General features: G+C 36.8%; 23 protein-coding genes (1 of these 23 cut by a window edge). 16 read left to right on the top strand and 7 right to left on the bottom strand.

All coding sequences use genetic code 11. From position 1 onward, the window contains the following. Positions 1 to 122: 122 nt before the first annotated feature. Positions 123 to 689 carry an alpha/beta hydrolase gene (locus L2586_RS15455; protein WP_235293827.1) on the bottom strand — a complete coding sequence of 189 codons (567 nt, stop codon included), beginning with the start codon at positions 687 to 689 and terminating at the stop codon, positions 123 to 125. A 266-nt stretch (positions 690 to 955) separates the two neighbouring features. On the opposite strand from L2586_RS15455, the gene L2586_RS15450 reads away from it, so the two are divergent. Beyond that, entirely contained in the window at positions 956 to 1,582 is a 627-nt protein-coding gene (locus L2586_RS15450) for a hypothetical protein (protein ID WP_235293826.1), read from the top strand. Between the two features lie 581 nt (positions 1,583 to 2,163). Here L2586_RS15450 and L2586_RS15445 read toward each other — a convergent pair. The 3 genes from L2586_RS15445 to L2586_RS15435 all read right to left on the bottom strand — a co-directional run bounded on the left by L2586_RS15445 (position 2,164) and on the right by L2586_RS15435 (position 12,041). Then, a complete protein-coding gene (locus L2586_RS15445) occupies positions 2,164 to 6,402 on the bottom strand; it encodes a hybrid sensor histidine kinase/response regulator transcription factor (protein WP_235293825.1) in 4,239 nt (1,412 codons plus the stop codon). A 593-nt stretch (positions 6,403 to 6,995) separates the two neighbouring features. After that, entirely contained in the window at positions 6,996 to 8,777 is a 1,782-nt protein-coding gene (locus L2586_RS15440; protein ID WP_235293824.1) for a RagB/SusD family nutrient uptake outer membrane protein, read from the bottom strand. 33 nt (positions 8,778 to 8,810) lie between these two features. Further along, positions 8,811 to 12,041, bottom strand: coding sequence for a SusC/RagA family TonB-linked outer membrane protein (locus tag L2586_RS15435; RefSeq protein WP_235293823.1), 3,231 nt, complete (start codon positions 12,039 to 12,041; stop codon positions 8,811 to 8,813). A gap of 911 nt (positions 12,042 to 12,952) precedes the next feature. Between L2586_RS15435 and L2586_RS15430 the strand changes: the two genes are divergently transcribed. From L2586_RS15430 to L2586_RS15390, 9 genes are all read left to right on the top strand, one after another. Next, a complete protein-coding gene (locus L2586_RS15430; protein ID WP_235293822.1) occupies positions 12,953 to 15,838 on the top strand; it encodes a heparinase II/III family protein in 2,886 nt (961 codons plus the stop codon). Between the two features lies 1 nt (position 15,839). Beyond that, positions 15,840 to 17,378, top strand: coding sequence for a glycosyl hydrolase family 28 protein (locus tag L2586_RS15425; protein WP_235293821.1), 1,539 nt, complete (start codon positions 15,840 to 15,842; stop codon positions 17,376 to 17,378). A gap of 77 nt (positions 17,379 to 17,455) precedes the next feature. After that, positions 17,456 to 18,838 (top strand): alpha-L-fucosidase, encoded by a 1,383-nt coding sequence (locus L2586_RS15420; protein WP_235293820.1) that lies wholly within the window; start codon positions 17,456 to 17,458, stop codon positions 18,836 to 18,838. A gap of 156 nt (positions 18,839 to 18,994) precedes the next feature. Continuing rightward, entirely contained in the window at positions 18,995 to 20,455 is a 1,461-nt protein-coding gene (locus L2586_RS15415; protein ID WP_235293819.1) for a sulfatase-like hydrolase/transferase, read from the top strand. Between the two features lie 3 nt (positions 20,456 to 20,458). Next, positions 20,459 to 22,270 carry an arylsulfatase gene (locus L2586_RS15410; protein WP_235293818.1) on the top strand — a complete coding sequence of 604 codons (1,812 nt, stop codon included), beginning with the start codon at positions 20,459 to 20,461 and terminating at the stop codon, positions 22,268 to 22,270. Positions 22,271 to 22,424: 154 nt separating this feature from the next. Continuing rightward, the gene (locus L2586_RS15405) at positions 22,425 to 24,776 is read left to right on the top strand and encodes a GH92 family glycosyl hydrolase (protein WP_235293817.1); all 2,352 of its coding nucleotides are present in this window, start codon (positions 22,425 to 22,427) and stop codon (positions 24,774 to 24,776) included. 63 nt (positions 24,777 to 24,839) lie between these two features. Next, a complete protein-coding gene (locus L2586_RS15400; protein WP_235293816.1) occupies positions 24,840 to 25,790 on the top strand; it encodes an alpha/beta hydrolase family protein in 951 nt (316 codons plus the stop codon). A gap of 71 nt (positions 25,791 to 25,861) precedes the next feature. Then, a complete protein-coding gene (locus L2586_RS15395; RefSeq protein ID WP_235293815.1) occupies positions 25,862 to 27,223 on the top strand; it encodes a 3-keto-disaccharide hydrolase in 1,362 nt (453 codons plus the stop codon). 178 nt (positions 27,224 to 27,401) lie between these two features. Then, on the top strand, positions 27,402 to 29,624 hold the full coding sequence (locus L2586_RS15390) for a DUF7133 domain-containing protein (protein ID WP_235293814.1): 2,223 nt from the start codon (positions 27,402 to 27,404) through the stop codon (positions 29,622 to 29,624). 435 nt (positions 29,625 to 30,059) lie between these two features. On the opposite strand, the gene L2586_RS15385 is transcribed toward L2586_RS15390, so the two are convergent. Beyond that, complete coding sequence (locus L2586_RS15385; RefSeq protein ID WP_348535567.1) at positions 30,060 to 31,391, bottom strand: sulfatase-like hydrolase/transferase; 1,332 nt, start codon at positions 31,389 to 31,391, stop codon at positions 30,060 to 30,062. Positions 31,392 to 31,848: 457 nt separating this feature from the next. Between L2586_RS15385 and L2586_RS15380 the strand changes: the two genes are divergently transcribed. Genes L2586_RS15380 through L2586_RS15365 form a run of 4 tightly spaced genes read left to right on the top strand, consistent with a single transcriptional unit; the run spans position 31,849 to position 38,426 of the window. Next, complete coding sequence (locus tag L2586_RS15380) at positions 31,849 to 34,596, top strand: hypothetical protein (protein WP_235293812.1); 2,748 nt, start codon at positions 31,849 to 31,851, stop codon at positions 34,594 to 34,596. An 8-nt stretch (positions 34,597 to 34,604) separates the two neighbouring features. Further along, positions 34,605 to 36,065, top strand: a complete 1,461-nt coding sequence (locus tag L2586_RS15375; RefSeq protein ID WP_235293811.1) for a sulfatase-like hydrolase/transferase — start codon at positions 34,605 to 34,607, stop codon at positions 36,063 to 36,065. Further along, positions 36,062 to 37,660, top strand: coding sequence for a sialate O-acetylesterase (locus L2586_RS15370; RefSeq protein ID WP_235293810.1), 1,599 nt, complete (start codon positions 36,062 to 36,064; stop codon positions 37,658 to 37,660). Before L2586_RS15375 ends, L2586_RS15370 begins: the two co-directional genes overlap by 4 nt. Before the next feature lie 22 nt (positions 37,661 to 37,682). Beyond that, on the top strand, positions 37,683 to 38,426 hold the full coding sequence (locus L2586_RS15365) for a DUF6250 domain-containing protein (RefSeq protein ID WP_235293809.1): 744 nt from the start codon (positions 37,683 to 37,685) through the stop codon (positions 38,424 to 38,426). A 1,358-nt stretch (positions 38,427 to 39,784) separates the two neighbouring features. Here L2586_RS15365 and L2586_RS15360 read toward each other — a convergent pair. Then, the gene (locus L2586_RS15360) at positions 39,785 to 45,964 is read right to left on the bottom strand and encodes a T9SS type A sorting domain-containing protein (protein WP_235293808.1); all 6,180 of its coding nucleotides are present in this window, start codon (positions 45,962 to 45,964) and stop codon (positions 39,785 to 39,787) included. Between the two features lie 201 nt (positions 45,965 to 46,165). Here L2586_RS15360 and L2586_RS15355 point away from each other — a divergent pair, with 201 nt between their 5' ends. Continuing rightward, positions 46,166 to 48,718, top strand: a complete 2,553-nt coding sequence (locus L2586_RS15355; RefSeq protein ID WP_235293807.1) for a T9SS type A sorting domain-containing protein — start codon at positions 46,166 to 46,168, stop codon at positions 48,716 to 48,718. 68 nt (positions 48,719 to 48,786) lie between these two features. Further along, a complete protein-coding gene (locus L2586_RS15350) occupies positions 48,787 to 49,983 on the top strand; it encodes a pyridoxal phosphate-dependent aminotransferase (protein ID WP_235293806.1) in 1,197 nt (398 codons plus the stop codon). 556 nt (positions 49,984 to 50,539) lie between these two features. Here L2586_RS15350 and L2586_RS15345 read toward each other — a convergent pair. Next, positions 50,540 to 52,063, bottom strand: the 3' portion of a protein-coding gene (locus tag L2586_RS15345) for an outer membrane beta-barrel family protein (RefSeq protein ID WP_235293805.1). Its footprint extends 960 nt past the window's final position; 1,524 of the gene's 2,484 nt are visible here — the last part of the coding sequence; its start codon lies off the right edge, out of view; the stop codon is at positions 50,540 to 50,542.

Below are 52,063 nucleotides of genomic sequence, written 5' to 3'. Positions count from 1 at the left end.
ATGATAAGAGCCCGATAGAATTTTCAAGCCGCCAACAGCCCCTTATTGGGGTTTTAAAACCCCAATAAGGGGCTGTACTAGAAATAGTATTTAAATTATAAACTGTATTAAGAAAGGTAAGTCTACATAATATACTGATATGATGGATCGAGAGCGATATAATTGTCAAACATTTCATGATTTTTGTTTAAAGTATTTATTACAAATAGTCCACCATAAGAATGCCCAATAATAGTTCTATAGTTTGCAACAGAATACCTATCTTGAATGAGTTTGAATAATTCATTTTCAATAAATTTTGAAAACTCAGAACCATGACCTGATTCTGATTCAAACTCAATTAGGTCATGAGTATAATTTTTAGTTCTATTTGTATTTACAATTCCAACCACTAGAGATTCAGGAATAATTTTATTGCCTTTTATTCCACTAAGAAAGTTTACGATTGCTGATACTAAATGAAACATATCTTCACCATCCAAAACATAGATTACAGGATATTTCTTTTCACCAAGTTTTGTTGAGTGTTTAAAATTTGGTTTGCTAATCAGTATTTGTCGATCTTCTTTTAGTATTTCAGAGTGTACTAAGAAGTTCTCATATTGATCGTATTCTTTTTTGATTGAGTTTGGCTTACAACCCATAAAAGTTATAAATAATATAATAAGATATTTTTCCAATTTTTTCATTATTTAATATTGGGTAACGGAATCGAAGCAAGCGGCGTTCCGAGGAACAAGGAATGATCGTCTTCGCTGCCTGTTAGATCTAGTTCTGAGTATGCCACTAGTTTAGTTAGTCGCTCCTTACTTCTGATTGAAACTAAATCTATCCTGTTTTAGTCTTTTTAAAAATTTTACTGATTTTAATGAATATCGATGTTTATATATCCTTACCAATAATAAAAGATGTTTTTCTTCGTATATAAGTCAGTATTACTTGTAGAACTAACTATATGAAAAACTATCGTTTTGTTATCGCATTTGTTACTATTTTAATTTGCTCTAGTATTTTGTTTGGTCAAAATAAAATAGGTATTTCTCATGAATCCTCGATTTTTTTTAACGACCCTTTTACATTAGCAATATACTATGACAAACCACTAAAAACCAGAAATCAAAGATTTATTTTATATACTCACCAATTCAGATGGGAGGAAACAAATAGTGATCATATCCCAGAATTTGAAGAGTATCAACATGAATGGCGTATGGGATTTAAATATGCTATTAACATAATCCCCGCACGATATCGTTTAATGTTTTTTTTGACTTCAGGTCTTGAGGTTGCCAATTATGAAAGCCAATCTTTGTATTTACCGTGGCTGACAAATGATTGGCAACGAATGAATGCAAAGATAAAGTCTATAAATTTCAGCAATGGAATTAATCTTGAATATCGAATTCCTATATTTAAAAATACTGAATGCATCATTGGTTATGCTCATTATGTGTTAATTGCTGAGCTGGGGGAAGAAAAAATACTATTAGATGATAAAATATATCGAGAGGGAAGTAGAAAGGGGTTTAGGTTTACAAGTGAAAATGCATTCAGGGTTGGGGTTCAATATCGTTTAGATTAATCAAATCCTACATTTATGGATACCAACAGAAGTTGTCTTTCATTCTTATTACATTAACAATCTAAAGTTGAATTTAAAATGTAGCGATCTCAACGTTTATTCTTGATACAGCTTCAGAAAGCATGATAACATCATTTGATAACTAATAATGCAAAAATTCTCACAACTTTAAATCTACCGACTAATTAAGGAATCCTATAATCTTTATAATTAGATATAGCTCCCCTCCATCCTTACTAATATATAAATCACTCCAACTTTCACAATCCCCATTCATTTATATGCCACCTATTCACTCCTACCCTTTCAGGTAATCACATTTTCCTTATCGCTTCTAACAATCTAAGAAGTATATTGAAAAATGGAAGATATACTCACCACCTGAATAAGCGCTAATATTTACAATGAAAGAAACAGCTCAGGGTAAAAAATGTGAATCTCCATCTTATACGTTAAGTGTCCTTGTAATCCACCTTCCTAACATTAACCTAAAAAAATGAAGCACATAGATCACCTGCACTTCTCCTAGAATGCAAAACAAACCCAATCACCAGATCTTATACCCAAAATAACACACATGATTAAAGCGCTGCATCTTCCACAACTTCTTCACTATTATGCTCCTCGATAAATTGCTTCGGTGTTTTGTCAAATAACTCTCTAAATGTTTTACTGAAATAGGCTCTAGAATTAAATCCCGTCATATATGCCACTTCCTTAATAGAATACTGCTGCCGCAACAAGAGCTGAGAGGCATATTTTAATCGGATCGTTCGTATAAAGTGACTTGGATTATTTCCTGTCAGGGTATTGATTTTTCGATATAACTGCGATCGACTTGTCCCAAGGTGGTTTATCAACTCGTCAAGACCAAAATCCTCGTTGATATTATCAATGACAAACTGGGTCGATTTATCTAAGAAGGCTTGATCAGAAGAATTACTGGTCAATTCAGATGCTGGGACGATTCCACCTAATGCTGCAAACTTTTCTCTTAATCGCTTCTTTTGTTCTAGCAAATTCTTAATCCGCGCACGCAAAACATACATGCTAAATGGTTTCGGTAGGTACTCATCTGCACCAGTATTGAACCCTTTTATCTTATCCTCATCTAAGATTCTTGCAGTCAGTAAGATAACTGGTATGTTACAAGTTTCTAAGTTATCCTTTATCTTAGAACACAATTCGAATCCATCCATCTTAGGCATCATTACGTCACTAATGATGATATCTGGAAAATGCTTAACTGCGAGTTCATATCCTTTAACACCATTACTCGCCTCGCGAACCTTGTAGAAATTCGATAGCTCAATCTTCAAATGCGTCCTTAGTTCTTGGTTGTCTTCCACGATTAGTAGCGTCGGTAGTGCTTCATTACTTAAGGTTTTTTCATTTTGATCTGTGGGTTCTTTATTTTCGTGATCTTGATTATTCTGAATGCTAAATTCATATTCGGCGGAGGTTACTGCATTCCGACCGAAAGCATAATTTTCCAGCACTTCCCTTTCATTAAGCTTCGTAACATGATCTTTGATTCTAATATTTATCGGCAACTTTACAATAAAACTACTGCCTTGGTTATAAACACTTTCTACAGCTATTTCTCCTCCATGAAGCTCAACTAAACTCTTGGTAAAATTCAGTCCTATACCTGTTCCGGCAATATTCTTATCTACATGAAAAAAGCGATTAAACACATTTTTCAGTTGCATTTTCTTGAACCCAATTCCAGTATCTTTCACCCTAATTTCTACGACATCTTCTAGGTCTTTCTTTAAGCTAAAAAAAGACTTTTTCTCATCGGATTTTATCAGGTCTACCTCTAAATCTACCTTGCCGCCTGGTTCCGTATATTTTATCGCATTAGATACTAAATTGTAGATTATCTTCTCTAATTTATCTGGATCAAAATGGCTTACGATTGAATTTTTATTCGCCTGGAAAGAAAAATCTAGCCCCTTCTTAATCATCAATCCTTCAAATTGCATAAACGTTTCGTTACAAAACTTGACGATGTCGCCTTCTATTACTTCCAATGTCGTTTTTCCCAAGTCCATTTTTCTAAAGTCCAAGAGTTGGTTGACTAGACTCAGTAATCGACGTACACTTTTATGGATGACTTCAGATGAGGACTTAACAATCTGTGGATTATTATATGACGTTAGAATCTTTTCCACCGGGTTCAGAATCAGTGTTAATGGAGTTCTAAATTCATGAGAGATATTGATGAAAAATTCAAGCTTCATTTGGTCAAGTTCTCTTTCTTTTTCTTCTCTGACTATTTTAGTATAATATCTAAGACCAAACCAGATCAATCCAGATATTAATAAAGCGTAAAGTAGATATGCCCACCAAGAAAGCCATGGCGGAGAAAGCACATGCACCTGGACCGAAGTTGCTTCTGCCTTTTCCCAATTCCCATCTAATGAGGCGCTGACTTCGAAAGTATAGCGACCTGGAGGTAAACTTGGATAATTCGCTGAACGATTAGAACCCACATTAATAAATTCATCATCTAATCCAAGCATTCTGTAAGCATATTGGACACGACTTGGATTCAGTAAATTCAACGCTAGAAAATCAAAAGTGATATAGTTCTCATCATGACGCAATGATATCGATTCCGTCTGTGAAATCGATTGCTCTAATATCTGATGTTTATTAAATAGGGCTTCTGGCTTAACCGATTCATTATATAATTTCAGGTCAGTGATGATCGGTTTCAGACTAGGTAAATCTTGTTCTATATCATCTGGATCGAAGTAATTAAATCCGTTAATTCCGCCAGCCAGGATTTTACCATCACTTGTTTTTGCTATTGATTTACTCTGAAACTCTAATCCTTGAACACCATCACTGGTGTTGAAATTTTTAAAAGAGTCTGTCGCTGGATTCAATTTGGAAATCCCCCTTTTCGTGGTGATCCATAGATGGCCATTGTGATCTTCTACAATTCCAACAATCAGATTATTAGGCAATCCATTAGCTGTCGTATACGTTTTAAGCAGTTGTAATTCACTATCTAGTTTGTGCAATCCTAGATCCGTCCCTAACCAAATATTTCCATGCTTATCTTCCGTGATGTAGTTAATCCGATTACCGTGAATCTTAGCTTCTTGTAATAGTTCGAATGACAGGTTTTCAGGGATATAAGTACTTAATTGATCTAAATCTATAATGTTCAGTCCCAACGCCGTTCCCACGAGTAATCGATTTTGAGAATCAATGAAAAGTGAGAAAACAAAATCACTAATTAAACTTCCTGCTTGTCCAGCTACATGGAGATATTTGTAAAAACGCTCCGTTTTCGGGTCGAACAAATTAAGTCCAGCGGTCTGCGTGCCTAACCACAATCTATTTTCATCGTCTTCTACACCGTGCCAGACTGTATTCTGCCCAATCGAGTACGGATTACTTGCATCGTTTTTGTACTGTGTAAAAGTTTTTGTCTCAGGGTTAAATCTCGTCAGTCCTCCATCCCAAGTACAAATCCATATATGACCATCTTTCCCATCCAATAAATAGAGTATTTTATCAGAACTTAAGGAATTCGTATTATTCACCTTGGCATGATAAGCCTTATAGGTTGAATTTTCTTTGTCAAATAAAGCCAAACCATTTCCATCGGTTCCGAGCCATATATTTCCATTGCGGTCTTCCATTACGGATTGCGCGATGGCTGAAGAATTCGAACTAATGCCATCAGGATCATAAAAGTGGTGGTTAAACAAAGAGGTCGATAGTGCCAATTTACTTACGCCTTTATTATAGGAAGCTAACCAAAAGATACCATCCTTATCTTCCAGAATTTTGGAAGGTTGATTATTAGGAAGTGAAAAAGGATTTTGCGGATTGTTTTCTACATGCTGTATAATCTCTCCTTCCTTATTGAGTAAATACAAGCCGAATCCATCCGTAGCGATCCATATCACACCATTGCTGTCTTCATAAATATCAAAAATAGGAATGTGTTCTTTGACAAGATTGGTCTGTCTAAAACTGTTGTCTTTCTGATTCCATATCGTCAAACTCGATAAATTATTTCCAATCCAGAAATTATTATCAGTATCTACCATGATGGATTTAGGAAGCTGACCTAATTTGTTAATGGTTGCTGCATCGATTAAAACTTTATCGAAGTCTTTCGATGCTTCGTTGTATTGGTTAAGATGGTCTCCACTCGTTAACAACCAAATCTGACCCAATTTATCTGATATGATATTCGTAACATCATTATTATCTATGCTTCTTTCATTGCTATTATCCGAAGTAAAATGGTCGAAGGTTGGTTGCAAGTAATTCTCATCATCACTCCCTACTAGCGTACTTCTAAAAACACCATTCTTAGTTGCAACCCAGAGCGAATTTCTTGAATGATCAAAATGTAGGTCATTAATGACTTCTTCGTATTGATCATCACTTTGCACTTCATCTTGTAAGCTGATTCTGTAGAAACGCTCTAGCTTTTTATCGAACATGTTCAAGCCATTGCTCGTTCCCACCCATAAGTGCCCACTATTATCCTCAATAATTGAATGTATCCTATTATTACTGATCGAGTGTGGTGAGTTTAATAGTGGTCGATAAGTAGTGAAATTATAGCCATCATATTTGTTCAAACCATCGATGGTTCCAAGCCAGAGGAAGCCGTCAGCATCTTGAAATATCTCTACACATGTACTACTTGCTAAGCCATCTTCAGTTGAAAACTTTTCAAATTTCAGGTGATTATATTGACAAAAAAGAATAGTGGCACATAGCATACTAACCAATGTGCTTATCGATTTTTGTAAAAATTTCTTTGTTGTTCTTTTTTCCATACAACGATTAATACGTACATCGTCCAAATAGGACGTGCGATCCAGTGATTGTCCTTGATAATGAGAACGTGCATTGTCTCAAAAATGATAATCTCATGCACTGAAACCTAATATTTATGGGTAACCTATGTTATTTATCTAAAGTCGATTGTTTTCTTGATGTGTATGGTTTCCGTAAGAACAAAGTGAAAAATCTATACTAATCGACTAAAAAATGACATTATTACCTACACCTTAAATTAATAATTTCAGTTCATACTTTTACTATCCAAGTATAATGATTTTTCAGAAGCCAAGTATAATTATCCTCCTCTTTTATTAAAATAGGTCAAGCAAAATCTAATAATTTTTCAGCTTTTAAAATCCTACAAGCCTAACACTTTCAAATTTGATTTAAAACAAAGGTCATCTGGCTGGGAACAAAAAAGTGGGAGGCTTAATTAAGCCTCCCACTTATAAAATTCAAGATCAAAAGTCTCCAGTAAGATATGATTAGATAATGTTGACAATTATTACACCCTTATAAATTCTTTCATCAGTCTAATTTAGGTGAATTTCGAATCTTAAATAAAACACTCACTATACTTTCATTTTTAATATCCTGGATTCTGCAATAAATTTTCATTTAGACTTGTCTGAGAAGTTGGTAAAGGAAATAAGTAATGATGCTTAGCAAAGTTTCGAACAGATGAAGACTCTACTACTAAGCATTTTCTTAATCCAACTCCAGTTTCTGTCGTTTCTTCTGGATATGCATATGCTTCTGGATCATATAACTCATCATTATTCTCGTAAACTGTTCCTTCTATAACAGCACCATATTTGGTTGCACCTAACTCTTGCTCTGCGATTCCCCATCTTTTTAGATCTGTAAACCTAGTCGCACTCTCTGCATATAATTCGATCGTTCGCTCTCTTCTGATTTCCTCCCCGATATCCAAGTTATTTTCACTTAAAAAGGCATTGGTAACAGGAGGCAGACCTGCTCTTGCTTTAACCAAATTAATAGATGCATCCATTTCTCCATCAGAAAGTTTACCATTCAGTTCATAAAGTGCTTCAGCATACATGAGGTATACTTCTGCTAAACGAATAAATGGCATATCGTAACTTTCCGTTTTCGTTTCCCGGTAAGCATCAGCTGTTCCCCAATTCCAACTCATAAACTTTGAATTAAGATAACCGAAGTTATTAACACCATTTAATAAGACTTCACCTGTCTGAGGAATTTGTCCTAAACTCTGGTGATAAGTAAAATAAGCTCTCATTCTATAATCTCTGTTTTGGAACTCACTTTGAGTTTCTGCATATCCTTCGAATAATGGTGACTGATCGATCGGCAGACCATCAGAACATAAAAATAAATCCATCATTTTTCTGCTAGGCTTTACTCTTCCTTGATAAACATGACTAACTAAGGTACCTGCACGTCTAAAGATGAAATCATATTTACCATAGAAAATAAATTCTTTATTAGATGATTTATCAAGACCCGCTGGATTAGAACCTCCATCTTCAAGATTAAATAGGAAATTAGAGCTTAAATTATCAAGACTGCTGTTCTGGTCCCAAAGTTCGAACGTTCCTCCATCTATGATAGACTTAGTCAAAGTCACAACATCTTGTAAGTAGGTACTAATATTAGATTCATTATACCCAGCACTTCCAGCTCCAGATGCAGAACCATCACCATCAGTACTCGTTCCTACATATTTCATCCATGTTGCTTCATGCAACAAGACTTCTGCTTTCAAGGCCATCGCTGCTTCCTTGCTAATTTTCCCTTTATCACCTGATGCAATATTTGCTTCATTTGGTAGACCAGCGATAGCGCCATCTAGGTCAGCTAAAATCTGAGCCACAACTTCATACCTGCTGTTTCGAGAAGCATATAACTCTTCTGAATCAACATCTAAGGGTTCTAAGACCAAGATAACACCTCCAAATTTTTGAACTAATGACCAATATTGGTAGGCTCTGTGAAAATAGGTTGCAGCAACATATTCTCCTATATCGTTTCCGTCATAGTCTGCGGCTCTAGACAACAACAGATTCATATCTCTAATTGCATTATAAGCACTGCTATAATCTGCATCAGATTCTGGTGCCTGAGTTTCTCCTCTTCCATAGTCTTGCATTCCACCTGCTTCAGTATATCCTACTAAATCTGAACCATGATCTGAATAAACTCCTTGGTCTCCCCACCCCATCAAGTTCGTATAGAACCGATTTGAGCCCGTTAGGAAATGTTCCGCTTCTGTATAATAGACATCATCTGTAATAGAAGCTGGAGGTGATAAATCTATAAAATCATCTTGACATGATACTACAACAAGCATCATTAATGGTAATATTATATATTTTAAATTCTTCATTTGAATTAATTTTTTTAATTTATAATGGTTTGTTTAAATAGATACTTTGAAACCTAAAGCGTAGGTACGCATGAATGGATACGCATTATTATTCGTACTTGCGCCTGATTCTGGGTCATAGCCATCTTTAACTTTTGTAAATTCAAACAAATCATTTCCTGAAAAATAGACTCGAAGATTATCTATTGCCTTACCTCCTAATTTGATTCCTTTTATGTTATAACCTATGATGAGGTTCTTTAATCTTAAGTATCTATTGTTTTGAAGAATATGATCTTTACTTCTATAATTCCAAGTAGATATTCCACGTTGAGTAGACAACCTAGGGAATTCCGCATCTCGATTTTCTTCGGTCCATGTTCTACCTAACCATGCACTCGACTGATTCTGCCATTCTGCTTGAAAAGGTTGAGCAAAATATCCAGTTCTATAGATATTTTGATTTAATACACCTTGGAAAAATGCACTGAAATCAAAATTCTTAAACTGTAATTCAAAATTAGTACCGTATACATAATGAGCAGCCGCATCTCCATGGTAAGTTAGATCATCGTTATTAAGGATTCCATCTCCATTAGAATCAACAACCCGAACATCTCCTACACGGATAGCATTGTTAGAGCTTTGAGCAGGCAGAATACCTCCTGCTTCGATACTTTCATAATATGCATCTACTTCAGACTGAGAATCAAAGTATCCATCTGTTTCCCATAAGTAAAATGAATTAATAGGTTTTCCTAAAATGTTTCTACCTCTTGCTGCATCATTTAGGTTTTCATAAATCGTCTGTGCGCCTTCATATTCTGTAATTTCATTTCTGGTATCACTCATATTAGCACTGATTGATAAATTCAAATCTCCTATTTGCTTTCTAAATCCTAGTAATACTTCCCATCCCTGCGTTTCTAATGTTCCAATATTGGTAAATGGAGTTGATGTTCCTAATACATCTGGTGTGATTCCTCTTACGAGCATTCCCACATTGTTCTTTTGATACAAGTCCACAGATCCGAAAATACTGTAGTTGAATAAACTAAAATCAATACCTATTTCTTTATTAATTATTCTCTCCCATGTAGTTGTATTACTAAATAAACTACTTGCTCTCGAAGTTTGCTGTAAAGCTGCATTGGTTTCACCAAATACGGTATTCCCGAATTGTACTGTCGATAAATATCCAAAGTTTCCGATTCCTGAGGTACTTCCTAATTCTCCGTAACCTCCTCTTAACTTTAAGAAGGAAAGAAAGCTAAGATTGCTCAAAAATTCTTCCTCACTTAGTACCCATCCTGCTGAAACACTTCCATAGTTAGACCATTTAGATCCTTGAGCGAATCTAGATGATCCATCTCTTCTACCTTGCAATTCTAACAAATACTTCCCACCATAATTATAATTTAAACGACCGATGTAACCATAGAAACCCCAAGCGTTCCCTGCTGAATTCGTAGTTACCAATTGATCAGTAGCTCCTAAACTTAAATCATACACACCATAATCGACAAAACCATTTCTTCTCGCTGACAAACTTCCACTTACATTTTTCTCAGCCTCTAAAGCTACCAGACCAGAAAAATTATGCTTCCCGAAACTATCTTCATAATTTAGGGATGTTTTGTAATTGTTATAACTTACAGATCCCGATCCTTCTTCTATAAATGTTGTACCATTAATTGTAGTAGCATAATCTCCCTGCCAGCTATATAATGGGACATCTAATTGATATCTTTCATATTCGCTATTTTGCTTACTTCTTGCAAATGAACCTACTAGACTCAACTTATCCGTTATATCATAAGTAGCCATTGCACTAACTCTAAACTGTTCTATATTATTTGTTAATCTACCTCCATCTACCACTTCTGCAATAGCATTTCTTGCTCCTTTAATCTCGACACCACCAAAAACAGAGTAATACTGTCCTTGATCATTGTAAGTAGGGAACAAAGGTGCATCATATGTGGCAGCATCCCTTGCCAACCCATCTTGAGGACCTGAAATGGTATTTTGAAAATAATTAATATTCGTATTAAAATGTAGTCTTTTTGTGATATCAGTATTGTAGTTCAATGCTAAGTTATATCTATCAGCAGCGTCCTTTGCTACCTTCAGACCTCCTACATTTTGATCGTAACCTCCTGAAACTCTGAAATTGCTATATTCATTTCCTCCAGATACACTAATATTCTGTTGGTTAGAGAAAGAGTTTCCAAACATTTCATCGAATCGATTTCCATTAGCTAACCAGATATTTCCATTAATCGGTAAATCATAATATCCTTCTTCACCATTTGCAATCTTTACTAAATTATCTCTGTCAGCCCAAAAGAAGTAACGTGGAGGAAGACCTGCAGCTATATCTTGATCCGCTGCATGTAGGTAAAGCTCACCATATTCAGACATGGTCGGAGTTGGGGGACGAATACCTATGGTTCCCATACGAAATACAGAACTCAATTCAACTTTAACATCGCCCCTACCCTTTTTCGTGGTTACTAAAATAACACCACCAGCAGCACGTGCACCATATACCGATGCTGAACCACCTTTAAGAACACTTATTGATTCGATGTCGTTCGGATTCATATCGTTAAATGACCTTGCATTAATAGCAGGAATACCATCTATGACGATAAGAGGATCTATACCATTAATAGAAGACGCACCTCTAATTAAAAAGTTAATGTCTTCACTTCCAGGTCTTGACGAACCACGAGAAACAACTAAACCAGGTGTTCTTCCTTGAAGGGCAAGAGCTGGACTACCTTGTGCCAAATCTTCGAAAGCTTTTGCCTTAACTTGCTCTACAGAACCTGTCAATGTTTCCTTTTTAGCGGTTCCATAACCAACAACTACTACTTCATCTAGTAAGGTAGCATCATCAGCCAAGGTTATGGTTAGACTTCGATTGGATCCTACCGTTATTTCTTTGGTAACATATCCAGTATAAGAGATAACAATTACACTTTCTTCCGAGGGCACTTCGATTGAAAAGTTTCCATCCACATCTGTAATCGTCCCATTGTTAGTATCTTTTAATAATACAGTTGCTCCTATTAAAGGCAAGTTTTCTGAGTCAAGAACTGTACCTGTAACTGTAAAGTCCTTTTTTAAATCTTGCGTTAAAGATACCTTCTCAAAATTTGCATTACTATTTGTGTTATCACTTGCAAAAGAGAAAGTACTGTAAAACACAAAACCAAGCATCCACATTAGACTCTTGGAAAACCTAAGTTTCGTTTGAAATTTTCTATAATCTTTCATATAAGTTAAAAAATAAAGAGTTAAAAAAATAAGTAGTTAATTCATTCTACCACTTCTATATCACAGTTCTTATCTTTGATAAATCAAGTCCATGCGATTGCAGAACATTTGAGTAAGTAATTTGTAAACTTCTTCTTTTACTCATCAGGTAAACAATACTTACTTGTTTGATTTTTTTTAAGATAATCACCTAATGAATATTATAGACCTTCACTTTTGAAGTATAATTTCATCCATATAGCTGTGATCATTAAACTGCATAATATCTGATTCTATAAAATCAAATACTTGCTGATGAAATTTAGATAGACTCCTTTTTCTTTTAAGTAAATTAAGGTTCAACTAGAGTAAATTATGTCCCAATTGACCAATTTTAGAGCAAAATCATCGATTTGGTTATATTTTACCTATTAGTTGTATATGCAAATATATAATAGGACTATTGCTCATTTTCATATCTTTATTTTGTAATATGGCATTTTATACAATTATTATTATTTCAAATATGTATTTTGTTACGATTTCAGAATAAAATTTGCAACCTGTACTTTATTGCCGTTTAAAATCTGTAAGTCTTGTTGATTATTTATTGCAAATGCTTGCAGATTTACCTAATTCGAAATGAATTTTGTTTTGTAAGCATGTGAAAATGCAATTTAGAGGATGGGTAAAGGTGTTTTATTTACATATATGGATTTTATATTGTGATTCATTTGGCAAAATCTAGTGGTTCTAACATTTTCTTCTTTAATAATGAGGTGAGCAATTTAAAATTCTACTATTGGTCCCTGACCTTGAATTGCTACTTAAAACCAATAGCGTTGTCTAAAAGGCAGTAAAAGAATAATAATTGATCTCGTTTGAGTGATAAGTTACTGTCCAAGACCACTAAATTGGAGTAAATTACTTAGATGAAAAATTTTGCTTGTATGGATGAAAAGCATATCATAGTTAATTATACAATACGCCCATCTCAAATTAGGTTAGGATGGATTATTAACGCATTCATGTTAATATTATTCTCTACGTGTATCTCGGCTGGCCAAAACTTTTCTCATCCTAGGTTATATATTTCAAATGATACAAAGGAAGATTTTAAACGAGATATAGAGACGTCCGTATGGAAGAATAAGTACGTAGATCAGAGAAGGGCAAGAGTTGAAAAATACCTTCGATATTGTCAAGAAGATCAAAACTGGTTGGTTTCGAGATTGCAAATGAACTGGAAAACAACGCATGATAAAGTCTACCTTAAAGGAGGCGATTTCTCTCATTCTTCAGGAAAAGCACCTGTTCCTACTGTACGCTTTTCTGGCTCTAGAGACTGGGCAGCGGAATATCGAAGACCTCCACTAGAAGAAGTAGAACCATATTTTGATGATCCAAGAGGGTTTTATCTAAAAAATCAGCAATCCGGTGAAAAGGAATGGGTTCACCCTGCTGAAACTGGATTCATGATCGACAAAACCAATGAACAATTGATGTCGATTGCTTCGGACGCTGCTTTTCTATATTGGTATACAGATGACCCGAAGTATGCTGAATTAGCTGCCCCGGTTTTCCTTACTTATATAGAAGGTATGTTTTACAGAGATGCTCCTATAGATCTGGAAAATAGCAACCAGCAGCATATTTCAGGCTTAGCGACTTTCGAAGTAATCCATGAAGGTATTCTTATATCCCTCGTCAGTGTCTATGACTTTTTACATGATTATCTTGAGGCTAATGGGTACAACCTGCAAAATTCAGTTGCAGTTTTTCAAAAATGGGGAGATCAAATTATTAAAAATGGAATTCCTGATAATAACTGGAACCTCTTCCAAGCTAGGTTTTTAACCTACATCGCAATTGTTCTGGATCATAACGAATCGTATGAAAATGGGAAAGGGAGGCAATATTTCTTAGATCACACCTTTAACACTTCAACGGATCGACAAATAGCTCTATCTGAATCACTCTTAGAATATGACCAGAATACTGGAATCTGGCCAGAATCCGCCTCTTATTCTGTGCATGTAATCACAACCTTACTAAGAATCATAACACTTCTGGATCATGCTACTAATAATAACGAATTGGCTAACTATGATGTCATTGAAAAAGCATCATTGGCTTCCTTTCAATATTTGTTTCCTAATGGTTATACGATTGGATTCGGTGATTCCAAGCACAAACCCTTACCACCAGAAAATTTTGAACTGCTGATTTCAAATTATCGAAAATATGGCGCGATGGAAAAGGAAAAGTTGATGTCTCACTTACTAAATCAAATGATTGAGGACGGTTTATACGAAAGAAAGGTAAAGGATTTGTTTCAATTGTTTTTCTATGTAGATCACATAAATGTTGACCCAACAGAAAAAAGTAAATTGAGCAGCCTTGTTACACCTACTTTTTATGCGCCCAATGTTAGTCTATTTAATCAAAGACTCGGAACTGGTGATGAAGCAATAATGGCATCTATAGCAGGTTCTAAAGGCAATCATACCCACGCTAATGGGATTTCGCTTGAACTGTTTGCCAATAATTATGCAATGGGGCCAGACATGGGAAAAGGTCCTAGTTATTGGCATGAGGAGCATCGAGATTTCTATTCTAGATTTCCAGCACACAATACGGTCGTAGTAGATAGAAGGTCAGACTATGAAGCTATGCGGAGCAATCATCCTTTCACAATAGAGAATAGCTACCCGAAAAGTGGTAATAAGACCTCTGATTTTGATAAAATAACTTACGCTCATGTTTCCTTTTTAGAACCAACAACCATTTCAGAGCAACAAAGATTTACAGCGCTTATAAAATCCAATTTACTTACAGAAAGAGGATATGTGGTAGATGTTTTTAGGTCAATGAAACAAGGTGGTGGCGACGAATTGCACGAATACATCTATCATAACATTGGACAAAAAATAGAATTTAAATCTTCAGATGGGCAACTATTAACTCCATTGCCGACCGAAGAACTTAATGCTTCGAAAGGTGAGTTGAAAGGCTTTAATTATTTCACAGATCAAGGAAAAATCGAAACTGCTCAAGATGTAACGGCTTTATTTGCCATAGAAAGCGAGGATAAGGTAGACAATTTGATGAAGGTTTGGATCAAAGGAGATGAAGGCCAAACCATCTTTTCAGTAAAATCACCAAAGTCGAACGCTATTAGCGAAGGTACGGCACCAGCAGACCTGGTTGATTCACCACTTCCAACGTTTATAATTAGTAAGCAAAAGGAAAGTTGGGAAAGTCCTTTCGCCCTTGTATTTAACCCCTATTTTGAAGAAGGAGAAAATCCTATTGCAAATGTAGTCTACTCCTCGATAGAAAAATATCCACGGGCACAAATTATAGAGGTAGCATTATCTGATGGTGAAACTAAAGACCAATTGGTAATCAATGCATCGGAAAACGATATTGCTAAAAACGATGATTTCTATCAAAATGGGTTTCTATCCGTTAAGCGTTTTGCTGGATCAAGCGGAGAATTTGATTTTCTATTCTTATCTGGAATGAATAAATATCAGCAAGATGGTTGGGAAATATCTGCCATCGGTAAGGTATTTACAGCTGCTATTGAAAGAAGCACCGAAGGTTATACAATCCATTCCGATCAACCTATCGAAGTCATCTTAAAACATCCTTTAAGTAGTAAGCCACCAGTTATTAATTTTTATGAAAATGGGATAAATGTAGGGAGTAGAAATGCCAGAAGAAATAGGCACAATGAACAGCAAGTTATCTTTAAAATTGACAAAAAATATGAAAAAGTAGAATTAACATATCCAAGTAAAATCAAAAAATAAAATGCAAATATTCATTAAAATATCACTTTCCATATTCTGTTTTCTATTCAGCATAATCTCTATCTCTCTTAATTTCGGTGCAGAAAAATTAGATGCGTATGCTGATAAGCTAAAAGATCATGTCAAAGTATATCCTGCACCCAGCGAAATCGAGCTTTCTCAAAATTTTCAAGTGGAGGTAGAAGGTATAGAAGTACCATTGTACAAGGCCATCATTCCTCCAGAAGGCCCCATTCCACGCTTAAGCAGAGACGCTAGTGCTTTTGGAATAGCTTCATATGGCTCATGGGATATGAACGATAAAGTGAATATTGAAGTAACCTATCCAACTCCTATTGAGAGCTTTAAGATATTACCTACTTCTTTTGGAATTGAAGCGAAGGTGGACGGAAGAAAACTCTCTTTTACATTAGGCGATCCTAGACACCTTACGATAGAGATCAATGGGGACTGGCACGAATCTTTACACTTATTTGCGAATCCATTCGAAGAAAATATACCTGACCCTGATGATCCGAATGTTATCTTTTATGAAGCAGGTGTTCACGAAGTAGTGAATAAGGTCATCGGGGACAACACAACAGTATACATAGCAGGTGGTGCTTACATAAAGGGGATAACAGAGCAGAATGAAGAAAAAATGGTCGCCATGAATGGTGCTGAGAGATTTCTACCAACTTTTATCTTAGATGGGAAGAATATTGAGATCAGAGGACGAGGAATCATTGACCAGCAACACATAAAGAGATCTAAAAGACGCTATACGATTTTAGTCAAAGACTCAGAAGATATAAAAATAGAAGGCATCATAATTCATGACCCTAGCCACTGGACCATTCCCATAAAGCGATCGAAGAATTTGCATATTGATAACATAAAGATTATAGGCTGGCGGGGAAATTCTGACGGTGTAGACATTTCCAGCAGTACTAAAGTGTTGGTTGAAAACTGTTTTTTTCGAACTCTCGATGATTTAGTAGTGGTAAAATCTAGAACAGGACAGGGAGAAGCTAGAGATATCCATGTGCGAAAGTGTGTTTTATGGAATGAATTAGCACATGCCTTAAGTATTGGTGCTGAGTTAAGAGAAAATGTGAGTGATGTTCTATTTGAAGATTGTGATGTAATTCATGATGTTGGACGGGAAACAGCATTACGGGTTTATCATTGTGACGACGGATTATTGAGCAATATTAGATTTGAAAACATTCGTGTCGAGGAGGCGCGAAGGTTGATTTCAGTTTGGATTGGAAAAACAAGATGGACTAAAACGCCAGAAAGAGGGAATATAAGAGGCGTGATATTTAAAGATATTGTTGCGACATCCGCTCCGATTGACACAAGTCTTACTGGATTTCAAGATGGTTCCGACTGGAAGCCATACATTATTCGTGACCATGCCAGCATGGAGATCATAGGATATGATGTAGATCATACTGCTGAAGATATCATGTTTGAAAATGTAGTTTTAGATGGTAAGGTGATCAAAAAAGAACAGATTACGATCAACGAATTTGTTAAAAATGTTAAGGTAGAATAGGACCAGGTAGCTTAAGTTAATAAACGATCTCAAGGCTGAAAAGCTAACTATAGATATTAATGAAATAAAAAGAATAAATGATGAATATATTTAAGAAAGGCAGTTTAATGATTGTGTTATTTGCAATGATCTTACTAACTTTTCATGCAAATGGGCAAACCATCCAGGAAATTTCAAAAGTTGAAAAACTTTCTGACGATGAAAGAATGGAATGGTGGCGAGATGCCAAATTCGGGATGTTCATTCACTGGGGAGCTTATTCTATTATAGGGGGCGAACGCGGAGAACAGATTGCAGGAGGAGGAGCGGAATGGGCGATGGATAAGCTTGATTATACCATCGAAGAATATGAGCAATTTCCGAACATGTTTAATCCTCAACTATTTGATGCGGATGAATGGGTAAGAATGGCTAAAGATGCTGGGATGAAATACATTGTGATTACTTCCAAGCACCATGATGGCTTTGCTTTATGGGATTCAAAGGTGAGTGATTATGATATTATGGACGCTTCTCCATTTAAACGAGATATCATTAAAGAATTATCAGAGGCTTGCAAAAAACAAGGCATTATTTTCTGTTTTTACCATTCCATTGTCGATTGGCACCATCCTCAAGCTCAAGGAAATTTATTCCCGAATTACAATGCTGGACAAAAAGACCAATCTGTAGTGAATCCGGAATTTCCAAAGTACTATGAAAACTACCTAAAACCACAAGTGAAAGAATTATTGACCAATTATGGAGACATCGGAGTGGTGTGGTTTGATGGCGATTGGATAGCAGATTATACAACGGAAATGGGTAAGGAATTATATAATATGATCAGGAAAATTCAACCTAATACTATCGTTAACAATAGAGTTGACAAAGGTCGGAACGGGATGGAAGGAATGGATAAAGCTGGTGAATTCGCAGGTGACTTCGGTACGCCAGAGCAAGAAATACCTGCTACAGGAATTGATTCTGATTGGGAATCTTGCATGACCATGAATCGAACTTGGGGATACAAGCCAGATGATACGAAATGGAAAAGTAGTGAACAGCTTATTCAGAATCTGATTGATATCGTTTCTAAAGGGGGTAACTTCCTATTGAATATTGGTCCAGACGGCTACGGACGTTTTCCAGCTCAAAGTATTAGACGCTTAAAAGCGATGGGAGAATGGACCAAAGCCAATGGAGAATCTATTTACGGTGCATCGGCCAGTCCATTTGATCGACCAGAATGGGGACGATACACTAAAAAAGGCAATGTGATTTATGCTCATGTTTTTGATTGGCCGACTGATGGGAAATTGATCATTACAGAGGATCTTGACCTTGCAAAAGCTTCATTATTGGTGGGCGTAGGATCAGAATTAAAAGTGGAGAAAAACAATAAACGGGTAATCATTCATCTACCTGAACAAGCACCTGATGAGATAGCAACAGTCATTAAATTAGAGTTTAAAAAATAAACATGATTAACCTTCTTTCTCTTATTTTATGCCAATTTTTACTCTTTTGACTTTATAAAAGTAAGGTATGATTAGTACAAAGACTGTTTACCCTGCTCCATTTAAGATTAATAAATTAATTGGGTTAAAACAGTTGTTTCATCTAAAATTTGAATAATGACTAAAATGAATTTTCTACTTGCAAGCTTAATTTTTCTTTGCACTTCATTAAGCTTTGCTCAAAATGGAGGTAGTAATGAAAAATCCAAAGGCGATCAACCGAACATCATCGTATTTCTCTGCGATGACCTTGGATACGGAGACCTTGCCAGCTACGGACATCCTCACATCGAAACCCCGAATATTGACAAACTGGCTAAAACAGGAGTGAAACTCAACCACTTTTATGCAGCTGCGCCGGTTTGTTCTCCATCGCGGGCAGGATTGCTTACTGGCAGAAGTCCTAATCGCGCGGGCATTTATGACTTTATCATAGGAGGCAAAAAGAAGTTGGATAACAACAGAGATTTGGTCCACCTTAGAAAAGATGAAACAACTATTCCACAAAGACTAAAATCTGTTGGTTACGCCACTTGTTTGGTGGGAAAGTGGCACTGTAGTTCATTGTTTAATAGTGAGGCCCAACCTAGGCCAAACGAATTAGGATTTGACCATTGGTTTGCAACACATAATAACGCGGTTCCAAGCCATGAAAACCCAAGAAATTTTGTGCGTAACGGTGAGGACGTTGGTCAGATAGAAGGTTTTAGCTGCCAGATCATCGTGGATGAAGCGATGAGCTGGTTAGACAAACAAGAAAGCGACAAACCATTTTTTCTTGAAGTTGCATTCCACGAACCTCATGTTCCGATTGAATCACCACGTGAATTGGTCGAGAAATATCTACCGGTTTCAAGAAGTGAAAATGAAGCTCAATTCTTTGCAAATGTGGAGAATGTAGACATCGCAGTTGGACGGCTTGTTGAATATTTAGATGAAAATGACTTAGACAATACTCTGATTATTTTTACTTCCGATAATGGCGCGGAAGCACTCTATAGATATAGTAAAGCACAAAGATCTTATGGATCACCTGGGCCTTTATATGGGATGAAGCTTTGGACAAATGAAGGAGGGATAAGAGTACCTTGTGTCATCAACTGGAAAGGCAAACTTAAGGTTAATGGAGATTCGGATGCAGTTGTTTCATCGTTAGATTTCATGCCCACTTTTTGTGAAATTGCTGGGGCGTCTCTACCTGAGCGAACGTTGGATGGCCAATCTCTGACTGGCTTTTTCGAAACAGGTGAGCTAACAAGAGAACAACCCTTGTTATGGTGTTTTTACAATGCGATGAATAGTCAGATCTTAGCAATGAGAGATGGAGATTGGAAAATTATGGCACGACTTAAAAACGGAGAGGCCCTACCAAAGATCTACAACCTCTATGATGGCAATGAGGATTACGTGAAGGAAAGTGAGATGAGTAATTTTTCACTTTATAATCTTGTAGAAGATGTTGAAGAATCTAAGAATTTAATAAAGGACGAACCTCAGAAGTTTGAGGAAATGAAACAAATGTTAGAGCATGAATATCAAGAATTATTGGGTGGTAGTCACATCTGGACAAGAAAATAAAAGATGAAGAATTTAATACTATTTATATTAAGCATTATAATGTTGACTTCCTGTGGTTTCACAGCGCCAGCAAAAACTGATGATTCCAAGCCTAATGTATTGTTGGTCATAGTAGATGATCAAGGATATGGTGATATCGCTAGTCTTGGGAATTCGCATATTCAAACACCTAATATTGACCAATTACACTCCATTAGTGCAAGATTTACGGACTACCATGTGAGTCCTACTTGTGCACCGACTAGAGCGGCGTTATTAACAGGGCATCATTCTAATAGAACAGGTGTATGGCATACGGTGAATGGGCGTTCCTTAATTTTGGAAAGAGAAACCACAATGGCTCAGATCTTCAAGGATAATGGGTATCGAACTGGAATCTTTGGAAAATGGCATTTAGGAGATAATTATCCATTTAGACCTCAGGATAAGGGATTTGACGAAGTACTCGTGCATGGCGGTGGCGGCATCGAGCAAACGATGGATTACTGGGACAATGACTTGTTCGATGATACTTATCTCCATAATGGAACATTAAAGAAGTATGAAGGTTACTGCACTGATATTTGGTTTTCAAATGCTCAGGAATTTATAGGTGGAAAGAAAGAAGAACCCTTCTTTTGCTATCTATCTACTAATGCAGCCCATTCACCATACTTTGTGGAAGATAAATATTCAGATCCCTATAAGGATAATGAAAATGTGCATCATGCGCCTTTCTTTGGAATGCTGGCTAATATAGATGAGAATCTCGGGAAGATGGTCGAATACTTAAAGTCTATAGAGCTTATGGATAATACAATCATAATTTTTACCACAGATAATGGAACCGCACAAGGCGCTAAAGTGGAAGGACATCGACTGGATGGTTTTGTAATCAAAGGGAATAATGCAGGAATGCGTGGTATCAAGGCTAGCAAGTATGAAGGTGGACATCGAGTTCCCTTATTCATTCACTGGAAAGATGGAGGAATAAATGTCGGAAAAGACATCAACGAGCTAACAGCACATTATGATGTTCTACCTACTCTTGTTGAGCTATGTGGGCTTAAAACGAAACCTGCTACAAAATTTGATGGCAAATCTTTGAAGCCTCTGATCGAAGGAAATGCAGACGGATTCACGGACAGAATTGTGATTACAAATTCACAAAGAGTAGAAGTACCTGAGCCTTGGAGAAGGACTTCATTAATGCAAGGTAAGTGGAGATTAATAGATGGAATAGAGTTGTATGATCTTTCAAGCGACCCCGAGCAGCGAACGAACATTGCTGATCAATATCCAGAGAAAGTGAAAGCATTTAAAACTTATTATGATCAATGGTGGGAAGAAATCTCACCTAGCTATGAAGATCAACCTTACATCATCGTGGGGCATGAAGCAGAAAATCCAAGTAAGTTATACTGCCATGACTGGCATACTGAAAGTGTTAGTCCATGGCACCAAAGACACATTAGGCAAGGATACAAAGACAATGGATACTGGCAATTAAAGATCGCTGAAAGTGGCACTTATCATATTAAGCTTAGACGATGGCCAGAAGAAACGCATCTTGCACTCACTGCAGAAGCACCTATTCGCCCAGCAATTCCTGGTACCAGTGTTAGTGCGAGTAAGAAAGGGAAAGCATTAGCGATCCAAGAAGCTAAATTGAATATTCAAGGACAAGACTTATCGAAAAAGGTAGATCCGGATGCGGAATATGTAGAATTCTCCATCGAACTAGTGAAAGGAAGTGCAAATTTGAAAACCTGGTTTGTTCTTGCGGATCAAGAAGAGATCGGTGCTTATTTTGTAAATGTGGAGAAAGTAGATTGAAATTATTTTAAATTTAAATTTTGAATAGTTATAATTTCGAAACACCTTGAAAATAGGAAACTTAATACAGAGTACTAAAGTGTTGTATCAGGAAGCAATGCTATAAAAACAAGGTCTGGAAGCATAAATTAAAAGCAATATATAATTACATTTCATGAAAGTTAATCCTTTAAAATATTTCATTTTATTTGTCTGTGTTAGTCTATTGTCAAATATAAAGGCACAGGAAAAACCCGTAGATTTAGTGAATCCATTTGTTGATACGCATAACTCCAGATGGTTTTATTTTAACTCAGCAAGTAGGCCATTTGGTATGGTAAACCTAAGTCCAGATACAGACACCGATAAAACCTGGAGCTCGGGATACCTTTATGACAGTGATTCTATCCGTTGTTTCAGCCATATTCATGCATGGCAGTTGGCAGGAGTTGCAGTGATGCCTACTACAGGTGATTTTAAAGGGCACTTAGGGATGGATGAATATCAGTCTGCTTTTAGTCATGATGGTGAAATCGCCAAACCTGGCTATCACAAAGTCCATTTAAAAGATTACGATACCCAAGTAGAATTAACATCGACCACACGCGTGGGTTTTCACCGATACAAGTTTCCCGAAAACAGCCAAAAATCTATCATTTTTGACACAGGGGCAAGATTAGCTCATGGTCCTACCACCTTTTCAAAAGTTTGGAAAGTGAGTGATACAGAAATTGCAGGTGTTCAAGTGCTAAGTAAAACTGGACGTCGTCCAAAAGATACACCTATTTACTTTATTGCTCAATTGAATGTGCCATATGATTCCTTTAAAGGTTGGGAAAACGCAGCATTACTTGAAGGAGAGACCGATACAATTCAAGGTGTAAATGCTGGTGTCGGATTGCTTTTTGAAAATGACGAAGCAGAGGAGGTTTTAATGAAAGTTGCTATTTCATATGTGAGTGTAGAGCAAGCCCGTAAAAACCTAGAAGCCGAAATTGACCACTGGAATTTTGATCAAATCGTTAATGAATCATTGGATACTTGGAATGATTGGTTGAGTAGAATTGAAATCAAAGGAGGAACTCATAAACAACAAGTCAAGTTTTATACGGATCTATGGCATGCTTTATTAGGGAGGCGAATCATTAGCGACTTTGATGGAAAATACACAGATATGACAGGCGAAAGCCCAGTCACAAGGACGGTACGACTAGATAAGGATGGAAAACCATTATTTCCGCATTACAATTTTGACGCTTGGTGGGGAAGTCACTGGTCGCTCAACATCTTGTGGTCGATGGCTTATCCTGAACTGATGGATGGATTCTGTAACACCATGGTCGATATGTATGATAATGGTGGGCTCATTCCACGTGGGCCGTCAGGCGGAAATTATACGTTTGTAATGATTGGTGACCCTTCAGTCTCCTTTTTTGCAACTGCCTATAATAAAGGAATTAGAAATTATGATATTGAAAAAGCCTATGAAGGTTTAAGGAAAAATGCATTTGTTGGTGGTTCTCGGGATCACGCAGGTTACGAGCACAACTTTCCTGCTTTTGGCGGAGGTATGCAATATTATATAGATCAAGGTTGGGTTCCAGAAGGAATAAAAGCAAAGGGAGGGCACAAAGATGGCGCTTCGATGACCATGGAATATGCTTATCAAGATTGGTGTTTAGCTCAGTTATCAAAAGCATTAGGGCAAGAAGACGACTATGCACTATTTATGAAACGTTCATTGAATTATAAAAATCTATGGAATCCCGAAACGAAAATGATACATCCGCGTGAAATGGATGGAAGTTGGATCAAAGACTTTAAACCCGTTTCAGAAAGTTTCAATTCACGTGGGTTCTGTGAAAGTAATTCTGCGATTTATACTCATTATGTACCTCAAGATATGTCTGGTTTGATCGAATTGTTTGGAGGAAAGGATGTCTACAATGCATTTTTAGATTCATCATTTGTAAAAGGGGAAAAATTACATTTTGTAGGAGCGAATAAGAATCATGCTGCAAGTTGGATAGACTACGGAAACCAGCCCGGAACCGGAATGGGAAATTTGTTCAATTATTCTGGGGCGCCATGGTTAAGTCAAAAATGGATGAGAAAAGTGAAAGAAACATATGGTGACATTACGCCTTATGGTGGTTACCATGGAGATGAGGATCAAGGGCAGATGGGAGCACTCGGTGTTTTGATGGCAATGGGACTTTTTGAATTAGATGGCGGAGCATCCGTTAAACCCTACTATGAAATAACGAGTCCCATTTTTGATGAGTTAACCATTTATCTCAATAATGACTATTACCCAGGAGATAAATTTGTAATAAAGACGGCTAATAATTCGGCAGACAATGATTACATCCAATCCGCTAAATTAAACAATGCCAATTTGGATAACTGTTGGTTCTACCATGATGACTTTGCAAATGGAGGGGTTTTAGAATTGAAACTAGGAAAAGAACCCAATAAAGAATGGGGCATAAAGGTGCCACCTCCTTCTTTTAAGCAAAAGGATTAATTGCGTTGTAGATTTTGGAGAAATTATAAGTTTTATACCATTTAATAGTGATCAATTAAAAATATGAGCAGTTCTAATCTAGCAAAAACCTTGGCCAAAACAGCTTTAATGCTAACCGTGTTATTAGCCTTTCTGCCCATTACATTTGCACAAAACGACAAGGAAAAGGATATTCTTGAGACCTTTAAGCACAAAGAAACGATCGTATACAAAATGGTAGATGGGATCGAATTAGATATGATTATTTTCTACCCAGAACCAGACAAGATCAAAAAAGCAAATCCGTGGATGCTGCATGTACATGGAGGTGGATGGGCTGGCGGTAGCAAATACAACGTATTGAAAAAATCATTCCTAGGTACGATGCAAAATCTCTTGGACGCTGGTGTTATATGTGCTACAATAGAATACAGAAAAGCACGAGGAAAGATCACTGCTTATGAAGCCGTCGTGGATGCTAAGGATGCAGCCCATTTTCTTTTACACAATGCAGCACAATATAAATTAGATGAAATTAAATATGGTATTTGGGGTGGTTCTGCTGGAGGGCATTTAAGCTTAGTGACTGCTTTGAGCAAAGATTCCGATTTCAAAGGAGACCCAGCATTGGCAGCGTATCCTCTTTATTTTAAATGCATTGCTTCTTATTTTCCATTTACTTCTTGCGTGAATCCAGACATCAGACCAGGTTCTATTTTTGAAGATGAAAAACTTTTTGTCCGTCTTTTAGGTGCGCCACTAGAAGAGAAATCGGAATTGGCCGAGTTGCTCAGTCCGACTGAACTTCTGGACGAAAATAGTCCTCCTATTTTGCTAATTCATGGAGACGTGGACACTACCCTACCCATAAGTAACTCAACCTATATGGTAGCTGTGGCAAAAGAAAAAAAGGCCGACGTTGAATTATTAACCATTAAAAATGCTGGACATAGTTTTAGTGGATCAAATATATCTCCGTCCATCGAGGAGCTCAATACTTATGCTGCCAATTTTATTTTATCTCATTTACAATAAGCAATGATAACGTGAAGACTTTTACAAATAAAAAGTCCAGAAAAAATTAAAATCTTCAAAGACCAATAACTATGAGAACAAAAATTATTTTCCTCTTACTATTCATTGTGAATTTGTCTTTCAGCCAAATTAAGCTCAAAGAATTGACAGATTTTACCGTTCCGAGAGGTGATTGGTTTCAAGTAAGTAGCGTTGCAATTGACTCCTCCAATATGGAACTTTTTATGATAAAGGAAGGCAAGGGTTGTTTTGTAAATGGCGCTTCTGGAAAAACAGCACATCTTGAATCTGAACAGGCTTATGGCGATATAGAATTACACATTGAATTCTTATTGCCTAAAGGGTCTAATTCAGGTATTTATTTCCAAAGTAGATATGAGATTCAGATTTTTCACAGCCATGGAAAAGAGAATCCTGGTTATATCGATTGCGGTGGTATCTACCAACGCTGGGATGAAACAAAACCTACGAATCAAAGGGGATACGAAGGGATTCCTCCTAGAGTCAACGCAACTTTGCCATTAGGCGTATGGCAGAGCTATGATATTATTTTCAGAGCTCCTCGGTTTGATGAAAATGGCAGTAAAATTAAAAATGCCATGTTCGAAAAAGTGATACTTAATGGCATTGTAATTCATGAAAACCGAGAAGTATCTGGACCTACACGGGATGGCAAGATTGGGCAGGAAGAGGCTTTTGCTCCTTTAAGATTACAAGGAGATCATGGTCGAGTAGCTTATCGCAATATACGAATTAGAACACTAGATCAGACAAGACCAAAAATACCTAACCAATGGGTAAATCTGTTAGAAAACACGAATGAAAATGGTCCCAATTATGATTTTATAGTTCACGGTGATGCAACGATAGAAGAAGCAAACACCATGTTTGAATATGAGGATGAGGAATTAAAAGCCATGTATAAATGGACCGAAACTTCTGCTCCTTATGGAATAGCAGTAACTAAAAAGACATATAGCTCCTATGATCTTAAATTTGAATTTAAATGGGGAGAACGAAGATTTGCACCTCGTCTTGATAAGATACGTGATGCAGGTTTGTTATATCATTGTCAGGTAGGAAATTATGCTTGGCCACCGAGTTTAGAATACCAGATCCAAGAAGGTGATTGTGGTGATTTATGGAGTATTTTAGGCGCTCATTGTGACGTGTTAAAAGATGGTGAAATTCTTAAAATTGAAAGGAAAGATTATAGTCGCTCTAAAAAGTGGAGTGATGCAGAAAAAGAAGGTTGGAATGAGGTATTACTTGAAGTTAGAGGTAGTTCAGCAAAATATTATTTAAATGGTACTTTGGTCAATGAAATAACCAATGCTACTTATGGTGGTTTAACAAATTCATCAGGTTTTATCGCATTGCAGGCCGAATATGCTGAACTGACTTATAGGAAAATAAAGATCAGAGAGCTTTAACAAAGAGATATTTTTTTAGGGCATAATGAAGTTAATTTAAAAACAAGTGCGATTCATATTTTTTTTTTGCAATAGCTCGAGCTATGATTTCTTATTCTCAATATAAAGAACTTAATTGGGGAGAATTGAGCAAACACTACGATATACCACTTTAATAAAGAAATAGAAAATGAGTAAAATGAGTTTTAGAAAAGCATATTATATAATTATTTGCTTAGTTTTTTTCGGTTGTCAAGAAGAAGTATATGTGGAAAAGATATATGAAAAACCTGAAATCGTTAAAGAAGCTGTTTCTGATTTTCTTTCTCCAGAGGAAAGCATGAAAACGTTTTACCTGCCTGAAGGATATGAAGTAGAGTTAGTAGCAAGTGAACCGATGATCGATGAGCCTGTAACGATTGCTTGGGATGGAAACGGAAGAATGTATGTAGCTGAAATGAACACCTATATGCAAGATGTCAATGGTTCAGGAACGAACAATGCCATCAGTCGCATAAAATTGCTAGAAGACACAGATGGTGATGGGAAAATGGACAAAAGCACGGTATTTATTGACAGCCTCATGTTACCAAGGATGATCCTACCATTGGAAAATGAGCTGATTGTCAATGAAACGTATTCATATGATTTATGGAGTTATAAAGATACCAATAATGATGGTGTAGCGGATAAAAAGGAGCGAGTGTACTATAACGAAAACCGTCGTGGTGGAAATTTAGAACACCAACAAAGTGGACTCGTATGGAATTTAGACAATTGGGTTTACACAACCTATAATCCTATTCGATTCAAATTCACTGGAGGTAAAGTAGTCGTGGACTCTCTAGATAATATGCCCAGCGGTCAATGGGGCTTGACACAAGATGATATGGGGATCATGTATTATTCTTCAGCAGGAAGTGAAAATCCCGCTTATGGTTTCCAGCAACCAGCAGTCTATGGTAATTTTAATCCCGAAGGAAGGTTGTCTAAAGATTTCGTCCAACCGTGGCCGATAGTCGGAACACCTGATGTTCAAGGTGGACTCAAAAAACTGCGTGAAGATGGAACACTAAATCATTTTACTGGAGTAGCAGGGCAAGAGATTTTCAGAGGTCATCGATTGCCACCTTCCACTTATGGTGATTTGTTTATTCCGGAACCTGTGGGTCGATTGATTCGAAGAGCTAAAGTCAAAATTGAAGATGGAAAAAAAGTTCTGTACAATGCCTATGATGAAGCTGAATTTATGGCATCTACTGACTTAAATTTCAGACCGATACAAGCCAAAACTGGTCCGGACGGTGCGCTGTATATTGTAGACATGTACAGAGGAATAATTCAAGAGAGCAACTGGACGAAAGAAGGAAGTTTTCTTCGTCCTGTAATTGTTCGTAAAGGGTTGGATAAAAACATTGGTAAAGGTAGAATATATAGAATTGTATATAAAGGGATCACACCAGATGAGAAGCCTAACCTTTTAGATAAAAAGTCATCTGAATTGGTTTCCTATTTAGCTCATCCTAATGGATGGTATCGTAATACCGCTCAAAAACTAATTATTCTAAGGAATGATAAGTCGGTTGTCTCTGAACTGAAGAAGTTAGCATCAGATAACTCAGCGGTAAATGGGAATCTGTTTAAAGAAGATAGAGATCTAGGTCTAGAAAGAGTTCATGCACTTTGGACATTAGATGGTCTAGGTATGTCAGATAAAGAATTTATTAAGGCAAGATTCAACGATAAGGATGAACGTGTGCGACTTACAGCGATACGGCTAAGTGAAAATTTCATAAAAGCAGGCGATACAACGATGTATGCTGACCTAGAGCAATTTATCGATGATCCTTCAATTGAGGTCGTTAATCAGTTGGCTTTGAGTTTGAGATATGGAAAGGACAATACATCTACAACTTTACTGAATAGGATTAAAGAAAAATACGGCAGCCATGAGATTATATCCCACTCTACTATTGAGAGTCTAAAAAAGGATGATTATAAGTTGGCAGCATTAAAAAAGCATATTGCAGATCGATCAATTCGAGACAAAGAACGTATACTGAGAGGATATGAATCCTATAAGCAATTGTGCGTAACCTGTCATGGAGAAAATTTAAAAGGTGTGCTCCTAGAAGATGGTTCCTTAGTAGCTCCTACTTTGATCGGCAGTCCAAGAGTTACTGGCGATAGAGTTACACTGAGTAAAATATTAATCAATGGCTTAATCGGACCTGTGGATGGAAAGGATTATGGTATAATGATGCCACTAAAGGATAATAGCGATGGATATATTGCTGATGTACTTTCCTATATAAGAGCGCTTAACAATAAGAATGCGGTAGGAAATGGCCAAGTCAGAGATGCAAGAAAGCAAAGTGAAGGCCGGGAGGACTATTGGACATTAAAAGAGCTGGAGGAGTAGGTCCGTATTGTATTTAATAAAAAAATTATTTTATTATGGGAAGCCAATTCTATTTTTAATAAAGTGTATATATTAAAAGAATACTGTCCGTCATGATCATTTCTCAGGCCTGGAAAGACAAAAATTATTATAGAATTTTAATCCTTTTTTTATTCTATAAAACGACTTTGCTTAACTGAGAGCAGATTACCTTGATTCCTAATTAAAAAACGCAGAAATCTGGTTACTAGAATAAACAACTTTATGAAAATTAGTCAATATTTGATCTAAAAAACAGTAAATATTATTTAATCTAAGACAATAACTGTCTTTGTTTTCGCCTGTATGTCTTGGGATTGATATTTTATAGTTGAAACTTATGACTGCAACCTGAATTACACTTTGTATACAAGCAAGAAAAAGATTTAACCTTCTCAAATCATAATATACTCACAACTATAAAGTCTCTCGCTCTTTAGAAAACAATTTTTTATCTGGATGTTTTGGTAATTCTTGCTGCCAGCTTCTTATTTTACTCAGCAATTCTACTACAATTTCAGCTTTTTCCTCTTTAAGATCATTTTTTTCAAAAACATCATCCACTATATCATAAAGCTCAAAATAGCTTAAGTCAGTATTCGCAACAAGCTTCCAATTTTGATCCACAATTGCTAAGGAGACCCAATGGTTAGGAGCATTGTTTTTTGCTGGCCAACTAGCTGGGAATTTCCAAAAAAGTGGTTTCGTTCGTACAGGATAGATTTGACCTAAAAGTGCTGATACTTGACTAATTCCATCCGGTTGATAAGACGATGGCAAAGCTACATTTGCTATTTCACAGAAAGTTGGAAGCAAATCAACCGCTGAAATTAAGGATTGATTATCTATTGCACCAGCTTTGATTTTTGCTGGCCACCGAGCGATAAACGGCACGCCTATTCCCCCTTCAAAAAGTGATGCCTTATATCCTTTTCTTCCACCTGTAATACCTTTTGATGCAGAGGTGTCAAAACCAGCTCCAGTAGCTGAATCAAACATAAGTTTTAATTTTTTTACTTCATATTTCGCTCTGGCTGGGCCATTGTCTGAACTAAAAACTACCAATGTATTATCAGTCAAATTCAATCGATCGAGGACACCTAATACTTCGCCGATTCGGTCATCTGCGTGTGATAAGATAGATGCATAAATATTATCTGCTTCTTCTAAATCAGGAAAACGCCATTGATACTTTGGGATTACATGATGTGGTGTATGTGGTTCATGGATCCATAAATTTATAAAGAAAGGTTTTTTTGCTTCATTTGATTTCTCAATAAATTTTATAGCGTTGTTTGCATCTTGGTGTACAGGCATTTGTTCGCCAGAACAATTGAATGCTCCATATTCATCATATCCATACTTTCCAGGGCTCGGTGAATCAAGAATCATATTATTGGAAAGATGCCATTTTCCGAAATGTGCTGTAGCATAGCCGCTCTCTTGTAGCAACCTGGGAAGCAAGGTAGCTTCAAAATCCAACCAATCAGGCATGTTTCTTTTAGCATTAGATGGAACCCAAGCAAAATGTCCATCTATTTTGTGTCGTGCAGGAAACTGACCTGTCATGACCGCCGCTCTGCTTGGCGAACAGACCCCACTAGCTACCGTAAATCTTTGAAAATCGGTGCCCTCGCTTACTAATCTGTCTATGTTAGGAGTTTTCACATATGGATGTCCATGCGCGCTCAGATCCCCCCAACCCCAATCATCAGCAAAAATGAAGATAATATTTGGTCGAGTTTCCATTTCATTGGTTGCACCAACAATACTTTTTTCCACGCAACCTTTAAAAAATGCAAGAAGAATAAAAGAAGTAATAATTAACTTAAGAATTCCCATCATTTATATTTTAAGATAAAATGTGGAAAAATATGTTTCAATTTCATTTTTAAATTTACTTAAACTAGTTTACTAAGATTGGTATTAATAAATACGGCTTGCAAGCTAAAGATTATTTTTGGATCACTATCCTCAAGGGAAGTAAAACAATATCATAAAAGAATATTTTAGCATAAAAGCAATTTTCCCTCTTAATTGCTTCGAATACGTGCTTGCCATTTCTAAATATTAAAATTGATCGATAATTCACCAATCAGGAATCATAAGTTATTTTAATTTTCACTATTATAACCTATCATTATTTTAAGAATCAATTTAGCACCATTGAATTATTTTTTGTGCTGATCTTACAAAATAATATGTTATGGAATTATCGAAGATATGTATAGTTATAGGTATTTATTTATTGGCAAGCAATATCCAAGCCCAGAATAGTATCAATATTCCACTCCCCGAAAATCTTGAACAAGGATATCCAAGAATTTACATCACTGATGAGGAAAAGCCCGGATTAGAAAAAACAATCCAAGAAGAAGATTGGGCAAAGGAAGTGCTCAGCAAAATTCACGAGAACATAGACGAGCACGTTAATCGTCACATCACAGATCCAGAATGGATGGTTTCCCGATTGCAGATGTATTGGAAAACGAAATGCACCAATGTTTATATCAATGGTGTCGATTATTCACATGCTGATGGAGAAGCTCCTGTCCCTACCGTTCGTTTCTCAGGAGCTCGAGATTATACAACGGATTATGCGATGCCAGATCTAGAAGAAATTATTCCCTACATGGATGACGTTCGCGGACTTTTCCTTGTAAATAAAAGCAAAGAAGGTAAACCTCTAGAATGGGTGGAGCAATCCAAAACGGGCGGTATCATTCATCGCCATAATCAGAAAATCATTGGGTTTGCAAGGGACGCTTCATTCTTATACTGGCTGGAAGAAGACGAGCAATTTGCCAAGTTTGCTTTTGACATTTTCGATACTTATATGATGGGAATGTATTACCGTTCTGAACCCATTGACCTATTAAATGGACATATTCAAACCCTAGTCGGACTAACTTGTTTTCAGGTCATTCATGAAAGTACTTTGATCGAAATAGCCGAACTTTATGACTTTCTGCATCAATACATTGAGAATAACCACACCGATAAAATCGAAATATATGATGCAACCATCAAAAAGTGGACGGAACTAATCATCAAAAATGGGGTACCTCAAAACAACTGGAATCTTCACCAAGCTAAAATCATTCTGAAGGCGGCTATGGTTCTAAAAGACAATGCTGATTACAAAGATGGAAAAGGACGTGAATACTACATCGATTATATTCTAAATAAAACTTCAGCTCGTCAATGGTCTCTCACCAAATTTATGAATTATGGATATGATGAGGAGAACGGTGTATGGAATGAATGCCCCGGTTATTCTATGGGTGTCACCAATGACCTTGCCCATTTTATTCAAGACTTCCAAAACACATTTGACCATGATATCCTTCCGTACACGCCTGTGATGGAAAAAGCCGTAAAAATGTTACCACAGTATCTATTTCCTAATAATCAAACTGTTGCATTTGGCGATAGTTATTACGGCACACTATCTACTCGAGCCATTGAAGAAATGATTCGCATCGCACAGAAAAATGACGATGAGAATATGGAAAAGGAATTCACGGCTATGTATAAATTGTTTAATCCTAATGCTGGTCAGCCAAGAGGTCAACGCAAATCTAGAGGCGATATCTCTTCCTTTTTTGCTAGCAAACCATTACAACTAAATCCGACATACAAAGCTGGTGAGATGACCGATTACGTTACACAAACCTTTTCAGCTCCTAATGTGAGTTGGCACGTCCAGCGGATGGGAACGGGTAAAGATGGGATGATGGTTTCATTAAACGGTTCGCTGGGAAATCACATGCATGCGAATGGCATTAATATGGAACTTTATGGTAAAGGATTTGTACAAGGTGCAGATCCTGGAAAAGGCGCTGGTTATTTGCAACCGATCTACCTTGAATATTATTCTCAGTTTCCGGCGCATAATACGGTGATGGTCGATGGCGTGTCGTCTTACACGGAAATGTTAAGCAATCATGGATTTGACTTATTAGGGGAATACCCGAAGTCAGAGCAGAAAGATGGATTTTATAGTGACATCACTTATTCGGATGTTATGTTTTTAGAACCCGAAACGCAAAGTGATCAAAATAGAATGGTTAGCATCGTAAAAACAGGCGAATCTACAGGCTATTATGTAGATATATTCAGATCGAGAAAGCAGCGAAAAGGAGATAAATTTCATGATTACTTCTACCATAACCTAGGGCAAAGTATGTCGATTATGGATTCGGATGGTTCCGCGCTGGAACTGTCAACTAGTGAAGAGATGGGTTTTGCTGGTGGACATCTTTATGGTTTAGACTACATGTGGGACAAGCAATCCACGAAAACCAATGAGGATTACCAGGCTGAATGGAAGATAGATATGCCTGAAGGTAAAGATGATGTCTATATGAATTTATGGATGGCAGGGACGGAAGGCAGAGAAGTTTTTAGTATCAAGTCACCACCTAATAAAGCATTCAGAGGAAATAATGGACTTCCATATGATGTCGATAAAGCACCTTATCTAACCTTCGCTGCCAGACAACATGGCGAAGCTTGGGAGCATCCTTTTGTTTCTATTTACGAGCCATTTACAGCTGGTGAAGGCAAGAGTATCAGTGAAATTTCAAGTTTTAAAGATGAGAATGGGAGTAGTGAATTTGTTGGTATAGAAGTGCAACATAAATCAGGTCGAAACGATATGATTTTTTCTTCGCAAAACGGAAATGTAGCCAAGTATAATGAGGTTCAATCAGATGCCTCCTATGCTTTGATTGGAAAGGAGAAAAATGAAGACTTCGTTTTATTCTTAGGAAATGGAAAAATGCTAAATGCATATGGATTTAATATCTCTGCGGAAGAAAAAGGTAATGTAGTTTTAGAAAAAACAAAAGGTAACCTTATATTACACAATGAGGTGCCAATCACCATTACTTATAAAAATACAAAACATAGTTTTGATGCAGGATCGAAGCGCATGATCAAATTGAAATAAAATATATTATGAAAAAACTCCTTTTGCTAGCAATGGTCTTGATTGCAAGCGTTAATTTTAGTTATCATTCTAAGGAAAAAGTAGAGGAAGAAAAGAAACCTAACTTCCTGTTTGTGATTGCGGATGACCAATCACCATTTGACCTGAAAACGTACGATCCGAATTCTATCTTGGAGACGCCAACCATTAACAAACTAGCTCAAGAAGGCATTGTTTTCGATGGGGCTCGTCATATGGGATCTATGAATGGCGCAGTGTGCACACCATCAAGACACATGGTGATGTCTGGTCGAACATTGTGGCACTTGCCACCAAGTGCGAAGTTCCAAAAACAAACCGATCCACATCCCATAGATGAACAGACCATTGGTGCTGTTTTTAATAGAGCAGGTTATAAAACCATGCGAACGTGCAAGAAGGGAAATTCTTACCCTGGGGCGAACAAGCAGTTTAGCGTTGTGCACGATGCAACGAAAAGAGGACCTACAGCAGAATCAGGAAGTGCCTGGCATGCTGAGCAAGTCCTGGATTATTTTGAAGAAAGAAAATCTACTGAAGAAACAGATCCATTTTTAATTTATCTAGGTTTCTCGCATCCGCATGATCCTAGAAATGGAACCCCGGAGTTACTAGAAAAGTATGGATCTACAAATCACAAGGATAAAGAGGCTCTTCCATCGGCTAATCCTAAGCAACCACCATTACAGGACAATTATCTATCTGCTCACCCATTTCATCATGGACACCGCAATCTACGAGATGAAGTAAATGTCAGCGGAGTCTGGAGAAATAGAGATGAACAAACGGTCAGAAATGAATTGGGCCGGGAGTATGCATGTTCCGAAAACATAGATATACAATTGGCAAGAGTACTGAAGAAATTGGAAGAATTAGGTGAGTTAGACAATACTTACATCATCTACACAGCGGATCATGGCATGTCTATCGGACGTCATGGCCTGATGGGAAAGCAAAATTTGTATGAGCATACTTGGCGTGTACCTTTCATTATAAAAGGACCTGGTTTAGAAGCTGGGAAACGAGTGGATGGAAACATTTATCTTTTGGATGTGCTTCCGACACTGTGTGATTTAGCAGGGATAGAAATTCCAGAAACAGTGGAAGGCGAAAGCTTTGTACCCGTATTAAAAGGAGATAAAGAAGTGATAAGAGACGTAATGTATGGAGTATATGCAGGAGGTTCTAAACCAGGAATGAGGACGGTGAAGAAGGGCGATTGGAAACTTATCAAATACGACGTGTTAGATGGGACCGTTAGAGAAACCCAACTTTTTAACTTAGCTGAAAATCCAAATGAATATCTTCCTGAACACAACAGGACCAATAAAATGGAAACAGACTTAGCTGAGAATCCTAAGTACGCTGAAAAACTGAAAGAAATGGAATCATTATTAAAAGAGCAAATGATTGCTCACGAAGACCCTTACACACTATGGAATCAAAAATGAAAAACTACATCAAATCACTAGGAATTTTATTATTTATACTGCCTCAAATCTTAATGGCAGAGGTCAGTTTGAATTCATTGTTTTCAGACCATATGGTCGTTCAACGTGAAACAGAAATCCCAATTTGGGGATGGGCAGACGCAGGTGAAAACATAACTATAGAAGCTAGTTGGGGAGAAGAAACCTCGGTGACCGCACTTGAAGATGGAACATGGAAAGCATATCTTAAAACTCCGAAAGCTGGAGGTCCGCACAAAATAAAAGTGTCCGGAAAGAATTACATCGAAATTAGTGATGTTTTGTCGGGAGAAGTTTGGCTTTGCACAGGTCAGTCTAACATGGATTTTTCAATGGAGAGGTTTTTAAATAATTCAAAAGAACCTCAATACCAACCATTGGTGGAACATGTGAGAGAGGAGGTTAAAACGGCTAATGATAATTGGATCAGATATATTGAAGTTCCACAGACGATGTCATTATTTGAAAAGAAGAAGAATTTTAAAGGTCAATGGATCAATGCTACTCCGGGCAAGACAGAGAAAATCTCCGCAACAGGCTACTTCTTCGCCAAAGAACTACGGGAGAAATTAAACATTCCTATTGGCTTAATAGAATGTTCATGGGGTGGAACCCGCATACAACCTTGGTTATCTAAAGAAACTTACTTAGAAGATCAAAACAGAACAGAATACTTTGAAGTAAGTAGAAAGTCAGCCCAAGAAAGAATCGACATCATAGACGATGAGAACTATGTCGATTTAGTTTATAATCAGAAATTAGCAGATTGGTATAGTAGCGGCAGGAAAGGAGGAGCTCCTAGACCATCCATCCACGATCCGAGAAAAGAAAAACAGGAACCAGCAACTTTGTACAATGCCATGCTCTCGGCGGTTATTCCATACAGTATCAAAGGAGCCATTTGGTATCAAGGGGAAAGTAATGCAGTACACTTACCTGAAGAATATTCTGACTACCTAGAGGCCATGATTAAGAGTTGGAGAGCAGAATGGAATCAAGGGGACTTTTCATTTTATTGGGTTCAACTTGCAGCTTGCATAAGAGGAAATGAAGAAAATGATCAAGGATGGGCCATAGTGAATGATCAATTAAGACGAACACTTAGTGTACCCAATACCGGAATGGCTGTTTTATATGACATCGGTGAAGGGAAAGATATCCATCCTCATAATAAAATGGATGTTGGCAAAAGGCTTTCACTGTGGGCGTTAAGAAATGATTACAATGTAGTGACTCCAGTGAGTGGTCCGTTGTATAAATCAAAAGCTATAAACGGAAGTAAGATTGAAATTGAATTTGATGAAGTTGGTGACGGACTAATGGTAGGCAGGAAAGTTCTTTTAAACGAAACGTATGAAGTAAGCGAGCCTTTGAAATGGTTCGAAGTTAAGGGCAAAGATGGTGTGTGGAAAGAAGCACAAGCAAAAATTACCAGCAAGAACAAAATTGAAGTTTGGAATAAAGAAGTTTCCAATCCTCAGCATGTTAGATACGCTTGGACAGCCTACCCTGAAGGAGCGAATTTATATAACAGAGATGGTTTGCCAGCTGCGGTTTTTACCACGGAAAATTATTAAAACGAGATCTAAAAATATCTAAATGCAACAGCATATTAATTCTATTATTTTGATAACGAAATTGGCCATTATTTTGGTTTTGGTCAATGGTTGTATTTCGAATACGAAAGTGATCCAGTTAAGTGAAACGCATAAAGTCTCTGGAAAGCTGATCTATCAAAATGACTTCGATGATTTATCAGACTGGAAGGTGGAGCAAGTTCCAGGAGGCAAGGTAGAGATAATTGATGGCAAGCTAGAAATAACAGATGTTGGAGGTTGTACGATTTGGTCAAGGAAACAATTTTCAGGTCCAATTATCATCGAGTATGATGTATTTATAATTAAAGATGGTGGTCCACGAGATAGAGTTTCTGATCTAAATTGTTTCTGGATGGCCATCGATCCTGATCATCCTGATGATTTATTTGCTAACTCAGATAAAAGAGGAGGACGCTTTACCAATTATGACTCCTTGAGACTTTACTATACAGGAATGGGTGGCCATAATAATACTAAAACCAGATTTAGAAGGTATGATGGTCAAGGTAATAAGCCACTTCTTCCAGAGCATGATTTATCTGATGAAAAGTATCTCTTAGAAGCGAATAAACCATATACTGTTAAAATCCTCAGCTCAGGTGGTATTATTCAATATTATAGAGATGATATGTTGGTTTTTGATTTCAAAGATGATAGTCCCTACTCTAGCGGTCATTTCGGATTTAGAACGGTGGATAATCATATGACGATTGATAATTTTAAGGTGTACCAAATTCTTAAGTAATATTTCTCATCTTTAAATTGGAAGGGACAATTTCGCCAACAAATATTGAGAAAAATCGCACTAAAGCACGAGGTCCAGTAAAATGGACAGGTAAGCCCGACAGCTTCCTAAACTATAGGCAGTGCATGACCTAAAAATCTACAAAACTTCTGATATTTATAAATTCCGGTCTGGAGAGACTACTTAGCCATTTTACATTAAAGTATTCCGAATTAATTAGCTCCAGTAATATGAACCTGGGCCCAACCAATAGAACCTTCTTAACCAACATATATTGAGAAAAATCGCACTAAAGCACGAGGTCCAGTAAAATGGACAGGTAAGCCCGACATCTGCCTAAACTATAAGCTGTGCATTACCTAAAAATCTACAAAACTTCTGATATTCATAATATCCGGTCTGGAGGGACTACTTAGCCATTTTACATTAAAGTATTCCGAATTAATTAGTTCCAGTAATATGAACCTGGGCCCAACCAATAGAACCTTCTTAACCAACATATATTGAGAAAAATCGCACTAAAGCACGAGGTCCAGTAAAATGGACAGGTAAGCCCGACAGCTGCCTAAACTATAGGCAGTAGATTACCTGAAAATCTACAAAACTTCTGATATTCATAAATTCCGGTCTGGAGGGACTACTTAGCCATTTTACAACCCAGTAAAATCAAACTAATGCATGAGGTCCATTAATTCTGTGACCAGATTAAAAAAAAATGAAATGTTATAATGCTAGTATAATTGTGAGAACCTAGATATAAAAAAACTGAAGCAAATATGTATGGATAATAAGCCTGGTTGGAAAAAAGCGTATGGTCTAAGATGTAGATTAATCATCATCCAATACCATAATGCTTCAGTATATCTTTGGCTAAGCTTTATTCTTCGTTGTGCAATCAAGAAAAGTTAAAGTCTGATCAATGCTTAGCAATGATCAGACTTAACGAGTTTTGGTTATAAATTGTAATCGAGTATGCCCAAAATCAATCTCATGTGAGATTATTAAAATTGTGTAAGTTCCTTTTCAGTTGAATTACTCTCTTACAATTATCCTATAAGCCAAGTACTGTTCCAAAAATGAAATCATATTGAATTAATCTATAATATGTTCACACTTTAACATTTACCTACCCACCTAACTAGCTATGAATACGCAACTTACGATACTAGAAAAAACATTAATTTATTTTGAGAAAAAACGGATATTCAGCCAATTTCGAAAATGTAGTCATTGATTTAATTATTGTCACTTCCTTAAATTCAAATTGACAAAAAATATGCAGCTAATCTGGACCTAGAGAAGCTCCAGCAATTATATTCTTTACTTTAATGAAAATTGACCTAAAACATGTCTACTTCCTATCTGGTGAAAATCATCTTCTTAGTAATCTGAAAATCTTCTGATGTGATCTTATAATAGTACACGCCCGATTCTTTCAAATTTTCACTTCCGATTCTAAATTCATGATTACCAATTCCAAAGTCAGACTTAAGCTCCTGAACCAGTTTTCCATCGATATCAAAGATCTGGCAACTAACCGACCTTGAAGATGATAATTCGAATGGAATCCTAGTTTGTTTCACGAATGGATTAGGTTCATTTTGGTAAACTGTAATCGCTCCCCTACTTTCCTTTTCGACAGATCTATAATGAAGTTCAATTGGCTTAACTTCACTGTTTATCGTATACAATTCCGCTGACATTCTCGAAGTATTCAATTCGATAGATTCTTCCACACCCGAATTCTCTTTCGCAATAAACTTCAGCTGAATCAACGATGTACCCTCAGCGATATCAATCCCGCTAATATCATCGAAACTTATCCCTATCAGACCTTCCTCTGAAGCATGATTTATGTTATCCTCTTTTAATGGAACACCTGCTCCATCTACCGCAAGTAAATCTAATTTTACTTTATCATAATTCACCGCAAACTGGAACCCTTCTATACTCATCTCTTCACTGACTTCCAAATTGACATGCATAACATCCCCCTTAGCAAATTGCTTATTATCAGTCTCTAAGTAGATCGCCTCGCTTCTGACAGTCGTATTAGAATTCTCTAATCCACTATATGAATCGTTAACATCTCCTATCTTAATACCAATTAAATCCGCATTATAATTACTCTCAGACAACAATCCTAAATCGATCGTTTCATCAAATCCCCATGGCTTCAACACATCATTAAACACGTAATTCTTATCGACGAACCTCCAACTCGAATTCTTAGGATACGTATCGGTTAATCCAAGTATTAATTTTCGAATCAAGATCAAGTCTAAACCAGAAATACTCTCCGAATTACTTGCATCAGCTGCGATGACTTTGTAAGGATCAGTAAATATTTTTAGTCCTAGAATGTGCTTTTGTATCAATATAATATCCAGCGTTGTTACACCTAACCGGTAATTTTCATCGTAGATAGGTCTAACTGTATAAGATAAGTAGTCTGGAATATTACTAAAACGGAAACTACCATCTTCTTCTGTAAACTGCATTTCTCGCAAGTCTGAATTAGACTCTAGTGTTACTTCTACATCCCGCATGGTTCTCTGCAAGTCAGCGGTATAAATGTTACCACCTATATCCACATAGCCATTCTCCACATCCGGACAAACATCATTCGTATCGTTCACACGAATCTCAACACTACAGTAATCTTGGTTCCCTGCTTCATCAGTTACCCAGACCTTAAGCGGAATCGTTTGCTGCACTCCATTGCCCATCATTTCACAAGTAACCGTGAAGAAGGTATCAGATGTATCCTTTGAAAAGGATAACTTCAGATCGAGATCTGCCGTGCAATTATCAAAACTTCCCTTGTTATAATCTGAAGCCCAAAGTTGCACTTCCCCATTCAGCGGCATTACCGCAGTAGAAATTCCGGAAAGACAGTACGGCGTTGGTGGCTTACAATCCTGAACCGTAACATAATACTTCTTAATGGCTGTATTTCCGCAATGATCTTGAACCGACCATACAATATAATATCTTCCAGGTTCCCAAACTTCTTGGATTCTGTTTCCTATTCCTTCATCATCATATATACCATCTAAATCAAAATCAACTCGCCACTTATAGAATAATTCGGACGTACAATCGTCTGTTGCATCCACCTGAAGATCCACAATTCCTTCACAACTTCCAGAAATACAGACTGTTGTATCTTGGTAGTCATAATCGTATGTAGGCTTCGTGTTATTTTCAACATAGATCACTTGTATATATGTCCATAATCCTTCACCCGTTAGTGGATTATATTGGCACCAATCATTAACCTGCCATTCTCTGTGAATCGACAAACAAGCCCCATCTCCATATTCGAATACTTTATCGGTGTATTCTGCTGCTAATTTTGCACAGTTTTTATCTATATATCTTGGAGATCCTGTTACTGAAGTATCTATATCCACATTCACACACCCTTCTATCGTAACTTTTTCAGGCCAAATTATCTGCTCATAAGTAAATGGATCTGCCACTTTAATCGTAATCACTTGGGTTGCGACATCTGTCATTCCATTATTATCCGTTGCTGTAAATGTTCTCGTAATCGTTCCTGCACCGCACTCCAGATCGATCTCTGACGTTTCCTCTACTTCCACATAGCAATTATCCACTGCGTAACCATCGAGACCAACTGTTCCGCTATTATAAGCATCGTTCAGGATAATAGGTTTTCTCGGTTCATCTCCGATAACAACATCACCGAAATAAGATAAGTCGTCATATAAGAAATCATGGTCACAACTAATCGTTATGTGAGGAGGTGCACTTACTACTGGAGGTAGTTTATCATTTAAAGTAACCTCTACCCAAACCATATTCACATTTCCATGAATATCTTCTACTAAGAATTGCACCCTATGCTCTAGCCCCACTTCAGCACAACAATAATCTACGTAATCATTGTAGTACAGACCATCAAATAAATAATCACCTGGCTCTGAACCACAGGAGTCAACTTTCTTACGCACCTTCATTAACTTGATTCCGCAATTATCAAAACTACCATCATCAAAATTCTCAGCATAAATCCTCGCCGTTCCATCAGATCCAATGCTCGCAACTGTATGTAAATCAGCAATTGCAAATGGAGCTTTGTCGTCCTGAACCGTAATGATGGTAGAACAAGTGTCTCTGTTATCACAAGCATCGAACATGTAGTAATCGACGGTATTTATTCCTAATGGCAGTCCATTAACTACATTGTTTTCGCTTACGAAATGACCGAAGACATCATTCTCCGTTATATTTACCTTAACTGTAAATCCTGTTTCGTTGCAGTTATCCTGCATTGTCGGTGGCGGAATAATTATCTGGCCAGTTTCACAATCATATGGTGAAGTATAAACTGTTAATGGAGCAGGACAAACAAATGTCGGAGGCTCCTTATCTGTTACCTTAATCACCTGATATTCTTCTCTATTTAATCCAGTACACCAGTCGAATAATTTCCAATGACGCAAAACCTTGAAACTCGTTCCGCAACCCTCTAAGTAAGTGTCCTCGAACGCAACATCTATCGACTTACATCCAGTCAAGTAAAGTCCGCCTCCAGCCTCTGGGTCTGTCGATGGGTGACCATTCTCGAATGTGGGATAATTGCTATCGCACGCTAAAGAAGGCAAGTCAATATCATCTCTATTCAATGGGAATATGATATTATTAATATCTTCCTTGATCACATTAATGGTATCCGTACATGAATTCTGATTTCCAGACTCATCTACTACTAACCAATTTCTGTATATTATTTTTTCTAAGTTACTCGTACATGCCTGAATCACTGCAGTTTCGTTATATGATAACGTAACATCACTACAGGCATCTACTCCTGAAAGTCTGAATCGATTTTCGCCTAGGTCAATTGCATTATCAAATGGAACTGGATAACCAACTGAATCTGGACTAATATCATCCGAACAAAGCACATCATAACTACCGCAGTTAATAATCGGTATAAAATTATCTTGAACCGTCAGATTACCCCAGCATGCATTATCACAGGCTGTAGTTACCGTATACTTTAAAGTCTTACCGATGTAATAATCGTTGATCACTGCATTAGGAATAACAAAACCATATTGATCTTCCACTTTCACTGTGAATTCTTGCTCAATTCCTTGATCATTGAGTAAAAGCACTTCAGGAGTGATTTCTGATTCGCAAAGTTCATTTAGTGAAATATTGATCTGACCTTTACATGAAATCTGAGGTCCTGCTCCTATATTTACATTAATATCATCCACATAAGTACAACCACGCTGATCAGTTACCGTCAGATAATATCTAGTCGTAGTCGACGGGCTCACTTCTATCGTCTCAGAAGTCGCACCATTACTCCATAAATAGGTATATGGTGGCTCTCCACCCGTTAACACTTCTGGCGTTAATGTGAAATTGGAAACTAAACACGTTCCAACATTATCTCCCAAATCTAACTGCAAATCATCAACGATGAATCCAACACATATGGAAGATCTGTTTCCAAGATTATTCTCAACAACCACTGAAATAAAATTCTGACCTGTGTTCTCACCATTTGATTCGAAATGAATACTCAGCCCAAGAGAATCTGTAATTTCTGCAGTTCCCATCATGCCACTTTCCTCAATACTGATCAATCTATGGCCTGTTCCACAACTCTCTACTTGGAAAGTATAATCAAAACTTCCTGTGTTACATATCGTATCTAGGTCAATGTATTCTATAGGTAAACCTGTGACTACATCTAAGAAATCAATCGTTTCTCTATAAGAAGTTAAATAAGAATAAACCGAGGCATTCGCAGATGAACCTATAAAACCAGCTGTGAAATTAACATCAGCGGTTAATGTATTATCATTAGACAAATCGGATTCTTGCAGCAGAACTGAAGAATACCCAGAAAAGCCTAAAATATTTCTTACGATTCCTCCTACTGGGTTTCCATTCAGCCTTAAGTTACTGAGACCAGCTGTAGGAATAATAATATTTAGTAAGTGATTATTCGCATTTGTCAGTTTCGAGAAAGTAAGAATATTATCTCCTCTACAGCTCCCGATCGGTGGCACTACTGACATGCCTACATTTCCCCCACTCTGTCCAGAAACATGGTAAACCATCGCCGGTCTTGAAGTTCTGATGTAAAGCGGTTCACCGATGCTTCCATTTAATGGAATTTGGTAGTAATCTCCAGCATCTATCGTTGCCGTCTGGATAAATGCACCATCTAGAAAAATATTAGTTCCGTTTTCGATCGGAACTACGATCGCATAATCTTGATCCACATCGTTTCCAGATCTTGTTAAGACATAATTAATCCCGGCTTTAGAAGCTGGTATAATCTGATCCATCCCTCCATCTTGTGCGAGCGTTCCATAAGCCTGTGTGTATTGCGATCCACTGATCACTGCTATATTTTTTGTTGCGCTCACTAATGCTCCCGAAACAGAAACATTGTTATCATCATCTTTAATTAAGTAGCTTTCTCCCCTATTCAGCCTGACCGTATGCGGACTTGTTAAACCCGTAACCGGAATGTCAAATGTAAAAGTTACATCTGTGTCATCTTCTGAAGCCATAACCGAAATGAAATGCGCCTCCTTTAAAGCTGATGTGGTAGAACTAGCAATTCTAGTATTCGTCTGTGATCCCACTCTAAATCCTCTTCCTAATCCTTCTCTTCCTCTAATACTAATATGATTTTTATTAAGGCTGCCATCTGTTAAGTATTTTATGTCAATGGGAACATCAGAACTAACGATGAATCCTTTATTACTTTCCTTGGTATTAGGATTTTCCGTCTGCAGGTAAGTCAGCGGGATGGCTTGGGTCAATGCTGCCGCGCTAGAAATTGTAAAATCTTGGTTATAAGAATTATCTAGCGTTCTTACATTAATATTTGCACTAGGATATCTCGTAGAAAAGTTGAGACTTGCTGGCCCGTTTAATTCGTTATCGTTTGGTGTATTCAATTGCCAGATCGGTGGAATATAGTAGTAATTTCCTGTGAAACAATTTTCAACAGATGGTTCGATAAGACAATCTGGGTCTGCTTGATCGATAAGACCATCTGCGTCATTATCTATTCCATCTCCGCATATTTCGATTCCTCCTTGTGGTGGAGCTAAACAATAAATTTCAGCTTCCCAACCTGTACTTGTCCCAGATCCACCTGATTTAAATTCAAAAGTAAGACAAGCTCCGTTTCCACGAATGAGAGAATTAATAGTGTATTCTTCTCCAGGTGTCGCCATACTTCCAGAGTACTTGCTAATTAGCGGAGAAAAGGTACTAGGACCATCATATACAAATAAAGTGTCGGGGATAGATTCAGTGCTGAGGGAAAACTTCTTAAACAAAGATCGCATTTTGCCACCGTTGTCTGCACAGTAAGTGACAAGGTAATCTTCATTATTCTCATAATTTCCTGTCGGACCACCAGTATCATAAAAGGTGGTGTTACAAGTATTGGTTACTTGCCCGAAGCTATTGATGGCTGTTATCATCAATAAACTATAAATCCAGCCTTTTAGAAATGTTTTACTCATTCAAGTATTTTATAAGCTTTTGTTAATTTTAGAAAGCTTTAAAAGTCAATAGACAACATATTATAGATTTCTTTAATGCAAAACATATGCCGAATTTTTATAATATGTTCTTTAGTGGTAAAAAAGTCCGTAGACAACGAAATGAAATCATATGGTGTCTAGGTAAAAAAACCAGTTCCATTATCTATAAATAAAAATCATATGAAACGTTTTTCTATTTTTCTCTTCTCACTTATCGCTGCATTTACATTAAATGCACAGTCTGAATGTGGACTCGATAATTTTTCTTACGAAGTCATTCCTGATGGAAATGTTTTCTACATTGCGATAGATCAGCCCACTAACATCTACGAAAATTTCAATGTTTATATTAACGACATACCGATGGAATCTCCTGATGGTAAATTTGGTCCTTTCGAAGCAGATTGCTCTACTTTTAATTCAATTGCGATTTTTAAGAGGCAACATGAAGAATGCTATGTGATTGCTAATATCGGACGAGTTTGTTCTTCGGATGAATGCAACATTCGAGATCTAGAAGTTTCCTTTCCAGAATGCAATCCTAATGGCTTAGTCTATGTTACCTTAGATTTCAACTATAGTAATGTCTCAGACTCATTTAGAGTCAAAGGAAATGGCCAGGATTATGGCGAGTTTGTCTATAGCGATCTTCCGATTGAACTCGGTCCATTCCCAGGTGATTGTAACACTGAATATGAATTCGTGGTACAGGATTCTAAATACAACAATTGTAGAGCAGAAATTGATAATATTATAATCTGTTGCCCTATAGATTGTGGCCCTCCTATTTTCGAGATCGTAGACATGGAATGTTCTGATCAAAAGGTTAAAATGAAGCTATTTTTAGTAGAAGGATTTTATCAGAATAATATCACGATAAAGATAAATGAAGAATATATCACGAATTTTGAAATAGATAGCAACTTTATCTATCTATCTGGTGATCTTCCACTTGATATTGCAAAGCATACTATAAGCGTTTGTAGTGTAGGAATCTCTGAAGAATGTTGCTTTACGCAAGAGTTCAGTACTGATAATTGTTCGTCAGGTTCAGATTGCAAAATCTATGCAATGGAATATGATGTTCCAGAATGCCAACCTAATGAAGAAGTATTTATTAGTCTTGATTTCAAATATAAAAATACAGTAAGTGACTCCTTTATAGTACAAGGAAATGGCGTATTCTATGGTGAGTTTGCTTATACAGATTTGCCAGTGAGTGTAGGTCCATTTCAGCCAAGTTGTAATCCTAATTATGAACTTGTCGCTTATGATGCTCAAGATCAAAGTTGCAAAACGGTCCTTGAGTCGATAATCATTTGCTGTAGTGACCACTGTCTTGAGCCTATTTTCGAACTCATTTCTATGGATTGCGATAGTGATTTAGTACAAATAAAACTTGAATTAATCCACCCAATATATGGAGATGACTTATGGATATCAGTAGATGGTGATTCAGTACTTAATTACAAATTGGACTACCCTTATGTCTATATCGAAACATTAAATAATGGTGGGGAGTTTATGGAGCTTCAGATCTGTACTACTTCTAGTAATTTAGAATTTTGTTGCTATTCACAAATCGTCGATCTTATTAATTGTAACGATAATGGTAACTGCAAAATTGGTAATATACAAGCAAGTCCTAGCCAATGCAATGATGCTGAAATTCCATATTTCAAATTAGATTTTGAATATGCAAATGTCGGAAGCAAAGGTTTCTCAGTTATAGGAAATGGGCATGATTACGGAGATTTCTCCTATGAGGATTTGCCAATACTCATTTATGTTGGTGATTCATGTGATGTATTTTATGAATTTGTTGTCATTGATAATGAAAACCAGTGTTCCTCAGAAATGGAGTATGGATACTTTTGTTGCACTGATAATTGCAGCTTTAAAATTGACGAAACAAGAGTAAAATGTAATGATGGACTCATCACGGAAATTGCCTTCTATCTTTTTGAAGAAACAGATCCGATTAAATTCTACTCTATTTATGCTAATGGACTATTAATAGGTGAAACTGAAATAAATAATGAATTTATAGAGCTTAATACTCAGATTCCATTAGATGGTGCTAATCAGATAGAATTAACAGTATGTGATGATCAATGTTGTGTTTCTAGAATGCTGGATATTTCAGAATGCTACGATGATCCAACAGAATGCAGCATAACCAATGTGGAAATCAGTGAACTGGCATGTGCATCAAACACTTTAAACTTGGTTAATTTTGTCTTGGATTTTGATCATCAAGGTACTTCTAGTGGACAATTTGACATTTATTCATTAACAGGTTTATATGGTACATTTAGCTATGCTGATTTACCAATGAAAATTGAGAATTATCCAGGGTCAGATATTGGATTAAATGTGTTATTCATTTGCGATAAGGGAACATTATGTTGTCAAGCGAAATTATTCTCTCCACCAACATGCCTGATTGTTGGACCTGGAGGCGATGATGAAACAACAGGGGTTCAGTCTATTCATGAAAATAAATTCAATTATATCAAGACGAACCCGATAAACAATACTTTGATCTTAAATTCACCATATACGATTAATACCTATCACCTGTACAGTAGTGCAGGCCAGAAGGTAACAACGGTACAAAGTATCAATAAAGAAACCCTAATAGATACAAGTCCTTATACACCTGGAATGTATCTTGTTCGAATAGAAAACGAAGCGGGAATAAAAATTGAAAAATTAATAATTGCTAAATAGAACGTAAAATTTAATAAAATGATACATTTGCCTTCATAACTTAATAAACGTAATACGTGTCAATAATTATGGAGAATTTATTATCAAAAAGAGTTAGTGAAATGTCAGAGTCTGCGACTATAAAAATGGCGCAGATGGCAAGAGAGCTAAAAACACAAGGAAAGGATGTAATTAGTTTGAGTTTAGGTGAACCAGATTTTGACACGCCTGACCATATTAAAGAAGCAGCTAAGGTTGCTTTAGACGAAGGATTTACAAAGTACACTCCGGTTCCTGGGTTACTAGAACTGAGAAATGCGATTGTGGAAAAGTTTAAGCGAGAAAATGGTCTTACTTTTACTGCTAACCAAATTGTGGTTTCTAATGGAGCAAAGCAATGTGTATACAATTTGTGTATGTCATTATTGAATCCTGGTGATGAAGTGATCATTTTCACTCCTTATTGGGTTTCTTATGCGGATATTGTAAAATTAGCTGGTGGAGTACCTGTTTTCGTAAATAGTACGATAGACGATGATTTCAAAGTAAAACCGGAAGCGGTAAGAGCAGCTATCACTGATAAAACGAAAGCAGTTTTATTTTCTTCTCCTTGTAACCCAACGGGTTCAGTTTATACAGCGGAAGAATTAGAAGCGATTGCTAATGTTATAGGTGAAAGAGATGATATCATAATTTTTTCTGATGAGATTTATGAGTTGATCAACTTTGGAGGAAAGCATGCTAGTATCGGATCTTTCGATAGTGTGAAAGATCAGACGGTAACAATCAATGGATTTTCTAAAGGTTATTCAATGACTGGATGGAGACTTGGATATATCGGTGCTCCACAATGGATTGCATCAGCTTGTGCGAAGATTCAAGGTCAAGTAACTTCAGGAGCTAATGCCTTCGGACAGCGGGCTGCAATTGTAGCATTGGAGGGAGACCAGCAGCCATCTGTGGATATGAAGAATGCTTTCGAGAAAAGAAAACACATGGTTAGGGATTTATTATCTGAAATTCCAGGTATTAAAATTAATGATCCTCAAGGTGCATTTTACTTATTTCCAGATGTGAGCTCTTACTTTGGTAAAAGCTATGGTGAGTACAATATTGAGAATTCAGAAGACTTTGCAGCTTACATCTTACAAGAAGCATTGGTAGGAACTGTAGGTGGTGGTGCATTCGGTGCAGATGATTGTATCAGAATTTCATATGCTGCTTCGGAAGAAGAATTAAAAGAGGCGATGAAGAGAATTAAAGATGCACTGGCATTGTTGAAATAATTACAAACCACTTAAAGCATAAATATAAGAGACTCGTAATGAATATTGCGGGTCTTTTTTTTTGGACCATGTTGCTTATTTTAGTGCCAGCTTTTCTTTCATAGGACCTAGAAATTTTATCCGAAAAAATCTATAATCTTGATTTTCATGTACACTTTGAAGACCATATTCAGCTCTGCAATCCTTGCCAGAACCTATTTCATCACTCGGCTTACAGATCTTCATCACTCGGCTAGATGAGACTACCCTAGCCGAGAAGACCATATTCAGCTCTGCAATCCTTGCCAGAACCCTTTTCTTCACTCGGCTTACAGATCTTCATCAATCTGCTAGATGAGACTACCCGAGTCGAGATGACCATATTCAGCTCTCCAATCCTTTCCAGTACCCACTTCATCACTCGGCTAGATGAAACAACCCGAGCCGAGAAGACCATATTCAGCTCTGCAATCCTTGCCAAAACCTATTACAACACTCAGCTAACAGATCTAAATAAAAAAAGGCTTATCAGTTTCGAAACTAATAAGCCTTTCCTTTACTCTTTTAAAACTTTCACTTAGAACTCTTCTCCTCCACCATCAAAATCACCACCATTTCCTTTCTCACGGCCTCTTTTCTTTTCTTGGTTGATTCTATAATTCAATGAAACCACAACTGACCTTGCTCGTCGTTGGAATTCACTTTCTGAATAAAAAGTCCCTATTTGTGCATTATCATCATAAAGTGCGAACTCATTAATAGATTGATACTTTCTTGAATTAAGAAGATCTCTAACATTGACCGATAAAGAAATATTCTGCTTAGGAAATTCCTTCCCTAATCCAATATCTATGCTAGTTATTCCCTTACGAGAACCTTGAGTCGTCTTTCTTGCTCCTCTGTGATCTACTCTCACTTGTGCTTCGAAAGTCTTAGACATTTTGATCTTATTATTCAATCTGGTAAACCATGAATAAGCATCTGCGGTGAAATCCTCCTGAACATTAGCTCCGTCGGTAATCGATCTGAAAATATTCAAACTTCCACTTAAGTCATACCACTTCACAAACTTATAGTTCCCTGTAAATTCAAATCCTAAATCATCTTGCGTATTCAAATTTTCAGGTCTTCTAATGGTTACACCATCTGAAGTTACCGTTTGAACCCAATCCATCACGTCTGTAGAATGTCTGTAATAAAATGAAGATGTTAAAGACCCTTTTTCAAAGTAATTCACGTAACCTATTTCATATGAATCTGTGAACTCAGGATTCAAATTAGGATTACCGCTATACTGATTCCTTGGGTCACTGAAGGTGAAGAAAGGATTCAGATCTCTAAATCTCGGTCTTCTAATTCTTCTACTGTAACTCACTTGAAATGAATTCTCATCATTTATTTTATAGGATACAAAGGCACTTGGAAACAAATTGATATAATCTCTAGAATTAGCTCCCTCATCTGAATCAAGCAACTCTGTCTCGATTAAAGAGTACTCCGCTCTTACACCTACTTGGTAAGACCATCTTAGATATTCCTTACCATAGATACCATATACCCCATTGATAAACTCATTGTAATTAAAATCGTTTGATAAATTAGCAAGACGAATCCATTCATTATCAAATTCCTCTTCTACTAAATATTTATTAGAAATAAGTCTGTAGGAAGATTGAATTCCAGTTTCGAAAACACCATCATTAGGCAGTGGTCTCTTATAATCAAGTTTCAGATTAATCCTACGTTCCGTTTCACTATTTGCTGATCGTTGAATTAAATTGTCTTCTCCCGTAGGCACCCTATTCGCATCAAAGAATTCTTGTGAAAAGTCTGAAGATTCAATTTCAGTATTATCTTGAAATCTTAGATCCGCAATCAATGAATGATCCTTTCCCTTCAACTTTTTATCATATGTCAATGCGTATTCCGTGTCATATTCATTCTCTAATTCATCATCATATCTTTCAGAAAGGCCAACTAACTGCTCCCTTGAATTAAGAAAGTCCTCATAAAACACTGAATTTCGATTCTCTTCTAGTGACCTTCTAAATGAAAAAGAAGAAGTCAAAATGTTATTATCGTTGATAAAATAATCCATTCC

It is taken from the genome of Portibacter lacus, from assembly GCF_021533215.1.
Taxonomy (GTDB): Bacteria; Bacteroidota; Bacteroidia; order Chitinophagales; family Saprospiraceae; genus Portibacter; species Portibacter lacus.
Note: the sequence above shows the minus strand (reverse complement) of the source record. Positions and strands in the feature narration are given on the sequence as shown.

What these genes read in the sequence shown, in the direction of transcription:
- L2586_RS15420 (WP_235293820.1), top strand. Translation starts at nt 17,456, where the DNA reads ATGATGAATATATTTAAGAAAGGCAGTTTAATGATTGTGTTATTTGCA.
- L2586_RS15410 (WP_235293818.1), top strand. Translation starts at nt 20,459, where the DNA reads ATGAAGAATTTAATACTATTTATATTAAGCATTATAATGTTGACTTCC.
- L2586_RS15365 (WP_235293809.1), top strand. Translation starts at nt 37,683, where the DNA reads ATGCAACAGCATATTAATTCTATTATTTTGATAACGAAATTGGCCATT.
- L2586_RS15435 (WP_235293823.1), bottom strand. Translation starts at nt 12,041, where the DNA reads ATGAAAGATTATAGAAAATTTCAAACGAAACTTAGGTTTTCCAAGAGT.
- L2586_RS15390 (WP_235293814.1), top strand. Translation starts at nt 27,402, where the DNA reads ATGAGTTTTAGAAAAGCATATTATATAATTATTTGCTTAGTTTTTTTC.
- L2586_RS15355 (WP_235293807.1), top strand. Translation starts at nt 46,166, where the DNA reads ATGAAACGTTTTTCTATTTTTCTCTTCTCACTTATCGCTGCATTTACA.
- L2586_RS15395 (WP_235293815.1), top strand. Translation starts at nt 25,862, where the DNA reads ATGAGAACAAAAATTATTTTCCTCTTACTATTCATTGTGAATTTGTCT.
- L2586_RS15425 (WP_235293821.1), top strand. Translation starts at nt 15,840, where the DNA reads ATGCAAATATTCATTAAAATATCACTTTCCATATTCTGTTTTCTATTC.
- L2586_RS15350 (WP_235293806.1), top strand. Translation starts at nt 48,787, where the DNA reads ATGGAGAATTTATTATCAAAAAGAGTTAGTGAAATGTCAGAGTCTGCG.
- L2586_RS15380 (WP_235293812.1), top strand. Translation starts at nt 31,849, where the DNA reads ATGGAATTATCGAAGATATGTATAGTTATAGGTATTTATTTATTGGCA.
- L2586_RS15440 (WP_235293824.1), bottom strand. Translation starts at nt 8,777, where the DNA reads ATGAAGAATTTAAAATATATAATATTACCATTAATGATGCTTGTTGTA.
- L2586_RS15360 (WP_235293808.1), bottom strand. Translation starts at nt 45,964, where the DNA reads ATGAGTAAAACATTTCTAAAAGGCTGGATTTATAGTTTATTGATGATA.
- L2586_RS15405 (WP_235293817.1), top strand. Translation starts at nt 22,425, where the DNA reads ATGAAAGTTAATCCTTTAAAATATTTCATTTTATTTGTCTGTGTTAGT.
- L2586_RS15375 (WP_235293811.1), top strand. Translation starts at nt 34,605, where the DNA reads ATGAAAAAACTCCTTTTGCTAGCAATGGTCTTGATTGCAAGCGTTAAT.
- L2586_RS15385 (WP_348535567.1), bottom strand. Translation starts at nt 31,391, where the DNA reads ATGGAAACTCGACCAAATATTATCTTCATTTTTGCTGATGATTGGGGT.
- L2586_RS15370 (WP_235293810.1), top strand. Translation starts at nt 36,062, where the DNA reads ATGAAAAACTACATCAAATCACTAGGAATTTTATTATTTATACTGCCT.
- L2586_RS15450 (WP_235293826.1), top strand. Translation starts at nt 956, where the DNA reads ATGAAAAACTATCGTTTTGTTATCGCATTTGTTACTATTTTAATTTGC.
- L2586_RS15455 (WP_235293827.1), bottom strand. Translation starts at nt 689, where the DNA reads ATGAAAAAATTGGAAAAATATCTTATTATATTATTTATAACTTTTATG.
- L2586_RS15415 (WP_235293819.1), top strand. Translation starts at nt 18,995, where the DNA reads ATGACTAAAATGAATTTTCTACTTGCAAGCTTAATTTTTCTTTGCACT.
- L2586_RS15430 (WP_235293822.1), top strand. Translation starts at nt 12,953, where the DNA reads ATGAAAAATTTTGCTTGTATGGATGAAAAGCATATCATAGTTAATTAT.
- L2586_RS15445 (WP_235293825.1), bottom strand. Translation starts at nt 6,402, where the DNA reads ATGGAAAAAAGAACAACAAAGAAATTTTTACAAAAATCGATAAGCACA.
- L2586_RS15400 (WP_235293816.1), top strand. Translation starts at nt 24,840, where the DNA reads ATGAGCAGTTCTAATCTAGCAAAAACCTTGGCCAAAACAGCTTTAATG.